Annotated in this window: 58 protein-coding genes (2 of these 58 cut by a window edge); 33 read left to right on the top strand and 25 right to left on the bottom strand. The window is 68.1% G+C overall.

All coding sequences use genetic code 11. The features are described 5' to 3' along the window. The 3 genes from FHR04_RS13400 to FHR04_RS13410 all read right to left on the bottom strand — a co-directional run. Positions 1–157: the start of a hypothetical protein gene (locus FHR04_RS13400; protein ID WP_039687550.1), read on the bottom strand. It extends 431 nt beyond the left edge of the window; the window shows 157 of its 588 coding nt (coding positions 1–157); its start codon is at positions 155–157; the stop codon falls past the left edge of the window. A 73-nt stretch (positions 158–230) separates the two neighbouring features. Beyond that, a complete protein-coding gene (locus FHR04_RS13405) occupies positions 231–998 on the bottom strand; it encodes an AIM24 family protein (RefSeq protein ID WP_245616346.1) in 768 nt (255 codons plus the stop codon). Between the two features lie 342 nt (positions 999–1340). Beyond that, positions 1341–1610, bottom strand: a complete 270-nt coding sequence (locus tag FHR04_RS13410) for a WGxxGxxG family protein (RefSeq protein ID WP_039685707.1) — start codon at positions 1608–1610, stop codon at positions 1341–1343. Positions 1611–1871: 261 nt separating this feature from the next. On the opposite strand from FHR04_RS13410, the gene FHR04_RS13415 reads away from it, so the two are divergent. The 5 genes from FHR04_RS13415 (at position 1872) to FHR04_RS13435 (ending at position 6315) form a co-directional block, all read left to right on the top strand. Further along, on the top strand, positions 1872–2912 hold the full coding sequence (locus FHR04_RS13415; protein WP_139403879.1) for an MBL fold metallo-hydrolase: 1041 nt from the start codon (positions 1872–1874) through the stop codon (positions 2910–2912). Next, positions 2909–3760 carry an aminoglycoside phosphotransferase family protein gene (locus tag FHR04_RS13420; protein WP_139403880.1) on the top strand — a complete coding sequence of 284 codons (852 nt, stop codon included), beginning with the start codon at positions 2909–2911 and terminating at the stop codon, positions 3758–3760. The genes FHR04_RS13415 and FHR04_RS13420 overlap by 4 nt, the downstream gene beginning before the upstream one ends. Positions 3761–3781: 21 nt before the next feature. Then, positions 3782–4447, top strand: a complete 666-nt coding sequence (gene trmH, locus FHR04_RS13425; RefSeq protein ID WP_139403881.1) for a tRNA (guanosine(18)-2'-O)-methyltransferase TrmH — start codon at positions 3782–3784, stop codon at positions 4445–4447. Positions 4448–4534: 87 nt separating this feature from the next. After that, positions 4535–4918, top strand: coding sequence for a large conductance mechanosensitive channel protein MscL (mscL, locus tag FHR04_RS13430; RefSeq protein WP_139403882.1), 384 nt, complete (start codon positions 4535–4537; stop codon positions 4916–4918). Between the two features lie 140 nt (positions 4919–5058). Then, a complete protein-coding gene (locus tag FHR04_RS13435) occupies positions 5059–6315 on the top strand; it encodes an aminotransferase class V-fold PLP-dependent enzyme (protein ID WP_139403883.1) in 1257 nt (418 codons plus the stop codon). An 18-nt stretch (positions 6316–6333) separates the two neighbouring features. Here the strand turns inward: FHR04_RS13435 and FHR04_RS13440 are convergent, their stop codons facing one another. Next, positions 6334–7104 carry a TM2 domain-containing protein gene (locus tag FHR04_RS13440; RefSeq protein ID WP_139403884.1) on the bottom strand — a complete coding sequence of 257 codons (771 nt, stop codon included), beginning with the start codon at positions 7102–7104 and terminating at the stop codon, positions 6334–6336. Between the two features lie 131 nt (positions 7105–7235). After that, a complete protein-coding gene (locus FHR04_RS13445) occupies positions 7236–7577 on the bottom strand; it encodes an FKBP-type peptidyl-prolyl cis-trans isomerase (protein WP_039685719.1) in 342 nt (113 codons plus the stop codon). A gap of 221 nt (positions 7578–7798) precedes the next feature. Here FHR04_RS13445 and lepB point away from each other — a divergent pair, with 221 nt between their 5' ends. Then, positions 7799–8389 carry a signal peptidase I gene (gene lepB, locus FHR04_RS13450; protein ID WP_249039125.1) on the top strand — a complete coding sequence of 197 codons (591 nt, stop codon included), beginning with the start codon at positions 7799–7801 and terminating at the stop codon, positions 8387–8389. Positions 8390–8446: 57 nt separating this feature from the next. Then, positions 8447–8968 carry a hypothetical protein gene (locus tag FHR04_RS13455; protein WP_139403885.1) on the top strand — a complete coding sequence of 174 codons (522 nt, stop codon included), beginning with the start codon at positions 8447–8449 and terminating at the stop codon, positions 8966–8968. On the opposite strand, the gene FHR04_RS13460 is transcribed toward FHR04_RS13455, so the two are convergent. After that, positions 8934–10598 carry an ABC-F family ATP-binding cassette domain-containing protein gene (locus FHR04_RS13460; protein ID WP_170213955.1) on the bottom strand — a complete coding sequence of 555 codons (1665 nt, stop codon included), beginning with the start codon at positions 10596–10598 and terminating at the stop codon, positions 8934–8936. The genes FHR04_RS13455 and FHR04_RS13460 overlap by 35 nt on opposite strands. 233 nt (positions 10599–10831) lie before the next feature. On the opposite strand from FHR04_RS13460, the gene FHR04_RS13465 reads away from it, so the two are divergent. Beyond that, the gene (locus tag FHR04_RS13465) at positions 10832–11776 is read left to right on the top strand and encodes a DUF2268 domain-containing putative Zn-dependent protease (protein WP_139403886.1); all 945 of its coding nucleotides are present in this window, start codon (positions 10832–10834) and stop codon (positions 11774–11776) included. Positions 11777–11837: 61 nt separating this feature from the next. Here the strand turns inward: FHR04_RS13465 and FHR04_RS13470 are convergent, their stop codons facing one another. Beyond that, a complete protein-coding gene (locus tag FHR04_RS13470) occupies positions 11838–12647 on the bottom strand; it encodes a metal ABC transporter permease (protein ID WP_139403887.1) in 810 nt (269 codons plus the stop codon). 179 nt (positions 12648–12826) lie between these two features. Next, positions 12827–13549: a metal ABC transporter ATP-binding protein gene (locus FHR04_RS13475; protein ID WP_139403925.1), complete on the bottom strand. Its 723-nt coding sequence runs from the start codon at positions 13547–13549 to the stop codon at positions 12827–12829. An 84-nt stretch (positions 13550–13633) separates the two neighbouring features. On the opposite strand from FHR04_RS13475, the gene FHR04_RS13480 reads away from it, so the two are divergent. Continuing rightward, entirely contained in the window at positions 13634–14443 is an 810-nt protein-coding gene (locus FHR04_RS13480) for a GNAT family N-acetyltransferase (RefSeq protein ID WP_139403888.1), read from the top strand. 10 nt (positions 14444–14453) lie between these two features. Here the strand turns inward: FHR04_RS13480 and FHR04_RS13485 are convergent, their stop codons facing one another. The 5 genes from FHR04_RS13485 to FHR04_RS13505 all read right to left on the bottom strand — a co-directional run bounded on the left by FHR04_RS13485 (position 14454) and on the right by FHR04_RS13505 (position 19085). Beyond that, the gene (locus FHR04_RS13485) at positions 14454–15365 is read right to left on the bottom strand and encodes a carbohydrate kinase family protein (protein WP_139403889.1); all 912 of its coding nucleotides are present in this window, start codon (positions 15363–15365) and stop codon (positions 14454–14456) included. Between the two features lie 48 nt (positions 15366–15413). Next, the gene (locus tag FHR04_RS13490) at positions 15414–16088 is read right to left on the bottom strand and encodes an arginase (RefSeq protein ID WP_139403890.1); all 675 of its coding nucleotides are present in this window, start codon (positions 16086–16088) and stop codon (positions 15414–15416) included. A 68-nt stretch (positions 16089–16156) separates the two neighbouring features. Further along, positions 16157–17113 carry a GNAT family N-acetyltransferase gene (locus FHR04_RS13495; protein WP_139403891.1) on the bottom strand — a complete coding sequence of 319 codons (957 nt, stop codon included), beginning with the start codon at positions 17111–17113 and terminating at the stop codon, positions 16157–16159. Beyond that, the gene (locus FHR04_RS13500; protein ID WP_139403892.1) at positions 17110–18099 is read right to left on the bottom strand and encodes a GNAT family N-acetyltransferase; all 990 of its coding nucleotides are present in this window, start codon (positions 18097–18099) and stop codon (positions 17110–17112) included. The genes FHR04_RS13495 and FHR04_RS13500 overlap by 4 nt, the downstream gene beginning before the upstream one ends. Further along, complete coding sequence (locus FHR04_RS13505; protein WP_139403893.1) at positions 18096–19085, bottom strand: GNAT family N-acetyltransferase; 990 nt, start codon at positions 19083–19085, stop codon at positions 18096–18098. Before FHR04_RS13505 ends, FHR04_RS13500 begins: the two co-directional genes overlap by 4 nt. A 50-nt stretch (positions 19086–19135) precedes the next feature. Between FHR04_RS13505 and FHR04_RS13510 the strand changes: the two genes are divergently transcribed. The 10 genes from FHR04_RS13510 (at position 19136) to FHR04_RS13555 (ending at position 29877) form a co-directional block, all read left to right on the top strand. Next, on the top strand, positions 19136–19819 hold the full coding sequence (locus FHR04_RS13510) for a PIG-L deacetylase family protein (protein ID WP_139403894.1): 684 nt from the start codon (positions 19136–19138) through the stop codon (positions 19817–19819). A 60-nt stretch (positions 19820–19879) separates the two neighbouring features. Continuing rightward, positions 19880–20965, top strand: coding sequence for a glycine cleavage system aminomethyltransferase GcvT (gene gcvT / locus FHR04_RS13515; protein WP_139403895.1), 1086 nt, complete (start codon positions 19880–19882; stop codon positions 20963–20965). 93 nt (positions 20966–21058) lie between these two features. Then, on the top strand, positions 21059–21424 hold the full coding sequence (gene gcvH / locus FHR04_RS13520) for a glycine cleavage system protein GcvH (RefSeq protein WP_170213956.1): 366 nt from the start codon (positions 21059–21061) through the stop codon (positions 21422–21424). Between the two features lie 135 nt (positions 21425–21559). Beyond that, positions 21560–24424: an aminomethyl-transferring glycine dehydrogenase gene (gene gcvP / locus FHR04_RS13525; protein WP_139403897.1), complete on the top strand. Its 2865-nt coding sequence runs from the start codon at positions 21560–21562 to the stop codon at positions 24422–24424. Between the two features lie 421 nt (positions 24425–24845). Continuing rightward, entirely contained in the window at positions 24846–25340 is a 495-nt protein-coding gene (locus tag FHR04_RS13530; protein WP_139403898.1) for a hypothetical protein, read from the top strand. 93 nt (positions 25341–25433) lie between these two features. After that, the gene (locus tag FHR04_RS13535; protein ID WP_139403899.1) at positions 25434–26894 is read left to right on the top strand and encodes a sigma 54-interacting transcriptional regulator; all 1461 of its coding nucleotides are present in this window, start codon (positions 25434–25436) and stop codon (positions 26892–26894) included. A 77-nt stretch (positions 26895–26971) separates the two neighbouring features. Next, complete coding sequence (locus FHR04_RS13540) at positions 26972–27175, top strand: tautomerase family protein (protein ID WP_039685754.1); 204 nt, start codon at positions 26972–26974, stop codon at positions 27173–27175. Positions 27176–27182: 7 nt separating this feature from the next. After that, positions 27183–27854, top strand: coding sequence for a hypothetical protein (locus tag FHR04_RS13545; RefSeq protein WP_183944814.1), 672 nt, complete (start codon positions 27183–27185; stop codon positions 27852–27854). A gap of 185 nt (positions 27855–28039) precedes the next feature. After that, positions 28040–28888 (top strand): CAP domain-containing protein, encoded by an 849-nt coding sequence (locus tag FHR04_RS13550; protein ID WP_249039127.1) that lies wholly within the window; start codon positions 28040–28042, stop codon positions 28886–28888. Positions 28889–29079: 191 nt separating this feature from the next. Further along, positions 29080–29877, top strand: a complete 798-nt coding sequence (locus FHR04_RS13555; protein WP_170213957.1) for a CAP domain-containing protein — start codon at positions 29080–29082, stop codon at positions 29875–29877. A gap of 65 nt (positions 29878–29942) precedes the next feature. On the opposite strand, the gene msrB is transcribed toward FHR04_RS13555, so the two are convergent. After that, positions 29943–30407 carry a peptide-methionine (R)-S-oxide reductase MsrB gene (msrB, locus tag FHR04_RS13560; protein WP_139403902.1) on the bottom strand — a complete coding sequence of 155 codons (465 nt, stop codon included), beginning with the start codon at positions 30405–30407 and terminating at the stop codon, positions 29943–29945. Positions 30408–30611: 204 nt separating this feature from the next. Here msrB and FHR04_RS13565 point away from each other — a divergent pair, with 204 nt between their 5' ends. Further along, on the top strand, positions 30612–30821 hold the full coding sequence (locus tag FHR04_RS13565; RefSeq protein WP_311734720.1) for a four-helix bundle copper-binding protein: 210 nt from the start codon (positions 30612–30614) through the stop codon (positions 30819–30821). Positions 30822–30910: 89 nt separating this feature from the next. Then, positions 30911–31426 (top strand): DUF305 domain-containing protein, encoded by a 516-nt coding sequence (locus FHR04_RS13570; RefSeq protein ID WP_211344200.1) that lies wholly within the window; start codon positions 30911–30913, stop codon positions 31424–31426. Here FHR04_RS13570 and FHR04_RS13575 read toward each other — a convergent pair. Then, positions 31423–32400: an RluA family pseudouridine synthase gene (locus FHR04_RS13575; protein ID WP_249039128.1), complete on the bottom strand. Its 978-nt coding sequence runs from the start codon at positions 32398–32400 to the stop codon at positions 31423–31425. The genes FHR04_RS13570 and FHR04_RS13575 overlap by 4 nt on opposite strands. Positions 32401–32639: 239 nt before the next feature. Between FHR04_RS13575 and FHR04_RS13580 the strand changes: the two genes are divergently transcribed. The 5 genes from FHR04_RS13580 to FHR04_RS13600 all read left to right on the top strand — a co-directional run bounded on the left by FHR04_RS13580 (position 32640) and on the right by FHR04_RS13600 (position 36014). Continuing rightward, positions 32640–33410: a ferritin-like domain-containing protein gene (locus tag FHR04_RS13580; protein ID WP_139403903.1), complete on the top strand. Its 771-nt coding sequence runs from the start codon at positions 32640–32642 to the stop codon at positions 33408–33410. A 59-nt stretch (positions 33411–33469) separates the two neighbouring features. After that, positions 33470–34216, top strand: a complete 747-nt coding sequence (locus tag FHR04_RS13585; protein WP_139403904.1) for a ferritin-like domain-containing protein — start codon at positions 33470–33472, stop codon at positions 34214–34216. A 104-nt stretch (positions 34217–34320) separates the two neighbouring features. Beyond that, a complete protein-coding gene (locus tag FHR04_RS13590; RefSeq protein ID WP_039685759.1) occupies positions 34321–34584 on the top strand; it encodes a Sec-independent protein translocase subunit TatA/TatB in 264 nt (87 codons plus the stop codon). Positions 34585–34680: 96 nt separating this feature from the next. Next, the gene (locus FHR04_RS13595; protein WP_039685761.1) at positions 34681–35226 is read left to right on the top strand and encodes an RNA polymerase sigma factor; all 546 of its coding nucleotides are present in this window, start codon (positions 34681–34683) and stop codon (positions 35224–35226) included. A 98-nt stretch (positions 35227–35324) separates the two neighbouring features. Next, positions 35325–36014 carry an anti-sigma factor gene (locus FHR04_RS13600; protein WP_139403905.1) on the top strand — a complete coding sequence of 230 codons (690 nt, stop codon included), beginning with the start codon at positions 35325–35327 and terminating at the stop codon, positions 36012–36014. A 105-nt stretch (positions 36015–36119) separates the two neighbouring features. Here the strand turns inward: FHR04_RS13600 and FHR04_RS13605 are convergent, their stop codons facing one another. From FHR04_RS13605 to pulA, 8 genes are all read right to left on the bottom strand, one after another. Further along, entirely contained in the window at positions 36120–37955 is a 1836-nt protein-coding gene (locus FHR04_RS13605) for an ATP-binding protein (RefSeq protein ID WP_139403906.1), read from the bottom strand. Continuing rightward, on the bottom strand, positions 37952–39013 hold the full coding sequence (locus FHR04_RS13610; RefSeq protein WP_139403907.1) for a DNA double-strand break repair nuclease NurA: 1062 nt from the start codon (positions 39011–39013) through the stop codon (positions 37952–37954). Before FHR04_RS13610 ends, FHR04_RS13605 begins: the two co-directional genes overlap by 4 nt. 175 nt (positions 39014–39188) lie before the next feature. After that, positions 39189–39935, bottom strand: a complete 747-nt coding sequence (locus FHR04_RS13615) for an ABC transporter permease (protein ID WP_052195546.1) — start codon at positions 39933–39935, stop codon at positions 39189–39191. Positions 39936–39945: 10 nt separating this feature from the next. Then, a complete protein-coding gene (locus FHR04_RS13620) occupies positions 39946–40890 on the bottom strand; it encodes an ABC transporter ATP-binding protein (protein WP_139403908.1) in 945 nt (314 codons plus the stop codon). A gap of 178 nt (positions 40891–41068) precedes the next feature. Further along, positions 41069–42250 (bottom strand): ABC transporter permease, encoded by a 1182-nt coding sequence (locus FHR04_RS13625; RefSeq protein WP_249039129.1) that lies wholly within the window; start codon positions 42248–42250, stop codon positions 41069–41071. A gap of 333 nt (positions 42251–42583) precedes the next feature. Next, the gene (locus FHR04_RS13630; RefSeq protein WP_139403909.1) at positions 42584–43504 is read right to left on the bottom strand and encodes a glycine betaine ABC transporter substrate-binding protein; all 921 of its coding nucleotides are present in this window, start codon (positions 43502–43504) and stop codon (positions 42584–42586) included. A 242-nt stretch (positions 43505–43746) separates the two neighbouring features. Then, complete coding sequence (locus tag FHR04_RS13635; RefSeq protein ID WP_139403910.1) at positions 43747–44307, bottom strand: AAA family ATPase; 561 nt, start codon at positions 44305–44307, stop codon at positions 43747–43749. Positions 44308–44334: 27 nt separating this feature from the next. After that, positions 44335–47685: a pullulanase-type alpha-1,6-glucosidase gene (pulA, locus tag FHR04_RS13640; protein ID WP_139403911.1), complete on the bottom strand. Its 3351-nt coding sequence runs from the start codon at positions 47683–47685 to the stop codon at positions 44335–44337. A gap of 87 nt (positions 47686–47772) precedes the next feature. Between pulA and FHR04_RS13645 the strand changes: the two genes are divergently transcribed. From FHR04_RS13645 to FHR04_RS13660, 4 genes are all read left to right on the top strand, one after another. Continuing rightward, positions 47773–47964, top strand: a complete 192-nt coding sequence (locus tag FHR04_RS13645) for a hypothetical protein (protein WP_039685778.1) — start codon at positions 47773–47775, stop codon at positions 47962–47964. A 111-nt stretch (positions 47965–48075) separates the two neighbouring features. Beyond that, positions 48076–48567 carry a thioredoxin-dependent peroxiredoxin PrxQ gene (gene prxQ / locus FHR04_RS13650; protein WP_139403912.1) on the top strand — a complete coding sequence of 164 codons (492 nt, stop codon included), beginning with the start codon at positions 48076–48078 and terminating at the stop codon, positions 48565–48567. After that, positions 48560–49243 (top strand): ribose 5-phosphate isomerase A, encoded by a 684-nt coding sequence (rpiA, locus tag FHR04_RS13655; protein ID WP_039685782.1) that lies wholly within the window; start codon positions 48560–48562, stop codon positions 49241–49243. The genes prxQ and rpiA overlap by 8 nt, the downstream gene beginning before the upstream one ends. A 117-nt stretch (positions 49244–49360) precedes the next feature. Further along, positions 49361–50386: a PIG-L deacetylase family protein gene (locus FHR04_RS13660; protein WP_139403913.1), complete on the top strand. Its 1026-nt coding sequence runs from the start codon at positions 49361–49363 to the stop codon at positions 50384–50386. 33 nt (positions 50387–50419) lie between these two features. Here FHR04_RS13660 and FHR04_RS13665 read toward each other — a convergent pair whose 3' ends face one another. Continuing rightward, on the bottom strand, positions 50420–52456 hold the full coding sequence (locus tag FHR04_RS13665) for a thioredoxin domain-containing protein (RefSeq protein WP_139403914.1): 2037 nt from the start codon (positions 52454–52456) through the stop codon (positions 50420–50422). 112 nt (positions 52457–52568) lie between these two features. Between FHR04_RS13665 and FHR04_RS13670 the strand changes: the two genes are divergently transcribed. Further along, positions 52569–53477: a transglutaminase-like domain-containing protein gene (locus FHR04_RS13670; protein ID WP_039685786.1), complete on the top strand. Its 909-nt coding sequence runs from the start codon at positions 52569–52571 to the stop codon at positions 53475–53477. Between the two features lie 140 nt (positions 53478–53617). On the opposite strand, the gene FHR04_RS13675 is transcribed toward FHR04_RS13670, so the two are convergent. Beyond that, a complete protein-coding gene (locus tag FHR04_RS13675) occupies positions 53618–53923 on the bottom strand; it encodes a hypothetical protein (protein ID WP_139403915.1) in 306 nt (101 codons plus the stop codon). 127 nt (positions 53924–54050) lie between these two features. On the opposite strand from FHR04_RS13675, the gene FHR04_RS13680 reads away from it, so the two are divergent. Then, positions 54051–55007, top strand: coding sequence for a LysR family transcriptional regulator (locus FHR04_RS13680; RefSeq protein WP_139403916.1), 957 nt, complete (start codon positions 54051–54053; stop codon positions 55005–55007). Between the two features lie 38 nt (positions 55008–55045). Then, positions 55046–55107: the 5' end (the start) of a gamma-glutamyltransferase family protein gene (locus tag FHR04_RS13685; RefSeq protein ID WP_139403917.1), read on the top strand. The gene runs 1543 nt beyond the window's last position; the window shows 62 of its 1605 coding nt (coding positions 1–62); its start codon is at positions 55046–55048; its stop codon lies beyond the right edge, outside the window.

Here is a 55107-nt window from a genome sequence, read left to right on the forward strand (position 1 = left end):
GGCGGCCCAGCTGCTCGGGCAGGTTGACGCCCAGGTAAAAGGCTTCCTCGAACTCCGGCGGCACCACCATGCCGCGCACGTCCTGCGCCGCCAGCCGCCCCACTTCCTCGCCCATCCTGCCCGCGCCGCGCCGCGCGGCTTCCCCCAACGTCAACATGTCGGGCAGGGTAAAGCATGGCGGCGGGGCGACGCCGCGCACTCAACCTTCACGGTTCACTGGCGTTGGGGGGCTACAGCGTCGCCGCCGAGAGGTTGCGGTGGGTGGGCGTCAGGAACACCGTGCCCTGGCCGCTGATCACGAAGACCAGCCCCTCGCCGCTGCGCAGGGCGTTGCGAATACCGCGCACCAGCGGGCGCAGTTCCACTTTCAGGGAGGCGCTGTACATCAGCATCAGGTCGCCGTCCACGATCAGGGTGTCGTTGCCGCTCAGCTCGATGACCTCAACCTCCGAGACCGGGACCGGAGATTCCACCACGAAGATGCCCCGTCCGGACAGCTTGGGCTGGCGCAGCCCGTTGCCCGACAGCGCCCCGGCAATCGAGTTGTGGGTGTGCGTGCCCAGCTGCATGGTGTCCTGGGCCATGTAAAAGGCCTTGTCGTCCAGAATCATCTCGTCGCCCTTGGCCCCGCTGGACTCCGCGATGATGAAATGCTTGTTCGTCGGCTCGGTCCAGACCTTGCCCTGGCCGGTAAAACGGGTGGCGAAGGCGCTCTCGCCGGTGCCCGCCGTGGCGATGGCCCGGCTCAGAAAGCCGCCCTTGGCCTGCTGCTCGACGTTGGCCGTGATGTTGCCGTGGCTGTACTGGAACGCGCCGGGTTCGATCAGCACACCCGAGCCGTGAAGCTGGGCCTCCACGGTGAAGCGCCCGTCCATCTGGCGCGTTTCGGCCAGTTCGCCGTCGTTGCCCACCGAGTAGCGGATCACATGGGTCAGCGCGTGGATCCGGAAAGTCACGCCGTCGCCTTTCTGCTCCTGCACAAGCTGCATATGGGTCATGCCAGAAGGGTAATACAGATTTCTATTGGGCGACATGCCCGGAGGCGCAACCCGCAGACCTGGATTGGGGTGCCCGCTGGCCCCACACCCCCGCAGCCGCCAGCCTGCGTCCACACGACGCCCCCAAATTATTGTCCCCGTCGCAGCAGCCGTTGCCGCAAACAGGCCATCACCTGACAACGGACGGCACGGTGATCGTCCAGTCAACAGGTCATCTGGTTGGCGATCTGTTGGCCCATGCAGGCGCCCTCGAAAATTCTCGCAAGCCTGCGTTACCAGTCCACGGGTTCAACATGGATTGGTAACGCAGCGCTGTAGAGAACACGCCTGTAAGGGGTGCCGTCAGCGCGGCCCGGTTCCCGGGGTGGTCGTGGAATAGGCCCGGTCCTCTCTGCGCCTGAGCCCAGCCAGACCCAGCAGACCGAGCAGGCCCAGCCAGCCCCAGTCGAAGCCGTTATCCGCGTCGACGGGAGCCGTGGTGGTGCCGGTGGTGGTCGTGTTGGTGGTGACCGGTGCCGTCGTCTCCGTGGTGACGTCCGTCTGGGCGAACGCCGGGATGGGCGCGGCAAGCAGCAGGGAAAACAACAGCGTGGACTGAACAAATCGTTTCATCAATGGTCCTCCAGTCACAAGTGGTCTTCCAGGGGCAGCTCAATCCGAACACAGGCTGTCTGGCGAACGCAGCATCGCATACTCACCTGAGGCTCCGCCTGTTGGCCTTGTTCAGTCATCACCCACACAATCTTTAACGTCCGCGGCGCACCGGACGCGCGCGAGACTCAGGATTGAACGCCACGGGCAGGCCGCCGTGTCCAGGGCCCGCAGACGCCGAAAATGACACTGCGGCTGGGGCCACTGCTCTAGGGTGCGGGCATGAGCGCGCCCGTTCCCACCCCGGTTTCACCTGTCTCCGCCCGCCACGTCACGTCCGGCGGCACGCGGGTCTACACGCTGAGCGTGCCCGCCTTTCCGCATTTCGCCGCCAACGTGTTCGTGGTGGTGCGGGGCGAGCCTGCCAGGCCGACGTACACCGCCCTGATCGACACGGGTGGCAGCCACGAGGCCAGCACCGCCGCGCTGGAAGCCGGGCTGGAGGCCATCCGCCGCGAGTCCGGCGAGGCGGTGTCCTGGAAGACCCTGAGCCGCGTGGTGATCACACACCCGCACCCGGACCATGTGGCCGGTCTGCCCTTTGTTCGAGGCAGAACGAATGCGCCCGTTGCCGCGCACGAATGGGCCGTGCAGACCATCGAGCAGCCAGAGGGTGATCCGGTGGCCCGGCCGGCCGAGATGGAGGAGCACATCCGCTGGCTGGGGTTGACCGGCGGCGGAACGGAAGCGGAATACGCCGAACGCCTGCGCCGCCGCGCCCGCAACACCATGCTCCCGGAGGCCGTAGAGGTTCAGACACCGTTGCGGGACGGCGACGTGCTGGACGACGTGTTCACCGTTCTGCACACGCCCGGCCATGAGGGTTCGCAGGTCTGCCTGCGCGTGGACGACCTGCTGCTCAGCGCCGATCATCTGCTGCCGCGCAACTCGCCGCCGCTGATGCCAGCGCGGTTTCAGCGGGGCGCGGGGCTGCGGCATTACCTCGCCTCGCTGGAACACATTGAAGGACTGGAAGGCGTGGGCGTGGCGCTGGGCGGACACGACGGCCCCATGCACCACTGGCAGGAGCGCATCCAGAGCCTGCGCGAGCGTTACGCCGACAAGTTGGGTGCCGTGCTGGACGCCGCCGCCGAGCCGATCACCGTTCATGACCTGACCCACGCGCTGCATCCCCGGCTGAAACCGATTCAGGCCATCCTGCTTTTAGACCAGACGGCGGCGCTGGCGGAATACCTGGCGGAGCGCGGCGAGTTGCTTGAGACGCGGCGGGAGGATGGCGCGGCGCTGTTTGTGCGGGCATGACCCCACCCCCGGAGCTGCTCGATGCCTGGAATCTGCGGCCCCAGGCTGAGCTGGGAGGCCGCCTGAACCGCCACTGGCAGGTCTGGAACGGGCAGGAGAGCGCCGTTCTGCGCCGCTGGCATGGCCCAGAACCCGAGGTGCATTACGAGCTGAATGTTTTGAAGTTGATCGCGGACACGGGGCTGAATCTGCCCTTCCTCAGACGCGGACCCCAGGTTCTGGACGGTGCGTGGTGGTCCCTGCACGACGTTGTGCCGGGTGATCCTGCCCCACACGAGGACGCCCACACGCGGGGGCGCTGGCTGGCAGAACTGCATGAGCGCTGGCGGGAACTGCCCCTGCCCGCCGCCCGCCCCGGCTGGCGCGGCGCACTGGAGGTGCTGGCTGACCCCGGCGCCGACGCGCTGCTGGACGCCCACGAGGCGGCGCGCCCTGCGGACGTGCGCCTGTACCGCTGGCACCTGCACCGCGCCCGCCGCGCCGTGGCCGCACTGCGCCCCGGCCCCCACCGCGTGATCCACGGTGACTTCACGCCCTGGAACCTGCGCGTGCAGGGCGGCGTCTGGACGGGCCTGCTGGATTTCGAATTCACGCGGCCCGCCGACCCCCTGGAGGACTTCGCCCTGGCGTGGCGCGGCGTCCACGACGACGTGGTGCGCGGTTACGCCGCTCACACCCCACTGACTGGCGAAGCCCTGGCCCTGCTGACGCCGCTGTGGTGGGCGCACCTGCTGGGCGGGGCGCTGCACCATCTGGAATGGGGCGTGCGGGACGACGGCTGGACGGCCCGCAAACTTCTGGTGCGTTCCCCACTCATGGATGAACTGGCCGCGCCGTATCCCGGCTGAGCTGCGTTACCCTGCGGTGGTATGACCCCCGAGCGCTACGCCAAAATCTTGCGGGTGCTGAGCAAACGCCAGCCCACCCTGACCGTCCTGATGGATCAGGTCAACAAGCCCCACAACCTCTCGGCCATCGTCCGCACCTGCGACGCGGTGGGAGTGTTGACTGCCCACGCCGTCCCACCGGGGAACGGCAAGCCGCTGGACTTTGGGGGCAACACCTTCGAGGCCACGTCGGGCAGCGCGCACAAATGGGTGCGGGTGCAGACGCACGCGGACACGCTGGCGGCGGTGCGCGACTTGCAGGCCCAGGGCGTGCAGGTGCTGGCCACCCACCTATCGCAGCGCAGCGTGGACTACCGCGAGGCCGACTACACCCGGCCCACCTGCGTGCTGCTGGGCGCAGAGAAATGGGGCGTGGCGGACGCGGCGGCAGATGCGGCGGACGGCAACATCATCATTCCCATGTTCGGCATGGTGCAGAGCCTGAACGTGTCGGTGGCGGCGGCCACCATCCTGTTCGAGGCGCAGCGCCAGCGGCTCTCGGCTGGGATGTACGACGCGCCCCAGCTTGCGCCGGACGAACTGGCGCGGCTGGCCTTCGAGTGGGGCTACCCGGAGCTGGCCCCCGCGTACCGGGAGCGCGGCGAGGCGTACCCCGCGCTGGACGACCAGGGCCAGATCATCGCCTGACACCGCATTCAGGCTGAACTTGAACCGTAGACGGCGTCGGCAGAACGAGTCTTGCTATTCCATCTCAAATCGAGCAAACTTCACAATATGATCAGTGGCTTCCAGAAGTTCCTGTTGCGCGGCAATCTCATTGATCTGGCCGTCGGGGTGCTGATTGGCGCGGCCTTCGGCAAGGTGGTGGACTCCTTTACCAGTGGCCTGATTCTGCCGATCATCGGCATCTTCGGCGGGGTGCCCGACTTCACGGCCCTGACCTTTACGGTCAACGGCAGCATCTTCAAATATGGCGCGTTCCTGACCGCACTGCTCAGCTTCGTTCTGACGGCGGCCATCATCTACTTCTTCGTCATCGTTCCCTTCAACCACCTGATGGAGCGCTTCAAACGCCAGGAAAAGGCAGCGGTGGCCGAACCCAGCAACGAGGAAAAACTGCTGGCCGAGATCCGCGACGCCATTAAGGGCCGAGTCTGAGGCGGCTGAGGCTGACTGCCTGAAAGGTGCTTCCAGGCGCGGCCTCCCCAGTGAAGGCCGCGCCTGTTCCTGAGGCCCTCTGGCGGTGTCGTGCGGACATGCCCCGCGCGTCTGGGCCGGGGGACGCGTAGCGTGGGCGCATGAGTGATGTTCCCACTGATCCGGCCGCCACCGACTGGGGCTACGAGACGGCCGCCGTGCAGGCCAGCATTCCGCGCGGGCTGGGGCAGACGGTGGGGGTGCCGATCCACGCCGCCGCCGCCTTTCAGTTCGACACGCTGGAGCAGGCGCAGGGCGAGTTCCAAAACAACACCGGCCTCAGCTACGCCCGCCTCCAGAACCCCACCGTCCGCGCGCTGGAGGGCCGCATCACCGCGCTGGAAGGCGGGGCGGCCACGGTGGCCCTCGCCAGCGGTCAGGCCGCCACCCTGACTGCCATCCTGAGCGCCTGCCGCGCCGGGGACCACGTGGTCTCGGCGTCCAGCCTGTTCGGCGGCACGACGGGGATGCTGAACAACATCCTGCCGCTGATGGGCATCTCCGCCACGCTGGTGGACAACACGCCAGACGCCGTGCGCGCCGCCATGCAGGACAACACCCGGCTGGTCTGGGCCGAGATGATCAGCAACCCGGCTGGGGACATCGCCGACATCGGGCCGTTCGCCGACATCGCGCATGAACGCGGCGCCCTGCTGGCCATCGACAACACCTGCGGCGGCGTGGGCTACCTGTGCCGCCCGCTGGCGTTCGGCGCGGACATCGTGGCGCAGTCGCTGACCAAGTGGGCCGGCGGCCACGGCAGCGTTATGGGCGGCAGCGTCACCGTGGGCACGCGGCATGACCTGAGCCGCAATCCCAGCTACACCGACGGCGGCGAGCACAGCGTCCTGAACGTGCGCGGGGGCGAGGCCCTGGCGTGGCGGCAACGCTGGCTGGGGGCCAGTCAGCTGGGCATGACCCTGGCCCCCCACAGCGCCTTTCTCATCGCGCAGGGGCTCGAAACGCTGGCGCTGCGGCTGTCGCGCGAGTGCCAGAGCGCGCTGGAGCTGGCCCGCTGGCTGAGAACGCAGCCCGGCGTGGGCCGGGTCAGCTATCCGGGCCTGGAAGACCACCCCTTCCACGCGCAGGCCCGGCGCTACCTGAGCCACGGCTGCGGCGCGGTGCTGGCCTTCGAGGTGCCGGACCCCGCCGCCTTCCTGTCGCGTCTGCGCGTGCTGCGCATCGCCCCCAATCTGGGGGACGTCCGCACCCTGGTGGTGCACCCCTGGACCACCACCCACGGCCGCGTGCCCGAGGCCGCCCGCCGCGCTGCCGGGGTCACCCCCCAGACCATCCGCATGAGCGTGGGCGTGGAGGACGTCAAGGACCTCAAGGCCGATATCGCCAGGGCGCTGTAGGGCGGGGCGGCCCGGCGCCTACAGCCAGGGCTTCTTGCCGATCAGGTAGTCGCGCTGAAAGTCCGCGTCGGATTTGGTGAGGTACAGGATGCCCTCGATCAAGCCCAGCAGGCCCAGCGCGCTGCTGACCAGTCCGGCCAGCGGAAGAGTGACGATCAGCCCCAAGCCAAAGGTCACCAGACCCACCAAAAGGGCCAGCACCCACACCCCGATGTTGACTCCCAGGATCATGATGCCCTGGGTGTTCAGGCCCAGGTAGAACTTGTGGACACCCAGGCTGCCCAGGAAAATCCCCAGCAGACCGGCGATCAGGCGCTTCTGGGCCACGTCACCCGCAGGCGCAGACTCCGGCGCGTACGGCCGGACGGGCCGCTCGTCGGCCTGGGCCATGGGAGGCGGGCGCAGGGGCCGCTGCGGCTCGCCCCAGGCGTCCAGTTCGGGCGCGCCGGGGGCCGCCGGTGAATGGCCCTGGAACCCGCCTGGCTGGGCCGCGCCGGGACCGGGCGGGGGCGGACTGCCGGTGACGCGCGACACCCAGTCCTCGGTGCTGGCGGCCGCTGGGGGTGCGGCGGGCCTGGGCGATTCGGGAATCCGCAGGTCATTCGGCTGGGCCGGGGCCTTGTTCAGGTTGGGCCTGTCAGAATCGGGCTTGCGCAGATCGGGACCGCGGGAAGTGGCCGCGCTGCCCACCGCCGGGCCGCCCAGCACGTCGTCCACCCACGACGGCGCATTGCCCGCGTGTCCGGTCTCACCCGCTCCCGGACCCTTCTGATCGTCAGGATTGGTCATGCTCCACATTACGCCCCGGAGCGGGCCAGGGTTGCGTCCGTCAAAAGACGCAGGCATCTGCTCAGACCATGAACCACGGCGCGGAAAGCCCGGAGTTGACCTTCAGGACCTCCTCTGGCCCCACAGGGGATTCAGCGCACGTCCACCAGTTCCACGTCGAAGATCAGCGTCGCGCCGCCGGGAATCACGCCGGGCACGCCCGCGTCGCCGTAGCCGAGCGCCGCCGGAATGGTCAGCGTGGCCTTGTCGCCCACCCGCATCTGAGCGATGCCCTGGTCCCAGCCCGGAATCACGTAGCCGACGCCCAACGGGAACTCGATGGGCTCGCCCCGGTCCCGGCTGGAATCGAATTTCTGGCCGTTTTCCAGCGTGCCGGTGTAATGCACCCGGACCATCTTGCCCGTCTGGGCGGGCTCGCCGCTGCCTTCTTCGTACTTCTCGACCTTGAGTTGGGGCTGTTCGGAGGTGCTCATGCCCCGCAGGGTAAAGCCTGAATCTTGAGCCTCACCTCATGTCTGAAGTGAGGATGAAGGCGCGCAGGCCTGCGTGCCGGCCCATCCTTCTTCGCGAAGGGGCGTGCTGCGCGCCTTGAAACAGGCTTAGCCAAAAGTGAAGGTGCCAGCTACGCTCTCAGATTCGCCCGCCAGCGCCGCGCCCGCGTTGCGAACGGCACCGTCTGCTAGCCTGGACAGCCGTGACTCCGGTTCCCCGCCCTCCCCCCAGCCCCTGGCAGCGGGCCTGGCGCGTCTGGATTCTCGGGGCGCTGTTGCCGGTGTACCTGCTGACGACCTTCGTGGGCACCCTGGCCCGCGTGGACGGCGACTCGATGAATGACACCCTGCACACCGGGGACCTGCTGCTGCTGCTGAAATACCCGCGCTGGTTGCGGGCCGCCCATCTGCCCACGCCATACCCGCGCCGGGGCGACCTGCTGATCTTCAAGGCCCCGGTGGACAGTCCGTACAGCTTCGAGACCGTCTGGGGCGTGCGGCACCGGCCCTATAACGTCAAGCGCGCGCTGGCGCTGGCGGGCGACACGGTGGCCATTCAGGACGGACGCGTGGTGATCAACGGGAAGGTGCTGGCCGAGAGCTACGCCAGCGAGGGCTTTTTACGCGATCAGCCCGCACTGAGGGTGCCGCCGGGCAAGGTCTGGGTGATGGGTGACAACCGCCGCCTGGGTTCCAGCCTGGACAGCCGCGTGTATGGCCCAGTGGATCTGCGCGACGTGGCGGGGGTCAGCAACCTGCGCCTGTGGCCCCGGCCCGGGCTGGTGCCGCGCTGACCGTCCCCTGATGGGGGACCGGGGCAAGTCCTCACCGGGGGTTGCTACCGTCGCCCTATGAAAGCTTCTTTCCTGTGGACCGCCGCCGCCCTCACGCTGGGCACGGGCAGTCTGGGCGCGGCGGGCGCGCAGACGCTGGTGCCGTTCAGCGATGCCAAACTGCCGTTCAAGGTCAGCCTGCCGCAGGGCTGGCTGGGCGCCGACTTCGCCGACGGCACCTCCGGCGTCAGCCTGGTGTCGGCCAAGGCGCCGCCCGCCACCCTGATCCGGTTGCTGTTCATGCCCAAGAACGGCGCGGCGGTGGACCTGAACACCGAATTTTCCAAGTTCGAATCGGGGCTCAAGTCCAGCGGCGTGACCATCAAGCAGCTGTCCAGCAAGGCCGCCCGCTACGGCGGCGTGGGCGGCAGCGAGCGCGAGTACAGCGTGACCCACCCGCAGGGCCAGCTGCGCATTCGCGTGTGGTACGGCAACGGCGCCAAGAACCTGTACTCGTTTCAGCTGACCGACTCGCCGGCCCGCTACGCGGCGGCCAACGCGCTGTTCAGTAAGGTGCTGGCGACGGTGCGCTTCCAGTAGCAGCGCCTGCGGCAGCCGCGTCCACCTGAAGTTCGCGCACCCCGCCGCCGTCCACCGCCCACACCCGCGTCGCCACCCGCCCCATCAGGGCGCGGTCATGGCCGGCCAGCAGCACCGTGCCGGGATAGTCCAGCAGCAGCGCCTCCAGCGCCTCGATGGCACGCACGTCCAGGTGGTTCGTCGGCTCGTCCAGCACCAGCACCCCCGCCCGCGTGACGCTCAGGCGGGCCAGGCTCAGGCGGGTGCGCTGCCCGCCCGACAGCCCGGCCAGGGCAAAGGCGGGGCCGCCCGGCAACCCCAGCCCCGCCGCCACCTCGTGCAACTGGTGCGGGGTGAGGGCCGGGTTGGCGTCCAGCAGCGCGTCTCCCACCGTGTCCAGCCCCGACAGTTCCTCGCCGTGCTGGCCCGCCGCGTAGACGGTCAGCCCCGGCCCCCAGCGCACCGTGCCCGTGTGGGGCAGCGTGCCCAGGAGGGCGCCTAGCAGCGTGCTCTTGCCGCCGCCGTTCGGCCCGGTCAGGGCGATGCAGTCGCCGCGCCGCACGTCCAGATTCACCCCGTCCAGAATCCTGTTCTCACCGCGACAGACGCTTAAATCCCGCACCGTCAGCACCTCCGAGGGGCCGTGCGGCGCGGGTGGCAAGTCCAGGCGCAGGGTGCGGCGATCCTGAAAGGGCTTGGGCGTCGCCTCGGCATCGAGGCGCTCGATCTGTTTCTGCATGGCCTTTGCCCTGGCCGAAAAGATCTGCTGCCCCCGTTCGGCTTTGTGGGTGGAGCGGAACTTGTCGCTGTCCTTTGCGCGGCGGCGGTTCTCCTCCACGCCGCCCTTGCTGGCCTGACGGCGCTGTTCCTCCTCCAGCGCCGCCCGCTTGCGCCGGAAAGCGGCGTAGTCGCGCTCCTGGGCTTCGCGCAACGTCGCCTTGACCGTCATCGCCGCCGTGTAGGCGCCGGGATAGATGGTCAGCGTGCCGCGCTCCAGTTCCGCTGTGCGCCCGGCCACTGCGTCCAGAAAGGCGCGGTCATGGCTCGCCAGCACGAAGGCCGCGTCCGATGCCCGAATCCAGCCTTCCAGCCACGCCGCGCCGCCGGCGTCCAGGTGGTTGGTGGGCTCGTCCAGCAGGTACACGTCGGCAGGCGACAGCAGCAGCCGCGCCAGCATCACGCGGCGGGTCTGGCCGCCGGACAGCCAGGCGCTGTCCTGTCCCGCGTCCAGGCCCAGGCCGTCCAGCACGCCCGCCGCCCGCGCCGCGAAATCGTAGCCGCCGGCCAGCCGGTACGCCTCCTCGGCCTCCGCGAAGGCGTGCAGGGCCGCGTCGTCGGCGTGTTCCAGCGCCGCAGAGGTCATCTCGAAGGCCCGCCGCGCCCGCCGTAATGCCGGGGGCGTCACGGCGTCCAGCAGCGTGCCCTCCTCCGTCTCCGTGTGCTGGGCCAGCAGGGCCACCCGGCCCATCCGCGTCACCGTGCCCGCATCCGGCGCGTCCAGCCCCGCCAGCACGCGCAGCAGCGTACTCTTGCCGCTGCCGTTTTCTCCGATCAGCGCGAGGCGTTCGCCCGCTCCGATCTCTACATTCACACCTTCAAACACCGTCTCGTCGCCGTAAATCCGGGCGACGTCCGTGGTCCGCAACAACATGCAACCCCCTGTGGGCGAAGGCCGTTCCAGACACGCTGGAAGGGCTATTCAAACCGTGATTACAGGAGGTTGAGGCGCAACTGGAAACATCCTTTGAGTGAGCGGAGGGCAAACGCCGGGCAACCCGGAAGCGTTGGGGGGAGTGTAGCGCGGGCACGCCGAACTAGGCCAGATGGCGCACTTGACCCTGACGCGGCGGGAGGGCTTACGGTGCGGCGCAGGAGGCTTCAACCATGCAGATCACCGAGATCGACACCCTGGGAGCCATGCGCGAGGTTTTGAACAGCCCGGAAGACCAGCAACTCGCCCTGTTCCGCGAGCGCGTGATGGAACCGCTGCGCCCCACCTGGGAGAACCTGCTGCGGTATCTGACCGGCGGCACGGGCGATTACCCGGCCCTGGCCGCCGCCCGCACCATGAAGCTGTATCTGCCCGAGATGGGCCGTGAGCAGGGATTGGCCGCGCTGGACACGCTGGAGCGGGAGCGGGTGCAGCAGGACAATCTGGCCGCCTTGCAGCGGGCGGTAGCAGTTCTGAAGCCTGCTGAACACGGCATTTCTCTGCCCGAGGTGCGCCTCGCCGTCACCCTGGCCTCCCCCGACGGGCTGGGCGAGGAGGGTTACACCGGGGCGGGCAACACGCCCGGCTGGGTCACGCTGTCGGTGTGGCCCAACTCCCACAAACTGTCCAAACTGCCCGCCGTCACCGCGCACGAGTTCAACCACAACGTGCGCTTCCAGCAGCCCGACTGGACGTTTCCCATGTCGCTGGGCGCGTATCTGGTGGCCGAGGGGCTGGCCGAGTCCTTCGCCGCCGCCCTGCACGGCCCGGAAAGCCTGGGGCCGTGGACGGGGACGCTGGGGCTGGACACCTTGCGGGAGTTGCAGCCCCGCTTTCAGGCCGCCCTGCACGAGCAGGACTTTGGCGTGGTGCGCGGTTACATCTTCGGCGACGGCGTGATGTCGGCCTTTTCGGGCGGGCAGGCTGTGTCTGACCTGGGCATTCCCGATTACGCCGGGTACGCGCTGGGCTACCGCGTGGTGCAGGACTATCTGGCCCACACCGGCCGCACGCCCGCCCAGGCGACGTATGACCCGTGGCGCGTGATCGCGGCGGAGTCGGGGTGGTTCACGGTGGAGGGACAGGCAGTCAAACCGTCGAAAAGTCAAACCGTCTAACCGCCAGAAGACGCCAGCATTCGGCGGTTTGACGGTTTGGGTTTGACCTTCAGCCTGCGCCTCACTCCCGCCGCCGGAACAGCAGTACCAGTAGAAAGACCGCCGTGTTCACTAGCACGATGGTGGCGCCCGTGGCCGTGTCCAGGTAGTAGCTGAGGTACAGGCCCAGCACGCCGCCCACGCTGCCCAGCGCGGCGGCCAGGGCGATCATGCGCGGCAGGCTGCGCGCCAGCAGGCGGGCGGCGGCGCTGGAGGTGATCAGCAGGCTGACGCTCAGGGTGGTGCCCACCAGTTGTACGGTCAGCACCACCACCAGCCCGATGAGAATCAGCAGCAGGCTTTCCAGGCGGCGCACCGGCAGGCCCACCGCCCGCGCCTCGGTGGGATCGAAGGAGGCCAACAGCAGCTCCTTTTGCACGGCGTACAGCACCGCGCCCACCACCAGCGTCACCGCCAGCGCGCCCCACAGGTCTGCCGTGGTCACGCCCAGCGGGTTGCCGATCAGGAAGTGACTCAGGTCAGAGGTAAAGGTCGGCACGCGCGAGAGCATCACGATGCCCAGCGCGAACATGCCCACGAACACGATGCCGATGGCGCTGTCCTGCTTGAGGCCGCTGCGCTGCCCCACCACGCCGATGCCCAGCGCGGTCAGCACGGCGGCCACCAGCGCCCCCAGCAGCAGGCTGCCGCCCGACAGAAAGGCCCCCACGATGCCCGGCAGCACCGCGTGGCTCATGGCGTCCCCGATGTAGCTCAGGCCGCGCAGCACCACCCACGCGCCCACCAGGGCGCACAGCACGCTGACCAGCACGACGGCCAGCAGCGCCCGCACGAAGAAGTCGAATTGCAGGGGATCAGTAAGGAAGGTCATGGGGGGAGTGGGGAGTGGTCAGTGGGCAGGGGGAAAAGACAGGGAGGCGGACAGGGAGGCGGTACGCAGGGCGCAGTGCGCGGGAAGAGCGAAGGAACCGTCTGTTCTCATGCCAGGACTTGAACTCAGTGGAGAAAGGCTGGAACCGCGCACCGCCTCCCGCGCACCGCGCAGCATCCTCACGCCCCGGCATGCGTGTGCCCCAGAAACGACGTGCTGAAGGTGGCCTCGATGTTCTGCGGGGTGTAGACCTGTTCGGGCGTGCCGTCGGCCACCACGCGCCGGTTGATTAAAATCAGGTGATCGCACCAGCGGCGGGCCTGTTCCAGATCGTGCGTGACCATCACCACGGCGCGGCCCTTGTCGGCCTGGGCGCGCAGCAGGGCCATCAGCTGTTCCTGCGTCGTGGCGTCCACGCCGGTCAGCGGTTCGTCCAGCAGCAGCAGGTGGCCGTCGCGCACCAGCATGCGGGCCAGCAGCACGCGCTGGCGCTGGCCCCCGCTCAGGGCGCCGATGTGACGGTGTCTCAGGTCATACACGCCCGTCTCGCGCAGCGCCGCCGCCACCCGCTCGCGATCCCCACGCCCCGGCCAGCGCAGCCAGCCCAGGCGCCCGGTGCGGCCCATCATCGCCACGTCCCAGACCGTGACCGGAAAGCCCCAGTCCAGCGTCTGCTGCTGCGGCACGTAGGAAATGCAGTTCTGCGCGGTGTGGCCCGCGTCGAAGCGCACCGCGTCGCCATAGTCGGGCAGCAGGCCCACCAGCGTCCGCAGCAGCGTGGACTTGCCCGCGCCGTTGGGGCCGATGATGGCCGAGAAACGGCCCGCCTCGAAGCGCACGCTGGCGTCTTCCAGCGCAACTTGCGAGCCATACTTCACGGTGAGATGTTCCACGCCCAGCACCGGGGCAGTGTACACCTGCGCCGCAAGCTATTGCGAGAGCGTTATCAAGAAGGCTGACGGGAAGGTTGCTTGTTAGGCTGAGGCATGTCCAGCCCCTCGCCCGAAGTGACCCGGAGCCGCCTGCTGGCCGCCTACGACGCCCAGTTGCGCGAGGGAGCCGAGATGATGGGAGCCGATAGGGTGAGTCGGGCGGGGCCGCTGTGGCTCGGCAAATTCGGACACCGGGGCTTCGTGTCGTACCGCTCACTGGGCGGACTGACGGGGCCGGCGCTGGATGGCCTGATCGCGCAGACCGTCGCCCACTACGGCGCCGATCCGCAACTCACCTCCTTCGAATGGAAGACGCGCGGCCACGACGCGCCGGCCGATCTGCCCCAGCGCCTGACCGCGCATGGCCTTCATGCCGAGGACACCGAGACAGTGATGGTGGGTGAGGCCCGGTTGCTGGCCCAGCCCGTCCCGCTTCCCGAAGGGGTGACCATCCGCCGCATCGACCTCCAGCCGGATCCGCGCCCGGACGTGCTGCGGGTGGTTCGCGCCCAGGAACGGGCGTTCGGGCAGCCTTTCGGCGTGGACGATCTGATGCGGCGCCTCGAGACGGGTCAGGGCCGGGTGGAAGTGTGGGTGGCCGAGACCCCGCAGGAAGTCGTGTGCGCGGGCCGGCTGGAACTGGTGCCGGGCAGCGAATTTGCGGGCCTGTGGGGCGGCGGCACGCTTCCAGAGTGGCGGGGCCGGGGCCTGTACCGCGCCCTGACCGCCGCCCGCGCACAGTCGGCGCTGGAACGCGGCGTGCGCTACCTGCACAGCGACAGCACCGAGTATTCCCGCCCGATTCTGGAACGGGGCGGGCTGCGGGCCGTCACGACAACCACCCCGTACCTGTGGCGGCGCTGAGCCCTGCGCCTCAGCCTTCCAGTGCCGCCAGATCGGCGCGCGTGGGCGCGTAAGCCCCGGCGTGGGCGCAGGCGGCGGCGGCGGCCTTCAGGCCCAGCGCCAGATGCTCGGTCCACAGCGCCTGCGGGCGTTCGGTGGCCGAGACCAGCAGCCCGGCGCACAGGGCGTCGCCCGCGCCCACCGTGTCGGCCACCCGCACCGGAAAGGCCGGCACGTCGGCCCGGCCCGCCGCGTGGTACAGGCTGGCCCCCGCCGAGCCGCGCGTGATCACAATGGGCGCCCGCGGATTCCAGCCGCGCAGCGTCTGCATGGCCCCCGCCTCCGAGGTGCCGGGAAAGAAGAAGGCCAGATCCTCGTCGCTGAACTTCAGCAGGTCAGCCTGCCGGGCCACGCGCTCCATCACCGCCGGGTAGTCCGGATGACCGTGGGTGATGCGCGCATTGGGATCGAAGCTGATCTTGACGCCGGCCGCGCGGGCCTCCTTGACCAGCGACAGCAGCGTCTCGGCCAGCGGCCAGCGGCTCAGGCTGATGCCGCCCACATGCAGCCACTTCGCGGCCCCCAGCCAGCCCTCCGGCAGCCGCGCCGGGTCAAAGTGCAGGTCAGCGCTGTTCTCGCCCAGAAAGCGGTAGGCGGGCGGATCGGCGCGGTAGACCACGGCCATCAGCGTGGGGGCGTCCACCCGCTGCAGGAAACGCAGATCCAGCCCGGCCCCCGACGAGGCTTCCAGCAGGTCGTCGCCGAAGTTGTCCAGGCCCACCGCCCCGGCAAAGGCGCTGGGCACGCCCAGGGCGGCGCAGGCCCGCGCCACGTTCCATCCCGCCCCGCCCGGATGCGCCGTCCAGGCCGCGCCCCCGGCAGTGACGAGGTCAGTCAGGGCTTCTCCGGCACTTACGATCAGGGACAGCGTTGAGGCAGGCATAGGTAGCTTGGAGGCTAGCGCGTCGGACTCGTCTGAACGTCCGAACGTCTAAAGGGCTGAACGACGCGCCATCGGCGGGGTCAGGGGGACGCAGTGCAGCTGCCGGGCGAGATCAAAAAACTGGGGGTCATGGGCGGGGTTCGTCCAGGCCGGGGACTGCACCAGCAGCAGCGCCGTCACCCCGGCAGGCGGGGGCAGCGGCAGGGCACGGGTCAGGGTCACGCGCCCCAGCACCTCGGGCGGCAGCAGCGGCGTCAGCTCGGCGTGGGTGCGTTCCAGGTCGAAGCCCTCGGCCACCGGCAGTTCGGCGTGCCACGCCGGGTACCCGCAGGTGTAGCGCCGGATCAGGCCCGCGCGCAGGCCCAGGCCCGCCCAGTTGCCAGGGCGCACGCGCGAGCCGTCCCCGCTGCGACTGGCGAGGTCATGGTGCGAATCGAGATTCAGCACGTCCTGGCCGGGAAACTCCTCCAGCCACCCCCAGGCGTCGGCGTGGCTGAGGGCCACGAAGGCAGGCACCCCGGCGTACTGTTCCAGTTCCTGCCAGCCGGGATACAGGGGGAAATCGGCCTCCAGCGCGGCCCAGTCTTCCCCGCCCCGCCTGTGCGCCCGCCCACGCCAAGCCTCCAGCCGGTCATGCTCCAGATCACGCGTGCCCCAGATCGGCGCGTCGAAGACCAGTTCACGGGTGCCGGAATACGCGTCCCAGTCGATGCTCAGCAGCATGGCCGGGACTGAGGGAGAGACAGGAAGAAGAGCACGCCCCATTGTCCCTCACCGCCCCGCCCCCTGACTCAGAACAGCCGCAGGAAGCTGACCGTCGCCGGATCGCGCACGAAGCCCAGGCGGTCATTCACCCGCAGCATCGGCACGTTGTCGCTGGCGTTGTCGGTGCGGATGGTGGGCGCGCCCAGATCCCGCGCCACGCCAATCGCCGCCACCTTGAGGGCTGTCGCCACGCCCCGGCCCCGCCACTCGCGGGTCACGCCGGTCAGGCCCGTAAACAGTTCGGCGCTGGCCTCGCTGCGAAACAGGGTGGACTGGCCGATCCACCCGTCCCCGGCCTCGGCCACCAGATAGCCTTCCGGCAGCAGGCCGGGATCGCCCAGCACGGCGTCCGCGAACACCTGAAAGCTCAGCGGTGTAACCGGATCGGCGCGCGGCACGTCCAGCCTCACCGCCGACATCAGGGCGTGCAGTCGGGCGTCCAGATCGGGCGTTCCCGCCGCCCGCAACTCCGCGAGGCTGCGGAGGCGGACGCCCTGCGCGGCCAACTGCTCCGGCAGGTCACGGTACGGCGCGTCGTCGAAGGCCGCCACGTCCAGCGCACTGGTGAAATACCGTTTGCCCGCCGTGAAGCCGCGCCGGGCCAGGAAACCGGGCGCGACGGGATGATCCTCACGGGCCAGGATGCGCGCCTGCTGTGCGCCGTGGCCGCGCAGGGCGGCTTCCAGGGCATCCCAGAGGGCCGCGCCCGTGCCCTGACCCGTGTGGGCCGGGTCTACCGCCAGTTCCAGCACGTAGCGCTGCGGGTGATATGACCCCGGATTCTGCGAGTAGGCGGCCATGCCGCGCAGTTCGCCGTCCGCGTGGGCCACCAGCACGCCGGAACGATAGCCCCAGCCCGCCTGCTCCTGCTCGCGCTTGTGCAGTTCCTCGGCGCCCCACGGTTCGTGCGGCTGGGCCAGGGACAGCAGGTGGGCGGCGGCCCCCCACTCGCCGTCCCCAATGGGGCGAACGGTGACGCTCATACGCCGCCCCAGCGCATCTCGGTGTACGCGGGGCGCGGACGGAAGCCCAGGCGCTCGTTGAGGGCCAGCATGGGCCGGTTGGTGGTGGCATTGCCCGTCCAGACCTCCCGAACCCCCCTGTCCTGCGCCAGCCGCAGCGCCCGCACCTTCAGGGCCAGCGCCAGCCCGCGCCGCCGCCACGCCCGGCGGGTGCCGGTCAGGCCGGTGTCCAGCCGCGCCGGATCGCTGTCGTTGGGGTGCAGTTCGCTCAGGGCCACCACCTCGCCGGAAGATGTGACGGCCAGCAGGATGCCCTCGGGGAAGAAATGGGGATCGTTCAGCAGGCGGCTGCGGAAGCCCTCCAGCAGCAGCGGCGTGGGCGGGGCGGCGCGCGGCACGTCCTCGCGCACCTCGGCGAAGGCGGCGTGAAAGGCGGTGATCGCGGCGTCCATCCCTATCTCTGCCGCCAGCCCGGCCAGCGAGACGGCCCGCAGACCACTGGGCAGCCCTGACGCCTCAGCCCAGGCGGAGGCGTCGAAATCGGCCAGCTCCAGCACGTTGTCGAAGTAGCGCAGGGTCTCGGCAAAGCCGCGCCGGGTCAGGAAATCTAGCGCCCACGGCTCGTCCTCGTAGCCGCCAGAGAGAACCTCGCGTGCCCCACGCTCTCGCAGATGCGCTTCGAGCATCTCCGCCAGCCGGGTGCCCACGCCGCGCCGCCCGTGCTGCGGGGGAATGAGCACCTCGGCCCAGTAGCGATCCGGGTGGTGCATGCCGGGCAGGTGCAGGGTCAGCGCCGTGCCGCGCGCCTCGCCGTCCTCCTCGGCCAGCCACTGCGCGGCGTGTAGTCCCAGCGGGTGCCCACGCACCTCGCCGATCTCGTGCGCCCAGCCCTGCGCCGTGAGCGGGTGGCGCGGGTTGGCCTCGCTCATCAGGCGGGCCAGCACGGGAAAGTCGGCGTCGGTGGCCGGGCGGATGGTGAGGGGGGGCAGGGTGGTCTGGGGCGTCATGACGTGGCCTCCAGTTGCAGTTCGTAGCGGTAGCGGGTCGAGGTTCGTTTGAAGCCCAGCGCCTCGTTCATGCCGATCATGGCGACGTTGGGCGGATCGTTGAAGGTGCGGATCTCACCGCCGCCCGCCGCATTCAGCCCGCGCATGGCCGCCACCTTCAGCGCCTTGGCGACGCCCTGGCCCCGCTCGCCTCGCTTCACGCCGGTCATGCCGATGTAATAGAAGCCGGATGGATTGCGGCCCAGGGTGCTGTAGCCGACGTAGGGGCCGGTCAGCGGGTCAGCCTGACCGGGCCGGACGGCCACGAAGGACAGCTCCGGGGCCAGGGTGGGGTCTTCCAGCTCCTGCCTGACCCAGGCGTCCAGCGGCCTTTTGGTCAGGGTCATGCCCATCGGGACGTCCTGAAACAGCTCCCAGTCCAGCTCCCACAGCCAGCGGTCACGCTGGGGATCATCCTTCAGCTCGCTCAGAGAGCGCAGCTCCACCCCTTCGGCGGCCAGCGAGGCCAGCAGACCGTCGAAGCGGGCCAGATCCACGCCCGCCGTGTCCAGCCGCGATTCGTAGCGCTCCCAGGCCGCCACGTAGCCGCGTTTCTCCAGAAAGGCCCGGCCCGGCGCGTCCACCGCCTCGTCGCTGGACATGGTGCGGACTTCACGCGCCCCGCGTTCTCCCACCCGGCGCAGCAATGCGTCGTACAGCGCCGTGCCGATGCCCTGCCCACGCGCGTCCGGGTGAACGGCCAGGCTGCCGAAGTAGCGCCAGTCCTCGAAGGCGAAGTCGTCGTGGCCCAGGGCGCCCACCGCCACCACGCGCCCGTCCTGCTCGGCCACCAGCTGGGTGTTGAACAGCGCCGGATCACGGACCTCCTCCCAGGTTTGCAGCAGCTCGGGCGTCAGCGGCCATGACGGCTGGCTGGCGTTCAGCACGTCCGCGACGGCGGCGTAATCCTGCGGTTTGCGGAGGTCCCGCAGCGTGAAAGGGGTCATGCCCGTAGTGTGACCCGGCCCGATTGTGCCGCGCATCCGCCAGCACGCTTATGCTGACGGGCATGTCCGATGTCCAGAGAATGAAACTGCTGCTGATCGTCCCCCATCCCGACGACGAGGTCTACGGCGCGGCCGGCACGCTGATGGAACTGCTCGCGGGGGGCCACCGCTGCGGGCTGGTCACCCTGACGCGCGGTGAGGCGGGCCGCACCCTGGGGCTGGCCGAGGGGCCGGAGGAACTGGCCCGCATGCGCGAGGTGGAACTGGCCGCGTGCCTGGAGGTCATCGGCCTGACCACCACCCCCGGCAGCGTCCACGAGCAGCACACTTTTCCCGATAAATACCTGAAAGACCAGCCGCTGGAGAAACTGGTAGCGGTGGCCCGCGAGGCGATGACCCGCCACCGCCCCGAAACCGTGCTGACCTTTCCGCCCAACGGCAGCAACGGCCATCCGGATCACGTCACCACGCACCGCGCCGTGAAGGCCGCCTGGGACAGCCTGCCCGAGCAGGAGCGCCCGGCGCTGTGGTACTACGCCAGCGACACCCCGCCCGAGAACGAGGACCTGCGCGCCGAGTGGCTGCCGCCCAACGTGCGCCGCGACGTGACCGCGCACATCACCCGCAAACTGCAGGCCATCGCCTGCCACCGCACCCAGGCGCTGAGCACCGTGGACTTTATCCGCAAATTCCCGGAGCGCGTGACGCTGGAAACCTTCTACGCGCCGGAGTGAGGGGCGGCCCGCGTCCGGCACGCCCGGACACCCGCCCCCCCGCTCGGCTACCATTTCAGGGTGACCCAGACCCCCGAAAACCCGACAGAGCCGACGCTTAAGCGCACGCCGCTGCACGCCGCCCACCTGCGGGCCGGGGCGCGCATGGTGCCCTTCGGCGGCTGGGACATGCCCGTGCAGTACGCGGGCCTCAAGGCCGAACACGACGCCGTGCGCAGCAGCGCCGGCATGTTCGACGTCTCGCACATGGGCGAGTTCCGCGTGGGTGGCCCCGGCGCGCTGGCCTTCTTGCAGGGCGTGACCACCAACGACGTGAGCAAGCTGCGCCCCGGCCGCGCCCACTACAACTGGCTGCCGGGCGAATCGGGCGGCCTGATTGACGACATCTACATCTACATGGTGGCCGAAGGCGAATACCTGCTGGTGGTCAACGCCGGCAACATCGACAAGGACTGGGCGCACCTTCAGCGGCATGCAGCGGGCCATAACGTGACGCTGACGGACGAGTCCGATCAGTGGGCGCTGCTGGCCGTGCAGGGGCCGAAGACGCTGGAACTGCTGCAACCCTTCAGCGACACCGATCTAGCCGCCAGGAAGAAGAACGCGTACTTCGCGGCCAGACTGTTAGGTTTCAACGTGATGCTGGCCCGCACCGGCTACACCGGCGAGGACGGCTTCGAGGTCTTTATCGACGCGTCGCAGGCCGAGACGCTGTGGGACAAGTTGCTGGAGGCCGGCGTCACGCCCGCCGGGCTGGGCGCCCGCGACACGCTGCGGCTGGAGGCGGGCTTCCCGCTGTACGGCCACGAATTCTCCGAGACCATCCACCCGCTGAGCAGCAGCTATGGCTGGGTGGTCAAGGACAAGGAACACTTGGGCCGCACCCACATCACCGCCGCGCCGCCGCAGCGGCTGATCGGTCTGCGGCTGGAGCGCGTGCCGGTGCGCGAGGGCTATCCGGTCTACGCGGACGGCGTGCAGGTGGGTACCGTGACCAGCGGCAGCAGCAGCCCCACGCTGGGCCACCCGATTGCAATGGCGCTGGTGGACGCCGCCCACGCCGAGAGCGAGAGCTTTGAAGTCGAGGTGCGCGGCAAGCGGCACCCGGCCACGCGCATGGCCCTGCCCTTCTACCGGGGCGCATAAGCCCAGCACGCACACGCCCAGGCACGCAAACACCAAGCGCCGCACGTTCCCCCGCCTACAATCCCTTCCCCCCAGGACACAGGAGAATCAATCATGAATACCCCCACTGAACTGAAGTACGCCGCCTCGCACGAATGGCTCTCCGAAGACGGTACCGTCGGCATTTCCGACTTCGCGCAGGATCAGCTGGGCGACGTGGTGTACGTGGAACTGCCCGAGGTGGGCCGCGAGGTCACGGCGGGCGACACCATCGCCGTGGTGGAATCGGTCAAGACGGCCAGCGACATCTACGCCCCGGCCAGCGGCACCGTGACCGCCGTCAACGAGGACCTGAGCGGCAGCCCCGAACTGGTCAACTCCTCGCCCTACGAGAACGGCTGGCTGTTCAAGCTGGACGTGACCGAGGAACGCGGCGACCTGATGGACGCGGCGACGTACACCGAAACCGCCGAAAGCTAAGCGCCGTCGCCCGTCGAGCGTCGGCACTTGACGGATGGACCGGGGCCAGGGTGACCTGCGCCCTGCCCTTCTCTCGGCAGGTCACGCCGTACACACGAGCTTTCCACCCCTTTTATCCCCTCCAAGGAGTTAGCCATGCGCCCCCCCCAGACCCGTTCACTCAGCGAACTGCTGAACACCAACGACTTCACCCGCCGCCACATCGGCCCCAGCGCCGCCGAGCAGGCCGAGATGATGCAGGCGCTGGGCGTCGCCAGCCTGGATGAACTGATCGAGACCACCCTGCCCGAAGCCATCCAGTTTCACGGCGAGCTGACGGCGGGGCCAGGGGTCACCGAGGCGCAGGCGCTGGCCGACCTGAAAGCCGTGGCGCAGAAGAACAAGGTGTTCCGCAGCTACATCGGCATGGGGTACGCGGGGACGCACACGCCAGGGGTGATCGGGCGCAACATGCTGGAGAATCCGGGATGGTACACGGCCTACACGCCGTACCAGGCCGAGATCTCGCAGGGGCGGCTGGAAATGCTGCTGAACTTCCAGCAGATGGTGATGGACCTGACCGGGATGCCCGTCTCCAACGCCAGCCTGCTGGACGAGGCGACGGCGGCGGCAGAAGCGATGACCCTCGCCAAGCGCCAGGGCAAGAGCAAGGGCAACGTCTTCTTCGTGGCCGACGACGTGCATCCGCAGACGCTGGACGTGATCCGCACGCGCGCCGAGTATTTCGGTTACGACATCGTGACCGGCGATCCCTCCGGCGAGATGCCGGAAGGCGTGTTCGGCGTGCTGGCGCAGTATCCCGGCACCTACGGCGAGTTGCGTGACCTCTCCCCCGTGGCCGAGAAGGTGCATGAGGCGGGTGCGGCGCTGATCGTCGCCACCGACCTGCTGGCCTGCGCTCTGGTGACGCCGCCCGGCGAGCAGGGCGCGGACATCGTGGTGGGCAGCGCCCAGCGCTTTGGCGTGCCGATGGGCTTCGGCGGGCCGCACGCGGCGTTCCTGGCGTGCCAGAAGGGCTTCGAGCGTTCCATGCCGGGCCGCGTGATCGGCGTCAGCAAGGACAGCCGGGGCCGGGTGGCCCTGCGGATGGCGATGCAGACGCGCGAGCAGCACATCCGGCGCGAGAAGGCCACCTCCAACATCTGCACGGCGCAGGCGCTGCTGGCGAACATGGCGGGGGCGTATGCCGTGTACCACGGCCAGGAGGGCATCCGCACCATCGCCCAGCGCACGCACCGCATGGCCGGGATTCTGGCGAAGGCGCTGAATGATGCGGGTCTGAGCGTCAACGACAGCTTCTTCGACACGCTGACCTTTGAGGGCGACGCGGCGGCCACCCGCGAGCGGGCCGAGGCGAAGGGCATCAACTTCCGGTACGACGGCGGGCGCATTGGCGTCACGCTGGACGAGACGGTGACGGTGGCTGACCTGTCCGACGTGATTGAGGCGATCACCGGCAACGCGGTGGACGTGCTGAAGCTGGATTCGGACGCGGTGGACGGCATCCCCGCCAACCTGGGGCGCACCTCCGACTTCCTGACGCACCCGGTTTTCAACACGCACCACAGCGAACACGCCATGCTGCGCTACCTCAAGACGCTGGAGAACAAGGACTACAGCCTGACGCACGGCATGATTCCGCTGGGCAGCTGCACCATGAAGCTGAACGCCACCGCCGAGATGATTCCGGTAACGTGGCCCGAATTCGGACAACTGCACCCGTTTGCCCCCGCCGATCAGACCGAGGGCTACGCGCAGATGCTGGCCGAGCTGGAAGGCTGGCTGGCCGACATCACCGGCTACGACGCCGTGAGCCTGCAACCCAACAGCGGCGCACAGGGCGAGTACGCGGGCCTGCTGACCATCCGCAAGTACCACGAGAGCCGGGGCGAGGCGCACCGCAGCGTCTGCCTGATTCCGGCCAGCGCGCACGGCACCAACCCCGCCAGCGCGGCCATGATGGGCATGAGCGTGGTGGTGGTCAAGACCGACGCCGAGGGCAACATCGACCTTGATGACCTGAAGGCCAAGGCCGAGCAGCACAGCGAGAACCTGGGCGCGCTGATGATCACCTACCCCAGCACGCACGGCGTCTACGAGGCCAACGTCACCGAGGTCTGTGACCTGATCCACCAGCACGGCGGGCAGGTGTACCTGGACGGCGCGAACATGAACGCGCTGGTGGGTGTTGCCAAGCCGGGGCTGATCGGCAGCGACGTGTCGCACCTGAACCTGCACAAGACCTTCGCCATTCCGCACGGCGGCGGCGGGCCGGGCATGGGGCCGATTGGGGTCAAGGCGCATCTGACCCCCTTCCTGCCCAACCACGCAGTCGCGCCCACGAGCGACAGCGCCACCGGGGCCGTCAGCGCCGCGCCGTATGGCAGCGCCAGCATTCTGCCGATCTCGTACCTGTACATTCGCCTGCTGGGCGCGCGGGGTCTGCGCGAAAGCACCGGCGTGGCGCTGCTGAACGCCAACTACATCGCGCAGCAGCTAGACGGCGCGTACCCGATCCTGTACACCGGGCAGCGCGGGCGCGTGGCGCACGAGTGCATCATCGACATCCGGCCCCTCAAGGCCAGCAGCGGCATCAGCGAGGAGGACATCGCCAAGCGGCTGATGGACTACGGCTTCCACGCCCCCACCATGAGCTTTCCGGTGCCCGGCACGCTGATGATCGAACCCACCGAGTCCGAGCCGAAGGCGGAGCTGGACCGCTTCATCACCGCCATGCTGGGCATCCGCCGCGAGATTCAGGAGGTTCAGGACGGGCTGATTAGAGCCGAGGACAGCCCGCTGAAGCACGCACCGCACACGCAGGAAGACCTGCTGGTCGAGGACTGGACCCGGGCCTACAGCCGCGAAGTGGGGGCCCTCCCCACCGCCGCGCAGAAACAGTGGAAGTACTGGCCTGCCGTGAACCGGGTGGACAACGTGTACGGCGACAGGAATTTCGTGTGTAGCTGCCCGCCGATGGAGGAGTGGGTGGGGGCTTGATATCTGGATAAACCGTCATTCGCTTGACTGAAGGGCCAAAATTAATCCCAATAACCATTTGCACGTGCCCCAGCTCAAGCTGAGACACGTGCAAACTTGTGGGGTCGAGTCCAGACATTACCCTCCCGCCCATGCTGGGGCAGAGGGAAAGCCGGCAAGACGGTCTGCCAGCGGACGCAAGGAGCGACACGAGGCCGTCGGGCGCGAAGCGCACGGGCCTGCCGCAGCGTAACGGAGCGGGGCGTGTGAGCAGGAACGCTGGCCGCCAACTCCCACCTACCGCCCTCACCGAACCCTGCCTAGCGCAGCGCTGCTCCCCCTGCCCCTCTGCTCCGCAGCTTTGCAAGTCTGGGGTAGGGGGCTGGGGGGTGGGGCCGCCGATGCAAGCCCAGGCCCACTCCCCCTCTGCCATCATGTCCCCATGAGCGATCTCGACGGACGCATGGGCGGCCTCACGGCGGGCTACGACATCAAGGCGAAGTGGGACGGCGAACGCCTGCGCGGGCGCATCGGTGGGCGCTTTGGCGGCAAGGACATCGACCTGACCCTGAAAGGTGGCGAGGTGAATGGGCGCATCGGCGGCGTGTTCGGCGGCTTCGACGCACACGGTGCGGTGGACGGCCAGCGGGTAGAGGTGCGCCTGGGCGGACGCATCGACGGCGACAATGTAGAGCTGAAGGTCAGCGCCGACCACATCACGGGCCGTTTCTCGGGCCGGATCGACGGCAAGGACGTGGACCTGCGCCGCGACGGTCCCAGCCTGCGCGGACGCATCGGCGGGCAGCTGGACGGCAAGGATGTGGACCTGGAATTCGGTCAGATTCCACCGGCACTGGCTGCCCTGGCGGCGGTGTGCGCCTTCAAGGCGCTGGAGGACGAGCAGAACGACGCGGCGGCCAGCGCCAGTTCGTCCTGAACCGCCTGTGCCCCGCACCCACCTTGGCCGGGGCCTCACTGTCCAGCAACCCGCACATTCCGTATTTCGGCCCCGTGCTACGTTTTTTCCGATATGACCGCTGCAAACATGACCGCCAGAGCCAGGACGCTGGGTGAACTGCTGGACACGCCCGGTTATGCCGGACGCACTCCTTTCGACGGAAAGATCAGGCTGGTTCAGGACGAGGTTCGCGAGAACCTGACCCGCAAGCTCCGGGGCGGCGAGGAACTGTTCCCCGGCGTGGTGGGCTACGACGACACCGTGATTCCGCAACTGGTCAACGCCCTGCTGGCGCGGCAGAACTTCATTCTGCTGGGGCTGCGCGGTCAGGCCAAGAGCCGCATCCTCCGCGCGATCACCGAACTGCTTGATGACGTGGTGCCGGTGATTGACGGCGTGGACATGCCCGACGATCCCCTGAACCCGGTGGGCGCGGAGGGCAAGCACATGCTCGAGGCGCACGGCAGGGAGTTGCCCATCCGCTGGCTGCCCCGCGCGGACCGCTACGTGGAAAAGCTGGCGACGCCCGACGTCACGGTGGCCGACCTGATCGGCGACGTCGATCCCATCAAGGCCGCCCGCCTGGGCACCAGCCTGGGCGATACCCGCTCCATGCACTTCGGGCTGCTGCCGCGCGCCAACCGGGGCATCTTCGCGGTCAATGAGCTGGCGGACCTCGCCCCCAAGGTGCAGGTGGCGATGTTCAACATCCTTCAGGAAGGCGACGTGCAGATCAAGGGCTACCCGATCCGCCTGGAACTGGACGTGATGCTGGTCTTCAGCGCCAACCCCGAGGACTACACGGCGCGCGGCAAGATCGTTACGCCCCTCAAGGACCGTATCGGCAGTGAAATCCGCACCCACTACCCCACCGACGTGCGGCTGGGCATGGACATCACCGCGCAGGAAGCCGTCAAGGACGACGCCGTGACCGTTCCCGGCTTCATGGCCGAACTGATCGAGGAAATCGCCTTCCAGGCCCGCGAGGATGGCCGCGTGGACAAGATGAGCGGCGTCTCGCAGCGCCTGCCGATCTCCCTGCTGGAAGTGGCCGCCGCCAACGCCGAGCGCCGCAGCCTGATGGGCGGCGACGACGCCGTGGTGCGCGTCAGTGACGTGTACGCGGGCCTGCCGGCCATCACCGGCAAGATGGAGCTGGAATACGAGGGCGAGTTGAAGGGCGCGGACAACGTCGCCAAGGAAGTGATTCGCAAGGCCGCGGGCGCGGTGTACGGCCGCCTGTGCGGCAGCATGGACACCCAGAAACTGGAGAAGTGGTTCGAGGACGGCAACGTCTTCCGCTTCCCGCAGTCCGGCAATTCCGGCGCGGCCATGAAGGCGACGAAGGAAGTCCCTGGCCTGAGCGACATCGCCGCCGAACTGGCCGACAGCAACAGCGACGCCGTGCGGGTCAGTGCCGCCGAGTTCGTCCTCGAAGGGCTGTATGGACGCAAGAAGCTCTCGCGGGCCGAGGAGCTGTACGCCGCTCCCGAACCCGAAACGCGCCAGCAGCGCGGCGGACGCTGGAACTGAGTTAAGCGGGACAGCAAATGGGGCCACTGGAGTTTTTCCGGCGGCTCCATTTTTCTGTCGCCCTTAGAATCATCCCCATGCCCTACATCAACGTCCGGCTGACCCGCAAGGACATCACCACCGACCAGAAAGCGCAGATCGTCCGCGAGATCACCGCCACCATGCAGAGCGTGCTGGGCAAACGGCCGGAGAGTGTGCATGTCGTGATCGACGAAGTGGATCCGGAGAACTGGGGCTATGCGGGCGAGCTGACCTCCGTCCACCGCCAGCGGCAGGGGTAGCCTCCGCGTGCTGCCGCCCGTCCTGACCGAACTGACCCAGTACTTCGCGCCGCTGTCCACCTTTCAGCGCGAGGAGGGCGGCGCACTTACGCTGTTGACGCCGGGCGTGAACGTGCTGGGCCTGAATGCGACGTATCTGCCCGAAGTTGTGCCGAATCTGCGCTCTGCGCTGGCGTGGCATGAAGCGCATGGGCTGCCGCCGCTGGTGGCCTCGCTCTCGCCTGTCGCGGGGGCGCAGGAGGTGGCGGCGCTGACGGTGGGAACGTTCGTGCCTACCGGGGTGCAGGACTCGGGCATCGTGGTGGAGCAGCTCAGCCGCCTGCACCTCCAGAACTGGGCTGATGTCCTGACCGCGGCCCATGGCACGCCGGAATGGGCCACGCCGCTGGCCCGGCATCTGGCGGCGCGGCTGGAAGGCCAGCGCGACTACCTGCCGTTGCTGGCCTACAACCCTGCGGGCGAGGCGGTGGGGGCGCTGCTGTGGCACGGCGCTCAGGGCAAGGGGGCGGCACATCTCTGGGGAGCGCTGAACGTGGCCGCCGCCCTGGCCCTGCTGACAACGGCAGCGGAGCTGGGACCACAACTGCGCGTCTCTCTACCCAGCACGCCGCTCCTGAATGGGAAGATGCGATCATCAGACAGCAGCACTGTGAAATTTAATCTTCTTAACGAGTCTTAAAGTGTAGTTTCCAGCATTAAGAGGCGCGAACGGACCGTCTCTATTTAGACGTGATGAGAAAATAGAATTGTGACGCGCCGCGTTAAACAATGGTTCCCATGCACCCAGAAGTGGATCAGCGTTTAATGAGAGATGAGAAACCTGTCCTCACGGTAAAGAGGGTTGAGAAGCGTTTAATGCTGGACGTGCCTTTTTCCCTGAAACGTTCCGCTGGCCTCGCCGCCCTGACCCTGACCGTAATTCTGAGCGCCTGCGGGACCACACCGCCGACAGCCGCAGTGCCGAATGATCTCGCCGCCGCCCCTGTCGCCACGGGCACCACGCTGAGCGCCCAGGCCGCCGCGTCCTTGCAGCTGAAGGTGGGCCAGACCCAGCAGATCAACATCTCGGTGGGAGGGCAGCCGGCCCAGCCGGGACAGCTGCGGTGGACCACCAGCAACGCCGCCGTCGCCACCGTGACGCAAAGTGGGCTGATCAAGGCCGTCGCGGCCGGCAGCGCGGTGGTCCGGACCACCCTGATCAGCAACCCCAGCGCCTACCTGGACTTCAGCGTGACCGTGACGGCTGCCAGCGCGCCCGCACCGGCCCCCACCCCCGCACCCCAGCCGGCGCCGCCAGTTTCCGGCACCACCGCGCAGCAGGTGCTGCAGCTGGTGAACCAGGCCCGTGCCCAGGCCCGCAACTGCGGCGCCACCAGCTTCGCGGCCGCCCCCGCCCTGACCCTGAACGCCCAGTTGGCCCAGGCCGCGCAGGGCCACGCCAGCGACATGGCCGCCAAGAGCTACTTCAGCCATACCAGCCAGGACGGGCGCACCTTCGTGCAGCGCATCAGCGCCACGGGCTACGCGTTCCGCACCATCGGCGAGAACATCGCCGCCGGACAGTCCACCGCGCAGCAGGTCGTCGCGGGCTGGCTGCAGAGCGAGGGCCACTGCCGCAACATCATGAACCCCAGCTTCCGTGAACTGGGCGTGGGCTACGCCGCGGGCGGCAGCTACCGCCACTACTGGGTGCAGGACTTCGGCGCCCGCTGACCCCACAGCGCCTGCCAGAGCCAAGAACAACCGTGTCGGAGCAGTCCGTGACACGGTTGTTCTCTTTGAATCCACGGGCATCAGGGGACAGCCCTCAAAGGTCCGGTCCCCGATTCCTCCCGTAATCTTCAAGGTGATTCCAGATGAAACGCATCCCCCTTCCAGCCGCACGCGGATGCTCTAATGGCCGGGTGCGTCGCCTGCCCTCCCTGCTGCTGCTCGCCTGTCTCGTGCCCGCGCTGGCGGCCTGCACCGTCTCGCGCCGCGCCGCCCAGCCGGAGGCAGACAGACCAGAGCTGACCAGCCCACAGCTGGTCCCGGCCACCACGCAGCGATCTCTGGACGTAGGCCAGACCATGCAGCTGGAAGTGACCCTCAACGGACGCCGGGTGCCGCCGGACGGGTTGACCTGGACCAGCAGCGATCCGCGCGTGGTGTCGGTCACGGCGGAAGGGCTGGCGCGGGCAGACGGGGCCGGGCAGGCGTCGGTGCGGGCCATCCAGACCGGAACGGGCCGTGCCCTGGCCGAATTCCGCATGCAGGTGGTGGCCCCGCCGCCCGCCACACCGCAGCTGCTGGACGCGGTGACCCGGCAGGTATTGGAGCTGACCAACGCCGCCCGAGCCAGGGGCCACCGCTGCGGGGGCAGCGTTTACCCGCCCGCACCTCCCCTGGTTTCTGAGGCGCGGCTGGGCGCGGCGGCCCAGGCCCACGCCGCCGACATGGCAGCCCGCAATTATTTCAATCACATCAGCCCGGATGGACGGGCCCCGAAGGACCGCATCGACGCGGCCGGGTACAGCTGGCGCACCATTGCCGAGAACATCGCCGCCGGGCAGGCCGACGCGCAGGAAGTCGTGACCGGCTGGCTGAACAGCGAGGGCCACTGCCGCAACCTGATGAACGCGGGGTACCGCGAACTGGGCCTGGGGCTGGCCCAGAGTTCGGGCGGCAAGCGGTACTGGGTGCAGGACTTCGGCACCCGCTGAAGCATGGGGAACAGCAATGAACAGGGCGAGCCGCACTGGACTCGCCCTGTTCACCTGCCGCAGCTTCAGCTGAACAGCTGGCGGTACTCGCCGTAGCCCTCGGCCTCCAGCCGTTCTGCCGGGACGAAGCGCAGCGACGCCGAGTTGATGCAGTAGCGCAGGCCACCCTGATCCTGCGGGCCGTCGGGGAAGACGTGGCCCAGGTGGGAATCCGCGCCGCTGCTGCGCACCTCGGTGCGGGCATAGCTGATCTTGTAGTCGGTGTTCTCGGTCAGCGTGCTGTTCTGGATCGGGCGGGTAAAGCTGGGCCAGCCGCAGCCCGCGTCGTACTTGTCGGCGCTGGAGAACAGCGGCTCGCCGGATACCACGTCCACGTAGATGCCGTCGCCGTCATAGTCCCAGTACTCGCCCGTGAAGGCCCGCTCGGTGCCCTCGTGCTGGGTCACACGGTACTGCTCGGGCGTCAGCCGCTCGCGCAGTTCGGCGTCGCTGGGCTTACTGTACTGGGGGGACTTCGTGGTTTCAGTCATGTCCAGAGTCTAGAAGCAAGGGCTCTGTGCAACCGTGGCAGGCCAAACGCTGCGGGCTTGAGCCGTTCTTGGGACTTCTTGGCCCCAGATTGAACTGACATTGGGATTGTTTTGAGAAAACCAGCCTCTTCACGCCGCCTCAAGAAGTGGCCTCTACGATGTCAGGCAAACATTCACCCTCGCGCCTTCCCCGGAGGTTTTCCGATGACCCAGCCTGCGACCCGCCAGACCCAGCCAGACACGGCCGTGCTCCGCGCCCAGCTGCAGGCGTGTGTGGCCGCCTGCAAAGCCTGCGGCGACGAGTGCCAGGGCCACGCCGAAAAGATGGACATGGCGCACTGCGCGGTGTGCGCCGAGTCGTGCCGCCGCTGTGAACAGGCCTGCCAAAAGATGTTGGACGGTCTCGCGGCCTGAAGCACCAGGCACGTTTGTGCCGCCTGCCGCAGCGTGGCTGCGGGCAGGCGGCTGTTTTGAGATGCTGTCTTTGAGACAAGGAGAATGCCATGCACGACTCCATGAACGGTTCGTCTGAACCCCAGCAACCCGGCGAGCCACCGAGGGGCGAGCTGGGCGGCCACTACGGCCGTTTCGCGGCCATGATCCTGACCTCCACCGTGGTGATGTACGGGCTGATGTACCTGAACACCTCTCAGCTCGAACACGTGTACTTCAGCCAGACGCGGGTGTGGATGGCGCTGTACATGGGGGCGACGATGGCGGTGATCATGCTCGGGTACATGCTGGGCATGTACCGCAACCGCCGGGTCAACGTGGGGATTGTGATCGGGAGCCTCGCGGTCTTTGCTGGAGCGCTGTGGTTGCTGCGGTCACAGGCGACGGTGGGGGACGTGGCGTACATGAAGGCGATGATCCCGCACCATTCGATTGCCATCCTGACCAGCACGCGGGCGCAGATCGAAGATCCCCGCGTGCGCGAACTGGCCGACGGCATCATCGAGACCCAGCGCCGCGAGATCGCCGAGATGAAGGCCCTGATTCAGGACCTGGAACGCCGCTAGCTCCGCTCCAGCGTTTCCAGGGTGTCCGGCAGCGTGCCGCCCAGCGCCACCCAGGCGCTCAGCAGGTCATCCGGCGCGGGCGCGTGCAGGTGCAGAAGTTCGCCAGTCATGGGGTGAGGCAGGTCTAGAAACTGAGCGTGCAGCGCCTGCCGGGCCATCACCTCGCTGGCGCGGCCATACACGGTGTCGCCCAGAATCGGGCTGCCCAAATGTGCCAGATGCACCCGGATCTGGTGGGTGCGGCCCGTGCGCGGCTGGGCGCGGACCAGCGCCAGCGTGCGCCCGTGCCCGTCCGGATGGGCCGCCAGGGGCGTAAATAGAGTCTGGGCATCCCGCGCGTTCGCCCCGCCCACCGTCATGCGCTGCCGCTGCACCGGATGGCGGCCCACCGGCGCGTCCACCCGGACCGGGCCGCTGGCTTTCCAGCCTCCGGCGACAATCGCCAGATAGCTCTTGCGAGTTTCCCGGTCCTTGAAGGCAGCCGCCAGCCGGGCGTGGGCCTCCACCGTCTTGGCGACCACGATTACACCGCTGGTGTCCTTGTCCAGCCTGTGCACGATGCCGGGGCGGTAGCCGCCCTCGCCGTCGAAATCGGTCTGCTGGGGCAATTCCATGCGGCCCAGCAGGGCGTTGACCAGCGTGCCGCTGCGGACCCCCGGCGCGGGGTGGGTGATCATGCCCGGCGGCTTATTCACGGCAATCAGGGCCTCATCCTCGAACAGCACGTCCAGCTGGATCTGCTCGGGTTCCACCGACGCCTCGGGCGGGGGCGGCACCTGCACCGTCAGGCCCTCGCCGCCCCGCAGTTTGAGGCTGGCCTTTGCGGCCACCTCGTGGTCCACCTGCACCAGTCCGTCCGCGATCCAGGCGGCCACCTGAGAACGGCTGTGGCCGGTCAGCGCGGCCAGCACGGCGTCCAGCCGCCCTGGCGTGGCGTCCAGATGCAGTGGGGAGGGAGCAGGGAAAGCGTTCACGCCAGACAGTCTAGGTGCTGCCCTTGAGTGGCGGGCGAGTCTTCATGTGGTCTTTAGGCTCCTGGCAGGGGTAATCCAATCCCCGCAGGCGTGCATATACCCCAGTGAGCAACGTTCATGCGGAAGGCCCCAGCGGTCAGTCGCGAGAACAGGACCCCTTTCAGATTGCCAAGGTCTGGGAGGACGAAGAGGCGACCAACGCCGCTCAAGGGAGGAGTTTCATGCCGGAGAAAGTGGAAATGACGAGCGCGGAGATCAGTGGGGGCCAGACAACGTCACGCCGCAAGTTCATGGGCTACCTGGGTCTGGCCGGGGCAGGCACGGCGCTGGTCGCCTGTAACCCGACGCCCACCCCCAAGCCTGCAGAGATGACCGAGGCCCAGAAGCAGGACCTCGTCATCCTGAACTACGCGCTGACCCTGGAATACCTGGAAGCCGACTTCTACAACCAGTTCACGGGGACCGGTGTGAATGCTGACAAGTTGAGCAATCCGCAGGTCAAGGAGTACGCCAAGGAAATCGCGATGCACGAGAACTCCCACGTCGCGGCGTTGAAGGCCACCATTATCAAGCTGGGTGGCACGCCAGTGGCCAAGCCCACCTTCAACTTTGGTCCGCTGATCGGCAACAAGACGGTCAACGACGAACTGTTCCTGGCCCTGGCCGCCACCTTCGAGCCCATCGGCGTGCGCGCGTACCTGGGCCAAGTGGCCCGCCTGAGCACGCCCGAACTGATTGCCACCGCCGGAGCGATCCATGCCGTGGAGGCCAACCATGTGTCCGCTGTGCAGGAACTGCGCGTGGCCCTGAAGTACAACAATGACCCGGAGCGCCAGACCAGCATTGCCCCTCAGCCCGGCCTGGATACCGACAGCAACAATGCCAAGATCACCGACGCGTCCAAGTTTAATGCCGACTATTCCCCGACGCCGACCGCGCTTTGGAAAGAGTTGACGATGGAGCAGGTTCTGGAAATCGTCGACCCGGTCATCGTCAAGACTGCGAAGTAAACAGCTGGTCCAAGAGACCATCTGAAGCTCGTTTCCGTGATCCCAGAGGAGATGCCCATATGACTACCCCCACCCCCAACCGCCGTTCGTTCCTGAAATTCGCTGGAGCCGCCAGCGCAGGTGCCGTGATGCTCGGCGGCGTGAACATGACCGCTCTGGCTGCCACCAGCGTCTCGACCAAGAGCAAGCAGCAGGACATCGAAATCCTGAACTACGCCCTGCTGCTGGAATACCTGGAAGCGGAGTTTTATCTGAACTTTTCTGAGAAGGGTGCGCTGCGCAGCAAACTGACCAATGCCCGCGTCAAGCAGTACGCCGATCAGATCTACGCACATGAGAAGGCCCACGTTGACTTTCTCGTGAAGACCATTACAGATGCCGGTGAAAAGGCCATTCCCAAGCCCGACATCGATTTCACCCCACTGTTGACTAATCCAGACAAGTCGCCCAAGACCATCAATGACGAGCTGTTCCTGGCCCTGGCCGCCACCTTCGAGCCTATCGGCGTGCGCGCTTACCTGGGCCAAGCCGACAAGATCCTGACCGCTGGGTACCTGACCGCCGCCGCCAGCGTGCTGGCTGTCGAGGCCAACCACGCCAGCGGCATTCAGGAACTGCGCCGTCAGCTGGGCTATACCAAGGCTGATCAACAAACGTCTATTGCCCCGCAGCCCAAGGGCGGCGAAACCGTGACCAATACCGGCCAGTTCGACCTCAACTACTCGCCTACGCCCACCGACTTCTGGAAGCCGCTGGATATGAAAACCGTGTCGGACATCGTCGGACCGCTGCTGCCCAAGAGCTAAGCGCCTACTCTTTTCTTGCCCGTCCGTAGGGGACGCAGGTTGGCCTTCGGGCGGCCCGTCCCCTGTTCTGTTCCTCGCTTCTTCCCCCATTGGAGGTTTTCACCATGCCCAACATCGGCCCCGCAGAACTGATTGTGATTCTACTGGTTGCCCTGGTGGTCTTCGGCCCCCGCAAACTGCCTGAACTGGGCAAGAGCCTGGGCCACGGCCTGCGCGAATTCCGCAAGAGCACCCAGGGCCTCAAGGCCGAACTGGACGGCGTGAACATCGTCGCCACCCCGGTGGTCGAGCAGCCGGTCACGGTGGCCCAGACCGCCGCCCCGGTGGCCGCTGCCGCCGTCACGCCGCCCCGCAACGCCGAGGCCTGAAGCGACACGGCCCCAGGTGAGCCCCAATCAATAAAGGTGTCCCAATACTCATGAAGTGGCCAGGGTGTCAACCCTTGATAGGGTGATCTCCACCTGATGAGCCAACCTTCCCTTCCCCCCGATGCTCCGGACGTGGCGCTGATCCAGGCCATGGCGGGTGGGCAGGAAGACGCCCTGCGCGAGTTGCATGATCGCTACGCCCGCCTGCTGTATGCCCTGGGCCACCGCATGTTGCACCAGAACGACGATGTGGAAAGCTGTGTTCAGGACGCCTTTATGAACGCCTGGAAACACGCCGGACGCTTCGACGCCTCGCGGGCCAGCGTCAAGACCTGGCTGGTCAGCATCGCGCACCACCGTTTCTTGCAGGAACTGCGGGACCGTCCGCAGACGTCGCTGGAGATCGAGGAGTGGGACGCGCCCACCGCCGCCGCCGATCCCACCGACCGGTTGCTGGCCGAGCAAGCCGTGCAGGGGCTGGAGACGGACCAGCGCAAACTGATCGAACTGGCGTACTACCGCGGCTACACCCACAGCGAACTGGCGGTCCTGTTGGGCCTGCCGGTGGGCACCGTCAAATCACGCTTACGTTCGGCCCTGGGGCGCATGAAAGCCCTGCTCGGCCCCTCCGGCACCCTCTGAACCATGCTGGCTCCTCTCGCAGTCCTCATTCCATACGCTTAAGGTAGACAGGCTATGATCCGCTCTGGCTGTACCGGGCAGAAGGCAGGTGAACACGCATGTCCATCCAACGAGACGATCTGATCGCCCTGGCGCTGGGCACCCTGTCCCCGCAGGAGCAGGCGCGTGTTCAGGCCGCGCTCGACGCCGACCCCGAGTTGCAGGCCGAGTACCGCAGCGACATGGCGGCCCTGCACGCCCTGCCCGAGCAACTGCCGTCCGCTCAGGTCCCGGAGGGGGCCGCAGACCGGTTGATGGCGCGGTTGCGCGCGGAGCGTGAGGCGGCACCGGTCTTCCCGCCCCTGACCCCTGCCCAGGCGCCAGAAACGCCCCCTGCAGCCCCGTCAGGGCGCAGGGGCTGGAGCCTGGGGCTGGGCGTGCTGGGGCTGGCCGCCGCCCTGGCGCTGTTCTTCGCCCTGCGCCCTCCCAGCGATCCCTTGACCCGCTACGCGGGCATGCCCGGCGCGGTGAGCCAGCCCCTGACCGGCGCGGACAGGGAAGAGATCGGCCAGGTGGTGCGCTTGCGTGACGGCACCGCTTTTCTATATCTGAGCGCCGCGCCGCCAGAGAACCGCGTGTACCAGCTGTGGAAGATCCAGGACGGCGCCCCCGTATCGCTGGGCGTGATCGACGGCCAGGGCACACTGGTGCAGGACGCTCCCGACGGTCTGACCCTGGCCGTCAGCGTGGAGCCACCCGGCGGCAGCGCGCAGCCCACCACCACGCCGATTCTGGTGCAGCAGCTGTAGCCGCAAGGCATGAATGGTTCCATTGATTGACCACCCATGCCTTCCGTATGCCTTGAGGACCATAAGCATTTACGTCGCCCAGAAGGGCGATTTTTTGTGCCTGTCTCAGCGCAGCCAGTCGTCGCCCACTTCCACGACGTCGCGGCCCCCCAGATCGTCCACCTCGTCGCCGCGCGTGGCCCACGCTGGGAAGGGGTAATTGACCAGCACGGGGTTGGGCACGTCCGGCTGAGACACCAGCATGGTGCCGGGTTGCAGAATCCCGGCGCGGGCGCGGAAGCTCTGGGGCAGGAAACGGTACTCGGGGCGCTCGGCTTCCGCCAGATCCAGCCGGCCCACCACCCGGATGGCCGCGTTGGAGACGATGCGCCGCTCCACTTCACTGGCAGTCTGCTGCGCGCCGATTAAAATGATGCCCAGGCTGCGCCCCCGCTCGGCGATTTCCAGCAGGATGTCTTTGATCGGGCTGCCGTCGTCGCGCGGGGCGTACTTGTTCAGCTCGTCCAGCACCACGAACACGGTGTCCTGTCGCCCGTACTTTTCCTTGTGATCAAACACCTGCCGCAGCAGCACGCCCACCACGAACATCTGCGCCGGGCCGGACAGATTGTGGATGTCCACCACGCTCAGTTGCGCGCCGCTCAGCAGGTTGGGGCGGTAGCGGGCGGCCTCAGCTTCGCTCAGGTCACCACGGATTAAAGGCGTCAGGTGCTTCTGCACGCCGCGCAGCCGCCGGGTAAAGGCGCGCAGGGTGCCGGGGGCCTGCTTTAAGACCCATTTGGGATCGCCCTCGCCGTCGCGGTCTTCTAAGAGCTTGAACTCGATGTACGAGATCAGCTGATCGAAGGTCCGCAGGTTGACGCCGCCCAGCTCGCCAAATTCCAGATCCTCGGGCGGCGTCTCGCTCAGCTCCACCTGCCAGTCGTCCACCTTGAGGCCGGTGCCGGAACCCGTCTGCGCCCCGGCCAGGCGGAACAGCTTTTCCTCGATGTTCCCGATCACGAAGCCCAGGTTCAGGCTGCTGCCCGCGTCCGAGAAGACGTACTGAAGCAGCCGGTTGGCGCAGAACTCGCGCAGGGTGAAGACGAAGGGGGTCACGCCCTCCGAGCGCTGATCGGTATGGGGGACGATGGCGCTGCCTGTTGCCCCGGCGCGGGGCGGGGCCAGGAACTGGGTGTCGCGGAAGGGGGTCATCGGCAGGCCCAGCAGGGCGTAGCGGTCACGGGCGAAGCCCTTGTTGGCCCCGGCCTCGGCCTCCTTCCTGACCACCTTGCTGTTGGGTTTGTCCAGGAACAGCAGGTCCTCGCCCTTGACGTTGAAGATGATGGCGCGCCCGCCAGAGCTGCCGGCCATGCGCCCGCCGCTCTCCTGGGCCACCCGGTCCATCACGCCGCTGCGGAAGATGCTGTGCAGCAAAAACAGCGCGTAACTGGTTTTCGTCGCCACCCCCGAGATGCCCGAGATGTTGATGTGGCCGCCGCTCTCGCCGTTGACGAAGCGGAAGTTCAGCGGCAGCGGCTGACCGTCGGCCAGCAGGCCGCCGGGGAAGCTGGCCTGCCCCATCTTGTCGGCGCTGAGGGCCATGTTCAGGTCGTCGCCGCGCGCGTGCCGCACGGTGTCGCCCGGCTGCGGCGGAATGAAGTTCTCGGGATCCACCCGCGTGACCAGCACCCGCGCGGCGTAGCTGACGCTGGCGGGCAGGATGCCGGCCACCACGTCCTCCACGTCGGACTCGAAGGTGACGCCCTCGTGCCGCTTGCGGACGTTGTCCACCAGCCCGTAGAAGCGCACCGGGCGGCCATCGGGCTTGAGGGTTTCCACCACCACCAGATCATCAAGCTGCACGCTCGCGCCCGCGCTCACGGCGAACCAGAAGACGGTGGGCGTCACGTCCTCGGTGCCCAGCACCATGCCGATGCGGGCCTCGGAGGTGCCGGTCATGCCACCGCCTCTTTGCCTAATTCGCGCGCCAGATGCGAGCGGATGCGGCGCGTGACCAGTTCGGCGCTGCCCATCGCGCGGCCCATCGCCTGCTCCAGCGCGGCGGTGGGAATCAGGTTCTGCGGGGCGCGGGCGTCCTTGTGCGGCGCGCTCGCCAGCCTGCACAGCAGCCGCCCCGACAGGTTGGCGATGTCCAGCACGCCACGCGGCACGAAATCGCTGTCCTCCGGCGCGTGCATTTCCAGGCGCATCACGCCGGCCAGCGGATGCTGGTAAAAGGGCGGATCGCACAGGCGGACGTACCACGTGAAGCGCTGCTCGCGGCCCTCCGAGTCCTGCCCGCCGCCCTGATCGCCCACCCGGAAGCGCAGGACGGGGGTGCGTTCCCCCGGCTTCAGCGTGCCCAGCAGGCCGATCCGGTCCGCACCCAGGTAGTCGGTGTGCAGGGTCTTGACGTAGCCCAGCACCGCGCGCCCCGCCCCGCCGATCCGCACCGGGCCGTCCTGCAAGACCAGCGTGTCGGGCAGGGCGTTCGGGTCATGTTCGTCCAGTGGCAGGGCGGAGGCGAGGCGGTGGCTCAGTTCGGCCTCGGCGTCCAGCATCAGGCGCTGCACCTTGCTTTTCGCGCCCTCCAACTGGCTGCCTGAAAAGACATGCGGCGTGTACTCCAGTCGTCCGGTGTGCGGGTTGCGCGGGCTGAGGCGGGTCATTTCCACGGTCGCGCCGCCCTCGTTGCTGTAGGCCAGCACGCGCTGGGCGGCCACTTCCAGCAGCTCGGCCTGCCGCGAGCCGTGCGGACACAGGTCCACCGCGCCCGCCACGAAGGCCCCGAAGCCGGCCAGGCTCAGGCCACCGTTCTCGTCGTCCAGCAGCAGCCGGGCCTCCATGCGTGGTTTGCCGTCCACCACCAGCACCTTGGAGAGCCGGGCCGGAATCTCACGGGGAGCGATGGCGGACCACGCCTCCGTTTCGGCATTGAAAACAAGCCCCGCGAAGGGCTTGAGGGTCAGTTGGCCGTCGTGGGTGTCCACCGGCCAGGGGTCGAGACGAATCCGCATGGGGGCATTGTAGGGGGGCTTTGCCCCGTCTAAAGGTCAAAGGGTCTGAAGGTCAAACCGTCTAACGGTCAAACCGCTGAGGGGCTTCGCCGTCTAAACGTCTAAAGGGCTGAACGCTCAGAAGACCGCGCACGGCGTACCGCACACCGCCTCCCCTCTTTTCCCACAAGCCCCCTCACCTCCCGCTCGGAGACACCAGTTCCAGCAACGCGTCCAGGCTCAGGGCCAGCAAGCCGGCCAGCACCGCGCCGATCAAGACCAGTCCGGTGTTCTGCTGCGACAGCCCGTTGATGATCAGGCTGCCCAGCCCGCCCGCGCCCAGCGCCGCGCCGATGGTGGCCGTGCCGACGTTGTAGACGGTGCTGGTGCGGATGCCGGCCATCAGCACTGAGAGGCTCAGGGGCAGTTCCACCCGCATCAGGCGCTGACGGGCGGTCATGCCCACGCCGCGCGCCGCGTCCAGCACCCCCTGATCCACCGCCAGCAGGCCCGCGATGCCGTTGGACACCACCGGCACCAGCCCGTACAGCACCAGCCCCAACACGGTCGGCGGCAGCCCCAGCCCCAGCGTCGGCACCGCCAGGGCGAGGATGGCAATGGTGGGAACCGTCTGGCCCAGCCCCGTGACCGTCTCGGTCAGGCGCATTAAAGCGGCGCGGCCCGGACGGGTCACGAACACCGCCAGCGGCACGCCGAGCAAGAGCACGATCAGCTCCGCGCCCAGCACCAGTTGCAGGTGAATCAGCGTGAGTTGCCACAGCGGGCGGCCCCCAGTGTCCGGCGGAATCCCCGCCGACAGTGGCGCGAACAGGTTCGATAGCACCCCCGGAATCAGGCAGACCAGCAGCAGCGCGGGCCACAGCAGGGCGGGCAGGAATGCCGAGACGGGGCGGCGCGTTCCGGCGGCGCGGGCCACCGTCATCCGCCTGCCCTCATCCGGCTGCCTCCAACATCTGCCACGTCAGGACGCCCTGCACCTGCCCTTCCGCGTCCAGCACCGCCAGGGCGTCGGACCGCTGGCCCAGCATCACGCTCAGGGCGCTGCGGACATTCAGCGAGCCGCTGATCTGCGGCAAGCCCGTGGCGTCGCCCGGCTGGGCCAGTTGAGAGGCGGTCAGGCCCGCCAGCTGGCGCAGCAGCGCGTCCTCGCCCAGAAATTGCCGCACGAATTCGCTCTCGGGGTGGCGCACCAAGTCATTGGGGGTGCCGAACTGGGCCAGCTCTCCGGCGTTCAGCAGGGCCACCCGATCCCCCAGGCGCAATGCCTCGTCGATGTCGTGGGTGACCAGCACAATCGTTTTTTGCAGGCGGCGCTGGATGTCTAAAAACGCCTCCTGCAACTTGTCGCGGGCCAGCGGGTCCAGCGCGCCGAACGGTTCGTCCATCAGCAGCACCGGGGGATTGGCGGCCAGCGCCCGCGCCACGCCCACCCGCTGCGCCTGCCCGCCGGACAGCTCGTGCGGGTGCTTGTCCGCAAACTGCCCCGGCTCCAGGCCCACCAGCGCCAGCAGCTCACGCGCCCGCTCGCGGGTCTGCGCCTTCGGGCGGCCCAGCAGATCCGGCACGGTGGCGACATTTTGCAGCACGCTCAGGTGCGGAAACAGCCCGATCTGCTGAATCACGTAGCCGATCCCCCGCCGCAGGTCTTCCGGGCGCTGGGCCATGATGTCCTGCCCGTCCAGCAGAATCTGGCCCCCCGTCGGCTCGGTCAGACGGTTGATCATCCGCAGCGTGGTGGTCTTGCCGCAGCCCGACGGCCCCAGCAGCGCCGTGATCTTGCCGTCCGGAAAAGTGAGGCTCAGGTCTTTGACCGCGTAGAACGGCTCGCCGGAGGCCTCGTTGACGTACTTCTTTTCCAGGTGCTTGAGTTCAATCATGGGTGGCTCCGGGGGATGTGGGTTGATGGTTGAAGGGTGATGGTTGATGGGGAAAGGCCACGGCGACTTGCCAGGACTGCGGCCTGCCCGGTGGCCCCCTTTTCCCGCCTCCCGCGCACCGCGTACCACCTCCCCTTCTTTTCCCACAAGCCACAGGCCACACGCCACAAGCCCCTTATCACCCCCGCCCCCACTGCCGGGTCAGCAGCACTTCCAGGCCGCGCAGCAGGGCGTCCACGCCAATTGCCAGCAGGGCAGCGGGAATGGCGCCCAGCAGAATCAGGTCACTGGCCGCCGTTTGCAGGCCGCTGAAGATGAAGTAGCCCAGCCCGCCCGCGCCGATCAGCTGAGCGATGCTGGCGACGCCCACCAGCAGCACCGCCGCCTGCCGCACCCCCGACAGCCACACCGGCAGCGCCAGCGGCAGCTGCACCCGCCAGAAACGCTGGTTGTCGGTCATGCCCATACCGCGCGCAGCGTCCAGCGCGCCGGGCGACACACCGCGCAGGGCCACCAGCCCGTTTCTCAGCACCGGCAGCAGCGCGTACAGCGTCAGCGCGGTCAGCGCCGGGGCCGTGCCGATGCCGCTCACACCTACCTCCCGCAAGAACGGCAGCGCCGTCGCCAGCGCCCCCAGCGGCGCGATCAGCAGACCCAGCAGCGCCAGACTGGGAATGGTCTGCACGCCATTGGCAAAGCCCAGCACCGCGTCCGCCGCGCGGGGCCGCCGCGAGGCCCAGACCGCCAGCGGCGCGCCGATCAGCACCGCCAGCCCCAGGCCAGTCAGCACCAGTTTCAGGTGCTGTCCTACCTCCTGCAGGAACCGGGCCTGCTGGGCGTCCAGCTCGCGCAACACAGACCAGTCGGCCAGCTGGCCGCTCAGGGCCAGCACCACCAGAACGGGCAGCCACAGCCACGCCAGCCCGCCCCAGACCCGCTCCGGCAGGGCAAGCTGACTGGCGCCGTACAGGGCAATCCCCGCCCCCAGCAGCCACACCCACACCCCGCTGCTGGCGCTGGCCCGCGCGAATTCGGGCTGACCCAGCATGGCGGCGGTCATGCGGGCGCCCAGCAGGTAAAAGCCCAGCGCCAGGGCCGCGCCGCTCAGCAACGGGGTGAGACGGGGCAGCAGGCGGGCCGACAGCGGCACCGCCAGCGCCAGCACGCCTCCCACCCCCATCCACACGGCGGGCAGCGTCATGTACACGCCGGACGCCAGCCGGTTGGGCCGCAAGAGCGCCCACGGCAGGAAACACGCGGCCAGCATCAGCAGGCCGCCCAGCCAGAAGATCAGCTGCACGTCGGGTGCGGCGGTAGGGCGGCGGGGGTTGACGGCCGAACCCGGCGGAGCGGCGGTCATGCGATCACAACGGTCAAGAGGGCACTCCTCGGGGCAGGCGGGCAGGGCAGGCGGAAAACATTCCCATCATTGGGGAGGGGCAGGCCGATCACCGTCCGATCCGCTTTATTTTTTGTTGACGAATGGGCCGCAACGGGAAAGGGCAGCGGGTGAGGGCACCCACTGGCCCTTCCACTGCCCCCCCATGCTGCCGGTGTTATACGGGTTCCGTTTGTTTCGTGTAGAGATCGGGACAGCTTCGATCTCTACACTCCACATCCGGAACCCGTTTTTCTCCTGCTCGCTTCGCTCGGATTTCCAGGTGTTTTCAACACCTTTCAATCGGAGTCCGTATTACTTGATCAGACCCTTGGACTTCAGGTAGGCCTGCGCCACGGCCTGCGGGGTCTGGCCTTCGAGGGCCACCTTGGCGTTCAGCCCCTGCAGGGTGCTGGCGTTCAGGCTGGCGAAGACCTTGTTCAGCGCGGCTTCCACCTGCGGGTTGTCCTTGAGGGTGCTGGTGCGGATGATCGGCGCGGGCTGGTACACGAACTGCGCGCCCTTGGGATCGGTCAGCGCCACCATGCTCAGGGCCGCCAGCGTGCCGTCGGTGCCGTAGGCCATCGCCGCGTTCACGCCGTTGGTGCCGTTCGAGGCGGCCTGCTGCGCCTGCGGAGGCGTCGCGCCCGCCAGCACCAGCTTCTGATCGGGCTTGAGCTTGAAGCCGTAGGCGGCCTCGAAAGCCGGGAAGGTGTCGGGGCGGTTGAAGTACTCAGGGCTGCCCGCAATCTTGAACTTGCCGCCGCCGTTGATGTACTTCGCCAGATCGGCCACGCTCTTGAGCTTCTCAGCGGTCGCCAGTTTCTGCGGCACCGAGATTACCCAGGTGTTGTTCACGTTGGCGGGCTTGAGCCAGGTGATGCCGTTCTTGCTGTCCAGTTGCCGCGCCAAGCCGTAGATGGTGCCGGGATTGCCCGCCTGCTTGGGCGTGATCTTGGCCGCCGGGAACAGGTAGACCGCGTTGCCGGTGTACTCGGGGTACACGTCGATTTCGCCGGCCAGGATCGCCTTGCGGTTCACGCCGGTGTCGCCCAGGTTGGTCTTGTCGGTGGTCTCCAGGCCCGCGTTCTTGAGGGTCAGCAGAATCATCTGCCCCAGAATCTGCGCCTCGGGGTCGAGTTTGCTGCCCACGATAATAGGCTTGGCGGACGCGGCGGCCAGCAGCGAGGCGGCCAGCACGGCCAGGGTGGAACGGGTTAGGGTTGACGCTTTCATTGTGAAACCTCCAGGGGAGTCCGTGGTACAGATGTCAGGAACGCCGCTGAGCTTAAATCCAGGCGGCGGCTGGAATAGAAAGGCTAGTGCTAGACATAGGCGAGACTTTGTGACTGCACTTCTCATTTCTCTCAGATTGGCGGGGAGAGGCTGACCACTTCTATCCCTTTTCCAGGCCAATCCTTAACGTGTCTGAGATTTTGGTTCTGAAATGCGCGCTGGCGCAGTCAAAATCATTCGTTCTACTCACGCTTCCAGATGAACTCTAGGATGTTGTCGAGCCTGGGCTGATAGCTGCCTCCCGTGTCCACAATCAGCTTCGGGATCTCCAGCGCCACGGGCTGCTCGAAGTGCGCCCAACGAGCCGGATTCTCCTCCATCTGCCGCAGGTTCTCGGCGTCGGTGTACGCGGGATGCTGGCGGCGGCCCACGCCCGTGCGGGTGCGAAAGCGTTCATGGGTCACGGCTCTGGAGGCCACGCAATGAATCACCACCGCATCTGCTTTCGGCAGCAGCACCGCAATCTCCGCCGCGCCGCGCGTGGTGTGGACGCTGCCTTCGGCCACCACGCTGACACCCGTGTCCAGCAGGGCATCCACCGTGGCGTAATACGCGGCCCAGTGCGCCCTGGGCACGTGGGGCAGCAGATCGGGTTGATCCTGCCACAGGTTCCACAGCCGCACCTGAAAGTCGTCGCGGGAGAGCAGGGCAAAGCCCAGCCTCGCGTTCAGGGCGGCGGCCAGCGTGGTCTTGCCGCTGCCCGGCACGCCCGTCACCAGCACGAGCAGCGGCTTCCGGCTCATCTGTGCCCGCTCATTATCTGTGCCCGCTCATTTCCCGACGAACACCGCCGTCGTCAGCCCTGGCACGGTGACGCCATTTCCAGCGTATGTGCTGGTCTTGACGACGGCATCCGTGCTGGCCGCCAGCACGGGATGCAGGCTCAGGTTCAGACCCGCCAGCTTCGCGTCGGTCACGGTCACGGCTTTCCCGCCGCCGTTGAAGACCACGACGATGTTCCTGTAGGGATTGGTGGCCGTGACCGCGCCGCTGAGTTTCATCGCAATCACGCCGGGAATCTGCCTGGGACCAGTGTTCAGGAACGTCAGGCCCTGCTGCACCTGCGCCGCCGTCGCCATACGGAACAGGTCAGAGGAGTAGCGCACCCGCAGGAACTCGCGGTAGGCATCGAAGGCCCGCCCAATATCGGCGGGACCGGGTTGCAGCGCCGCGTTGCCCAGGATGGGGCGGTACAGCGGCCAGTTGTCGGCGTTCTTCTCGGCCAGGGGTAAGCCCCGGCCAAAGCCGTTGGTTGTCCCAGTCCAGTCGATGGTGTTGAACCAGTCGCCGCTGTTGTAGCTGTCGGTGTCGAAGCTCTTGGAGCGCAGCAGGTCATCGCCGGAGGTGCTGAACGGCAGCCCCTGGCCCAGCAGAATGATGCTGTTGGCGAGGTTCTGCATGCGCGTGCGCTGCGCCCCCGTCGCGTTCTGTGGGGCCTTGAGCAGCACGGCGTCGAACAGGGTCTGGTTGTCGTGTGCGCTGGCGTAGTTGATGGCCTCGCGTGGGCTGGCCGCGTACCCGGCGGGCGCGTCGCCGTATTTGATGCCCGCGCCCGTGACGGTTTGCCCCGCCGCGTTGGTCAGCTTGTAATCGCGCAGGTTACCCGTCAGGCCCACCCGGATCAGATCCGAGAGTTGAAGCAACTTGGCCGTATCCGTGTTGCCCTTCTGGCCGTTGGGCAGGCCCACCAGTCCGGTGGCGAAGCCCTGTTCCTGCAGGCCGCCGAACGGGTTACCGCCGCGCACCGCGTCGCGGATGCGGTCATTGAAGGTGCCGATGCCCTGGCCGTACAGGTTGACCTGCGTGGCATTCACGCCGCGCTTGCCCCCCTGCACCTCGCCGAAGTCCCAGCCCTCGCCGTACAGGTAGATCTTCCTGCCGTCCACGCCGTCTTTCGCCACGGTCAGGGCGTCCAGAGCAGCCCGCGCCGCCTTCATGTCCTCCACCATGTGGTGGCCCATCAGGTCAAAGCGGAAGCCGTCCACCTTGTACGCCTTCGCCATTAACACCAGCGTGTCGATCATCAGGCGGCGCATCATGGTGTGTTCGGTGGCGGTGTTCGAGCAGCAGGTGCTGTTCTCCACACCGCCGTCCGCGTTCAGGCGGTGGTAGTAGCCGGGCACGATCTTGTCCAGCACGCTGCGCTCGGCCTGCCCCGACGCGTTGGTGTGGTTGAACACCACGTCCTGCACCACCCGCAGGCCCGAGGCGTTCAGGGCCATCACCATCTGGCGGTACTCCTTCGTGCGCTCGTCCGCCTTCACGGCGTAGCTGCCCTCCGGCACCATGTAGTGGTAGGGATCGTAGCCCCAGTTGTAGGCGTCGGCGTCCTTGACGGCGTTCACGGCCTTCTGCTGCTCGTCGCTGTCGGGCGGGAATTTGCTCAGATCGCCCGGCGTCTTCCACTGCGTCTTGTTCTCGTTGATGGTGGCGATGTCGAAGGTGGGCAGCAGGTGAATGGCCTTCAGGCCTGCGTCGGCCAGCGCCTTCAGGTGCTTCATGCCGTTGCTGCCGCTCCGGGTAAAGGCCAGGTAGGTGCCGCGCTGCGCCGCCGGAACTGTCGCGTCGGCGGCACTGAAATCGCGCAGGTGCAGTTCGTAGAAGCTCAGATCGTTGACCGAGTTCAGCGCGGGCTTCTTCAGGGTGTCCCATCCGGCAGGCTTTTGCGCGGCGTCGTTCAGATCGATCAGGAGGCTGCGCGCGCTGTTCAGGGTCAGGCCCACCGAATACGGATCGGTCACGAGGTTGGTCTCGATCTTGCCGGTGCTGGGGGCGAAGACCTTGGTTTCGAACAGATAGGCGCGGTTCTTCCAAGTGGCGTCACCCTTGGCCGTCCACACGCCGCTCTTCTCGCGGGTCATCGCCACCGTTTTCTCGTTCTTGCCGTCCACGTCGCTGACGTGCAGTTTCACGTCCTGCGCGGTGGGGGCCCAGACGCGCACGGTGGGAACGTTGCCCGCCCAGGTCACGCCCAGCGGCCCGCTGTAGGCGTACAGATCGTCCAGCGCCAGGGCCGTCTGCACCCCGGTCACGTCCAGCACAGTGCCGTCGGGCATCACCGAGGACACCGCCAGTTGACCCCTCAGCGCCGAGTCTATCTTGCCCCGGTCTTCCTCGCGCACGCGCAGCAGCGTGTAATTCGCCAGATACGGCACCCTGGCCTTCTGCGCCGCCGTCAGGCCGCCCTCGACTGCTTCCAGCGTGAGGCCAGCGCCGCCGTCCACGCCCGCCGGGGTCAGCTTCAGCGAGGCGTCGAGGGCCGCGTGCAGCGTTAAAAGCGCGCCCGGTTGAACGAAGCCGGGCTTGACCGCCACCGTGTCGCGTCCCAGCATAATCGCCCCCTGCTTCCTCAGGTCACCGATCTGCCGCACGCTGGTCTCGGGTCTGGCGGTGTTGACCGCCGCGTTGCCGCTGACGATCCACGCCTGAGTGCCCTGTTCGGCGCTCAGCGTCATGTCGGGGCCAGGATCCTTCTCGTCGCCCTTGTGGATGATGAAATTCAGCTTCTTCCAGTCGGTCTTCATGGGCACGTCCCAGTACACACCGAAATCATTCTTGCCCGTCTGGTTCAGCGGCGCGGTCCACTCGGTGGGCTTGGCGGTGTCCTCCCAGACGTGCAGGCCCCAGCCGTCGTACTGGCCGTCCGGGCGGTAGTAGTTGATGCGGGCGGTGTTGGCGGGCACAGGCGTTTCCTGCGCCACGTAGGCGAACTCGGCCTTGCCGCTGCGGATCAGCACCTCGCGGCCCTTGGCGGGATCGGCGAAAAAGTCCGCGCCAGGGTCTTTCTCGTCGCCCTTGTGGACGATAAAGCCCACCTTGGCCGCACCGTCCTTCAGCGGCACGTCCCAGTACGCGCCGCCCGCGTCCACGCCGGTCGGTTGAAGCGGCGCGGCCCACTCGGTGGGTTTGGCGGCGTCCTCCCAGACGTGCAGGCCCCAGCCGGCGTAGGTGCCGTCGGGGCGCAGGTAGCGCACGCGCAGCACGTTTTTGGGGATGGGCTGGGCCGCCGCCTGGGCTGAGGGCGCGGTCTGCGTCAGGGCGGCGAGCGGGGAGGCGGGAAAGGGCTGCGCCGCCGCCGAGGCAGCCAGCGCGAGCGTCAGGAGCGTCGCCAGTGGGTTCATGTGTAGCGTCAGTGTAAAACGCTCAGGCTGAACCTGTCTTGGTCTTTGACACACCCGGCCGCCGCCGCTGCCGCCTAGCCTGGAGCCATGACCGGACACACCAGCGACGAACACTTCGACGAGACGCCCGAACACCACAGCGACGCCGAGAGCCTGCGCAAGATCCCCGAGCGCTACGAGAAAGACCCAGCCGTGGTGCAGGACGGCCCCGGCAACCCCGACATCGGCTTCGAGGAGCCGGAGGACACCACGACGCTGCCCGGACGCGTCTCGATCTAGCGCGGCCCGCCAGAGGACAGGGCACACCAGCGGACAGATCACAACGGATGACAGGGCGATGGGCGGACGGTTGATCGACCTGTCATCCTCTTGCCGCGTTACCCTGGACCCATGACAGACGCCTCCCCCGTTCCCCAGCCCGGCCAGCCCTTTCCCGACTTCACCCTGAACGACGCCTCCGGCCAGGCCCACGCGCTGAACGACTACGCGGGCCGGTACCTGGTGCTGTACGTGTATCCCAAGGACGACACCCCCGGCTGCACCAAAGAGGCGTGCGATTTCCGCGACAGCGCCCCGCTCAAGGCGCTGGGCGCGGCCATCGTGGGCGTCAGCGCGGACGACGCCGAGAGCCACACCCAGTTTGCCGAGAAGCACAGCCTGCCCTTTCCGCTGCTGAGTGACCCGGACGCCGCGTACCTGAAAAGCATCGGTTCCTACGGCCCCAAGAACCTGTACGGCAAGGTCACCGAGGGCATCAAGCGCCAGACCTTCCTGATCGGGCCGGACGGCACCCTGATCAAGAGCTGGCTGGCCGTGTCGGTGGACGGGCACGCAGACGCGGTGGCGGCGGCCATCGAGAAGGACCAGAACAAGCATGCCTGATCTGGAGCCGCTGAAAAAGGAGGCTGCCCTGCGCGCCGTCGCCCTGGTCGAGAGCGGCATGCGGGTGGGCCTGGGCACCGGCAGCACCGCGAAGTACGCCATCGAGGAAATCGGGCGCCGGGTGCAGAGCGGGGCACTGACCCGCATCGTGGGCGTCGCCACCAGCGAGGCCAGCGACGCCCTGGCCCGTGAGGTGGGCCTGACGGTGGAGCCATTAGACCCCCGCCCGCTGGACATCGCCATCGACGGCGCCGATGAGATCGCCCCCAACCTCGACCTGATCAAGGGTCTGGGCGGCGCCCTGCTGCGCGAGAAACTGACCGAGATGCAGTCGCGGCGGCTGATCATCATTGCCGATCACAGCAAACTCGTGACCCAGATCGGCGAGAAGGCGCCGCTGCCGGTCGAGATCGTCCGTTTCGGTTTTCTGAGCACCGTCGAGCGGCTGCGCCAGATCGTGCCGGGCGGACGGCTGCGGCAACCCGGCGCGCAGCCCTACGTGACCGACAACGGCAATTACATCTACGACGCGCAGTTGCGCCCCGGCAGCGACATTGCCGCGCTGGAGCGCGAGCTGAAAGGGACCCTGGGCGTGGTGGAGACCGGCCTCTTCCTGGGCCTGGCCGAGCGGGCCTTCGTGGCCTCGCCGGACGGGGTGCAGGAACTGACCCGCTAGCCCTGCCCTTGTTTGAATAGACCGCCTGAGACGGGCCGGACTGCGGCACGGCAGCCGGGACGCTCAGGAGACTTTGGGCGGACGCCGAAGCCTGGGCCGATGCCCTACGCTGGGGCCATGCGCGGGTCAGGGAGCAGGCGGCAATTCGGCACCCGGCGGCGCGACTGGGTGCTGGGCGCGCTGCTGCTCGTTGCGCTGGCGCTGGCCTACGCCATCAACGCGGCCTCGGCGCTGGTGGTGCTGTACCCGCGCGCCGTCGCCGCCGTCCACGCCCTGCCCGCGCTGCCGGCCATCCGCGCCGGGCAGACGGTGCTGGTGGTCAGCCCCCACCCCGACGACGAGAGCCTGTGCTGCGGCGGCCTGATCGCCGGGGCGGTGCAGGCCGGGGCACAGGTTTACGTTGTGTGGGTGACCAGCGGCGACGGCTTCGAGTTGGACAGCGCGCTGCTGGACCGCACCCTGCGGCCCCGCCTGGGGGCCACCCAGAAACTGGGCCGCCGCCGCATGGACGAGGGGGCCGCCGCCGCCGCCGCCCTGGGCGTGCCCGCCGGTCACCTGACCTTCCTGGGCTACCCGGACGGCGCGCTGCTGAGGATGTGGCGCAGTCCCGATCCAGTGCGCTCGCCCCACACCGGCACGTTGCGCGTGCCCTACACCCGCGCGCTGTCGCCCGGCGCGGTGTATACGGCCCTGAACCTGCGGCGTGACCTGGGCAGCGTGCTGGACCGCGTGAGGCCCGATCTGGTGCTGCTGCCCTCCACCAGCGACGCCCACCCCGATCACGTCGCCACCAGCCTGTTCACGCAGGCCCTGCTGGGGGAACGCGGCTGGTCCTCCCGCGCCCGCTACTGGATCGTGCACGGCGGCCTGGAATGGCCGGTGCCCAAGGGACTGCACGAGAGCTTCCCGCTGCTGATCTCGCCGCGCGGCGTGCATCTGCCCTGGCACCGCGCCGATCTGGACCAGCAGGACGAGGACCAGAAGCTCGACGCCCTGAAGGCCCACGGCAGCCAGATGATGGTCATGCGCCGCTTCATGGAGGCCTTCGTGCGCAGCAACGAGCTGATCACGCTGAAGGACACGGGCAATCCGGCAGACGGCACGAAAAGCGAGGAGGAGGACAGGGGCTACGGAGGGTTCTGACCCTGGGGCCTCAAGCCGGAGGCAGGAAAGCGCTCAGTTCGCCAGCCCTTCCAGTTGCCGCCTGAACACCGCCGCGTCCAGAGTGGGCAACTCACAGGCGCGGTTGCGGCAGACGTAGCCCAGCCCGCCGCCCGGACGGTCCTGCAACACCGGCAGATCGCCGCCCGCCTCCGTGAAGGCCAGCGCCGTGAAGGGCAATGAAAATTCGGCGGCCACCACCTCCAGCGTCTGGCGTTCCTCGGGCGTGCCGATGATGGCAACTTCGGAGTGCGGCGCGGCCAGGAACGCGGCGGCCTGCCACAGCCCCCCGAAGCCCCCGCTGGCCGCCAGCATGTCGGCCTGGAAGCTCTGGACGGTGCGGCGGGCCAGCTGCTCGGCGTCTGCGACGGCAAAATAGCGGTCCATCCACAGCGCCAGCAGGGCCGCCGCCGCGTTGTCGGACAGCACAGCGCTGTCGAAGCCGGGCGCCTGCCGGGTCAGCAGCGTCTCGGCGCGTCCGCCCGAGGCCATGAACACCCCCGCGTCCTCATTCCAGAAGTCGCGCCGGACGATGTCCCACAGCTCGCGCGCCCACTCCAGATGCGCGGTGTCGCCGCCCGCCTGAAACAGCGCCACCAGCCCCAGCGCGTACAGGGCGTGGTCTTCCAGCAGCCCTTCCACCTTCGCCTGCCCGCCGCCCCAGGTGTGACGCAGGGTGCCGTCCGGCAGGCGCAACTCGGCGCGGATGAAGTCGGCGTTGCGGCGGGCGATCTCCAGGTAATGGGGCTCTTGCAGGACGCGGGCTGCGTCCGCGAAGGCCGCCAGCGCCAGTCCGTTCCACGAGGTCAGTACCTTGTCGTCGGTGCCAGGCTGTTCGCGGGCCTGGCGGGCGGCGTGCAGACGGTTTTTCAGGCCCTCCAAACGCATCCCGATACGCTCCTCGCTGTCGCCGTGCAGGGCGGCCAGTTCGGCCACCGACTGCGCCACGAACGGCACCGAGCGCCGCCCATATTCAGGCCGGTGGGGATCGAGGAAATTGCCCCCGTCGGTGATGCCCAGGTGCTGCAGGGCCAGGGTGGCGTCCTCGCCGTCGCCCAGCACGGCGCGCACCTCCTCGGGGATCCAGGTGAAGGTCAGGCCCTCCACGCCGCCCGTGTCGGCGTCCTGCGCGCTGAAAAAGCCGCCGTCCGGGTGCAGCATCTCGCGCTCCAGGTACGCCAGCGTGTCGCGGGCCAGCCGCGCAAATTCGGCGTCCCCGCTCACCTGATACGCGCGCAGCAGCGTGCGCACCAGCTGGGCGTTGTCGTACAGCATCTTCTCGAAGTGCGGCACGCGCCACTCGGCGTCCACGCTGTAGCGGTGAAAGCCTCCGCCCAGCTGATCATAAATTCCGCCGGATCCCATCTGCCGCAGGGTATGCAGCGCCATGCTGCGGCCCTCCGGACGGGTGAGCAGAAAGTCGAGGGTGGTGGGCGCGGGGAATTTGGGTGCACCGCCGAAGCCGCCCCGCACGGCGTCGGACACGCGGCGCAGGTTCGCTACACCGCGCTCCAGAAAGTCGGCGGGCAAATCCCCCGCTGCCGGGCGCGGCTGGCTGGCGTCGCGGACGTGGGCGCTGAGGGCCTGGGCGTTGGCGACGATCTTCTCGCGGTCTCCAGTCCAGGCATTCACCACGCTGGTCATCACGCGCATGAAGCTGGGCATTCCCTGACCGTCGCGCGGCGGAAAGTACGTGCCGGCGTAGAAGGGTTCGGCGTCGGGGGTCAGGAACACGGTCATGGGCCAGCCGCCCTGCCCGGTCATGGCCTGGGTGGCGGCCATGTACACGGCGTCCACGTCGGGGCGTTCCTCGCGGTCGACCTTGACATTGACGAAATGTTCATTCATGTAAGAGGCGGTGGCCGTGTCCTCGAAGCTCTCGTGGGCCATGACGTGGCACCAGTGGCAGGTGGAGTAGCCCACCGACAGCAGCAGCGGCACGCCCCTTTCCCGCGCCTCGGCGAACGCGGCCTCGCCCCAGGGCTGCCAGTCCACCGGGTTGTCGGCATGCTGGCGCAGGTACGGACTGGATTCGGCAGCGAGGCGGTTCATGCTCGCAGGCTAACGCCTCCCCGGCCCCGGCGGGATTGGCGTCCCACGGCACAGACTTCATCCATTTGGGCTTCACACATTCGGCGTTCAAAAAAGCCTCAGACTACAGTGAATGACACAGGCCAACAGCACTCCCGCAGCACAGGACACCGCCTTTGACCGTCCCGTCCGGGTGCGGGCCGGGTTCTCGCTGACCTTCGAGGTGCCCTACCCCACCCCGATGCTGTTCGTGGTGCAGCCGGGAGACCGTCTGGAGGCCACCGGCACCCGCCAGCGCATCATCGACGCCCGGCCCCTGGGCGCGGCCCGGGGCATCCACACCTACACCGACGGGCACGGCAACACGGTCTGGCGCACGGTGGCGCAGCCCGGCACCTTCGAGATCGGGCATGACCTGATCGCGGAAATCACGCGCAACCCCGATCCGGTGCTGCCGCACCTGAAAAAGACCCTGGTGCAGGATCTGCCCGACGAGACCATCCAGTATCTGCTGCCCAGCCGCTATGTCGACAGCGATCTGATCAGCGCCGAGGCCTGGGAGCGCTTTGGGCACGTGGCGGGCGGCTGGGCGCAGGTGCAGGCCATCAGCGATTTCCTGTTCGACGAGTGCACCTACGGCTACGGCTCAACCAGCAGCACCTCGGCCAAGCAGGCGCTGGACAGCCGCCGCGCGGTGTGCCGGGATTTCGCGCACATGGGCGTGGCCTTCTGCCGGGCGCTGAACATCCCAGCCCGCTACGTCTGCGGCTACATGCCCGACATCGACATCGTGCCCGATCCCGTGCCGATGGACTTCCACGCGTGGTTCGAGGCGTTCCTGGACGGCCAGTGGCGCACCTTCGACGCCCGCCACAACAAGCCGCGCGCGGGCCGCGTGCTGATCGCGCAGGGCCGCGACGCCAGCGACGTGGCCTTTTCCACCACCTTCGGCAGCGCCCGGCTGACCCACATGAAGGTCTGGGCCGACGAGACGGACGCTGCCAATACGCTGGACATCGCGCCCAATCCCCGGATTTTCTAGGGCACCTTCACCCTTAAGCCCTCGCCCCTCTGGAGCGGGACTTCTTGTGGCGCGTTCTGAAGACGGCGGGAACGCGCAGTCTGTCCGCGGCCGATTCTCCCCCCTGAGAGGGGGGCCGCGCAACGGTGGGTGAGGGTCTTTTACCCCCGCCGCGTCCGCACCGGCCCCAGCGGCGTCCAGCCTGCGGCCCGCAGGGCAGCGCGCAGATCGTCCGGCCCCAGGTGCGCCCAGAGGGGCCGGGCCTCCAGCGTCACGTCGCCCAGCCGCGCCACCGGCCACGTACAGATGGCCCAGTCGGGCAGGGTGAGCTGCTCCGGCGCGTCTGCGGGGCTCACCGCTTCCAGCACCAGCGTGCCGAACGGTTCGTCGGCGGGGCGCGCGGGCCGCATGGACTGAGGGGCAGGCAGCGGGGGAACAGTGGGAGCGCAACGGGCATTCAGGGTCATGGCGAACCTCCTGCGCCCAGCCTGCGCCGCCGCGGCTGACTCTGGACATCGGTTCCGTGTCATCCGCGGCCCAGCCGCCATCGGTTGTTCCGATGGGTGGGGTTCGGCGCGCGGCCTACAATGAAACATGGCGTTGCCCAGAACCCCCGTTGCCGCTCAGAACCAGCCCACCTTGGCGCAGTTGCGGGCGCTGATTGCCGTGGTGGACGCCGGGGGCTTCGGCGAGGCGGCGGCGGAGTTGAATGCCTCGCAGTCGTCGCTGAGCGAGGCGGTGGGCAAGCTGGAAGCCCTGGCGGGCCGCCCGCTGCTGCGCCGCAGCGCCAGCGGAACGGTGCCCACGCCCGCTGGTCTGCGCGCGGTGGCCCATGCCCGCGCCGCCGTGCAGGCGGCCGGGGACGTGCTGCTGGCGGCGCAGGACGACGGCGAGCTGTCAGGGGTGCTGCGGATCTCATCCTTCCGCTCGGCCGCCACGCATCTGCTGCCGCCCGTCCTGGCGGCCTTTCGTCGACAACATCCGGCCGTGACCATCCGGTTGCTGGACGGAGACCGCAACCGGGGAAATACCGGCGAACAGCAGGTGAGAAGCGGACAGGCCGATCTGGCGCTGGTCGAGGGCGAGGCGGCGGCGGGCCTGCGGCTCACGCCGCTGTTTCAGGACGACTACCTGTTTGTTGCCCCGGCGTCGCGCGGCCCGCATCCAGTGACCGTGGAGGAGCTGGCGGGCGGGCCGCTGCTGCTGTCGCCCAGAGGGAACTCGTGCCACCAGCGCATCGAGACGCATCTGCTGGGCCTGGGCGTCGATACGCCGGGCATCACGGAGATCGAACAGGACAGCGTGATCCTGGGCATGGTGCGTCACGGTCTGGGGGTCACGGTGATGCCCCGCCTGGCCCTGCTCCCCGTGCCGGATGGCCTGATCCTCCTGCCCCTGCCCGCACCCCTGAACCGGACGATGGCCGTGGCCGCGCTGCCGCACCGGGCCGGGTTGCCGCTGATCCGGGCCTTTACGGCGGCGCTGGTGGCGTCGCTGGGGCCACGGCCAGCGGAGCAATTTGCCTCCCAGACCTTGCGCGTCTGGAACTGAGCAACACCTCCTCTCGCCCCTGCTACCCTGATGGGCCTATGGCCTATCAAATTGAATATCCGGTGGTGCGCCGTCCCGTCTACGCCTCGCGCGGCATGGT

Origin of the sequence: Deinococcus radiopugnans ATCC 19172 (assembly GCF_006335125.1) — a bacterium.
In the GTDB taxonomy this organism is placed as follows: Bacteria; Deinococcota; Deinococci; order Deinococcales; family Deinococcaceae; genus Deinococcus; species Deinococcus radiopugnans.

Excerpts from the sequence above, each read along its gene's own strand:
- FHR04_RS13620 (WP_139403908.1), bottom strand. The coding sequence starts at position 40,890 with ATGATTGAACTCAAGCACCTGGAAAAGAAGTACGTCAACGAGGCCTCC.
- FHR04_RS13490 (WP_139403890.1), bottom strand. The coding sequence starts at position 16,088 with ATGCTGCTGAGCATCGACTGGGACGCGTATTCCGGCACCCGTGAACTG.
- FHR04_RS13495 (WP_139403891.1), bottom strand. The coding sequence starts at position 17,113 with ATGAGCGTCACCGTTCGCCCCATTGGGGACGGCGAGTGGGGGGCCGCC.
- gcvH (WP_170213956.1), top strand. The coding sequence starts at position 21,059 with ATGAATACCCCCACTGAACTGAAGTACGCCGCCTCGCACGAATGGCTC.
- FHR04_RS13570 (WP_211344200.1), top strand. The coding sequence starts at position 30,911 with ATGCACGACTCCATGAACGGTTCGTCTGAACCCCAGCAACCCGGCGAG.
- msrB (WP_139403902.1), bottom strand. The coding sequence starts at position 30,407 with ATGACTGAAACCACGAAGTCCCCCCAGTACAGTAAGCCCAGCGACGCC.
- FHR04_RS13600 (WP_139403905.1), top strand. The coding sequence starts at position 35,325 with ATGTCCATCCAACGAGACGATCTGATCGCCCTGGCGCTGGGCACCCTG.
- FHR04_RS13660 (WP_139403913.1), top strand. The coding sequence starts at position 49,361 with ATGCGCGGGTCAGGGAGCAGGCGGCAATTCGGCACCCGGCGGCGCGAC.
- FHR04_RS13415 (WP_139403879.1), top strand. The coding sequence starts at position 1,872 with ATGAGCGCGCCCGTTCCCACCCCGGTTTCACCTGTCTCCGCCCGCCAC.
- FHR04_RS13405 (WP_245616346.1), bottom strand. The coding sequence starts at position 998 with ATGACCCATATGCAGCTTGTGCAGGAGCAGAAAGGCGACGGCGTGACT.
- FHR04_RS13465 (WP_139403886.1), top strand. The coding sequence starts at position 10,832 with ATGCAGATCACCGAGATCGACACCCTGGGAGCCATGCGCGAGGTTTTG.
- FHR04_RS13435 (WP_139403883.1), top strand. The coding sequence starts at position 5,059 with ATGAGTGATGTTCCCACTGATCCGGCCGCCACCGACTGGGGCTACGAG.
- trmH (WP_139403881.1), top strand. The coding sequence starts at position 3,782 with ATGACCCCCGAGCGCTACGCCAAAATCTTGCGGGTGCTGAGCAAACGC.
- FHR04_RS13595 (WP_039685761.1), top strand. The coding sequence starts at position 34,681 with ATGAGCCAACCTTCCCTTCCCCCCGATGCTCCGGACGTGGCGCTGATC.
- FHR04_RS13470 (WP_139403887.1), bottom strand. The coding sequence starts at position 12,647 with ATGACCTTCCTTACTGATCCCCTGCAATTCGACTTCTTCGTGCGGGCG.
- FHR04_RS13540 (WP_039685754.1), top strand. The coding sequence starts at position 26,972 with ATGCCCTACATCAACGTCCGGCTGACCCGCAAGGACATCACCACCGAC.
- FHR04_RS13625 (WP_249039129.1), bottom strand. The coding sequence starts at position 42,250 with ATGACCGCCGCTCCGCCGGGTTCGGCCGTCAACCCCCGCCGCCCTACC.
- FHR04_RS13590 (WP_039685759.1), top strand. The coding sequence starts at position 34,321 with ATGCCCAACATCGGCCCCGCAGAACTGATTGTGATTCTACTGGTTGCC.
- FHR04_RS13485 (WP_139403889.1), bottom strand. The coding sequence starts at position 15,365 with ATGCCTGCCTCAACGCTGTCCCTGATCGTAAGTGCCGGAGAAGCCCTG.
- FHR04_RS13410 (WP_039685707.1), bottom strand. The coding sequence starts at position 1,610 with ATGAAACGATTTGTTCAGTCCACGCTGTTGTTTTCCCTGCTGCTTGCC.
- pulA (WP_139403911.1), bottom strand. The coding sequence starts at position 47,685 with ATGAACCCACTGGCGACGCTCCTGACGCTCGCGCTGGCTGCCTCGGCG.
- FHR04_RS13480 (WP_139403888.1), top strand. The coding sequence starts at position 13,634 with ATGTCCAGCCCCTCGCCCGAAGTGACCCGGAGCCGCCTGCTGGCCGCC.
- FHR04_RS13615 (WP_052195546.1), bottom strand. The coding sequence starts at position 39,935 with ATGACGGTGGCCCGCGCCGCCGGAACGCGCCGCCCCGTCTCGGCATTC.
- FHR04_RS13645 (WP_039685778.1), top strand. The coding sequence starts at position 47,773 with ATGACCGGACACACCAGCGACGAACACTTCGACGAGACGCCCGAACAC.
- FHR04_RS13680 (WP_139403916.1), top strand. The coding sequence starts at position 54,051 with ATGGCGTTGCCCAGAACCCCCGTTGCCGCTCAGAACCAGCCCACCTTG.
- FHR04_RS13580 (WP_139403903.1), top strand. The coding sequence starts at position 32,640 with ATGACGAGCGCGGAGATCAGTGGGGGCCAGACAACGTCACGCCGCAAG.
- FHR04_RS13535 (WP_139403899.1), top strand. The coding sequence starts at position 25,434 with ATGACCGCTGCAAACATGACCGCCAGAGCCAGGACGCTGGGTGAACTG.
- FHR04_RS13440 (WP_139403884.1), bottom strand. The coding sequence starts at position 7,104 with ATGACCAATCCTGACGATCAGAAGGGTCCGGGAGCGGGTGAGACCGGA.
- rpiA (WP_039685782.1), top strand. The coding sequence starts at position 48,560 with ATGCCTGATCTGGAGCCGCTGAAAAAGGAGGCTGCCCTGCGCGCCGTC.
- FHR04_RS13460 (WP_170213955.1), bottom strand. The coding sequence starts at position 10,598 with ATGTTGTTGCGGACCACGGACGTCGCCCGGATTTACGGCGACGAGACG.
- FHR04_RS13530 (WP_139403898.1), top strand. The coding sequence starts at position 24,846 with ATGAGCGATCTCGACGGACGCATGGGCGGCCTCACGGCGGGCTACGAC.
- FHR04_RS13585 (WP_139403904.1), top strand. The coding sequence starts at position 33,470 with ATGACTACCCCCACCCCCAACCGCCGTTCGTTCCTGAAATTCGCTGGA.
- FHR04_RS13500 (WP_139403892.1), bottom strand. The coding sequence starts at position 18,099 with ATGACGCCCCAGACCACCCTGCCCCCCCTCACCATCCGCCCGGCCACC.
- prxQ (WP_139403912.1), top strand. The coding sequence starts at position 48,076 with ATGACAGACGCCTCCCCCGTTCCCCAGCCCGGCCAGCCCTTTCCCGAC.
- FHR04_RS13445 (WP_039685719.1), bottom strand. The coding sequence starts at position 7,577 with ATGAGCACCTCCGAACAGCCCCAACTCAAGGTCGAGAAGTACGAAGAA.
- FHR04_RS13505 (WP_139403893.1), bottom strand. The coding sequence starts at position 19,085 with ATGACCCCTTTCACGCTGCGGGACCTCCGCAAACCGCAGGATTACGCC.
- FHR04_RS13675 (WP_139403915.1), bottom strand. The coding sequence starts at position 53,923 with ATGACCCTGAATGCCCGTTGCGCTCCCACTGTTCCCCCGCTGCCTGCC.
- FHR04_RS13565 (WP_311734720.1), top strand. The coding sequence starts at position 30,612 with ATGACCCAGCCTGCGACCCGCCAGACCCAGCCAGACACGGCCGTGCTC.
- FHR04_RS13510 (WP_139403894.1), top strand. The coding sequence starts at position 19,136 with ATGCTGACGGGCATGTCCGATGTCCAGAGAATGAAACTGCTGCTGATC.
- mscL (WP_139403882.1), top strand. The coding sequence starts at position 4,535 with ATGATCAGTGGCTTCCAGAAGTTCCTGTTGCGCGGCAATCTCATTGAT.
- FHR04_RS13610 (WP_139403907.1), bottom strand. The coding sequence starts at position 39,013 with ATGCGGATTCGTCTCGACCCCTGGCCGGTGGACACCCACGACGGCCAA.
- FHR04_RS13635 (WP_139403910.1), bottom strand. The coding sequence starts at position 44,307 with ATGAGCCGGAAGCCGCTGCTCGTGCTGGTGACGGGCGTGCCGGGCAGC.
- gcvP (WP_139403897.1), top strand. The coding sequence starts at position 21,560 with ATGCGCCCCCCCCAGACCCGTTCACTCAGCGAACTGCTGAACACCAAC.
- FHR04_RS13605 (WP_139403906.1), bottom strand. The coding sequence starts at position 37,955 with ATGACCGGCACCTCCGAGGCCCGCATCGGCATGGTGCTGGGCACCGAG.
- FHR04_RS13665 (WP_139403914.1), bottom strand. The coding sequence starts at position 52,456 with ATGAACCGCCTCGCTGCCGAATCCAGTCCGTACCTGCGCCAGCATGCC.
- FHR04_RS13630 (WP_139403909.1), bottom strand. The coding sequence starts at position 43,504 with ATGAAAGCGTCAACCCTAACCCGTTCCACCCTGGCCGTGCTGGCCGCC.
- FHR04_RS13455 (WP_139403885.1), top strand. The coding sequence starts at position 8,447 with ATGAAAGCTTCTTTCCTGTGGACCGCCGCCGCCCTCACGCTGGGCACG.
- FHR04_RS13670 (WP_039685786.1), top strand. The coding sequence starts at position 52,569 with ATGACACAGGCCAACAGCACTCCCGCAGCACAGGACACCGCCTTTGAC.
- FHR04_RS13420 (WP_139403880.1), top strand. The coding sequence starts at position 2,909 with ATGACCCCACCCCCGGAGCTGCTCGATGCCTGGAATCTGCGGCCCCAG.